40 protein-coding genes, 1 tRNA gene and 2 pseudogenes (1 of these 43 running past the window's edge) are annotated in these 57,671 nt (G+C 62.9%); 6 read left to right on the forward strand and 37 right to left on the reverse strand.

What is annotated here, in order from left to right; all coding sequences use genetic code 11:
• Positions 1-242: 242 nt before the first annotated feature.
• From C2L71_RS07435 to C2L71_RS07520, 18 genes are all read right to left on the reverse strand, one after another.
• Entirely contained in the window at positions 243-1,016 is a 774-nt protein-coding gene (locus tag C2L71_RS07435; protein WP_103265151.1) for a class B sortase, read from the reverse strand.
• Positions 1,009-5,100 carry a VaFE repeat-containing surface-anchored protein gene (locus C2L71_RS07440; RefSeq protein WP_103265152.1) on the reverse strand — a complete coding sequence of 1,364 codons (4,092 nt, stop codon included), beginning with the start codon at positions 5,098-5,100 and terminating at the stop codon, positions 1,009-1,011. Before C2L71_RS07440 ends, C2L71_RS07435 begins: the two co-directional genes overlap by 8 nt.
• A gap of 10 nt (positions 5,101-5,110) precedes the next feature.
• On the reverse strand, positions 5,111-5,602 hold the full coding sequence (locus C2L71_RS07445) for a DNA gyrase (protein ID WP_103265153.1): 492 nt from the start codon (positions 5,600-5,602) through the stop codon (positions 5,111-5,113).
• Positions 5,603-5,729: 127 nt separating this feature from the next.
• Positions 5,730-6,740 carry a VirB6/TrbL-like conjugal transfer protein, CD1112 family gene (locus C2L71_RS07450; RefSeq protein WP_170042467.1) on the reverse strand — a complete coding sequence of 337 codons (1,011 nt, stop codon included), beginning with the start codon at positions 6,738-6,740 and terminating at the stop codon, positions 5,730-5,732.
• Complete coding sequence (locus C2L71_RS07455; protein WP_103265154.1) at positions 6,737-7,486, reverse strand: hypothetical protein; 750 nt, start codon at positions 7,484-7,486, stop codon at positions 6,737-6,739. Before C2L71_RS07455 ends, C2L71_RS07450 begins: the two co-directional genes overlap by 4 nt.
• A gap of 12 nt (positions 7,487-7,498) precedes the next feature.
• The gene (locus tag C2L71_RS07460; protein ID WP_239926486.1) at positions 7,499-9,163 is read right to left on the reverse strand and encodes an NlpC/P60 family protein; all 1,665 of its coding nucleotides are present in this window, start codon (positions 9,161-9,163) and stop codon (positions 7,499-7,501) included.
• Positions 9,160-11,628, reverse strand: a complete 2,469-nt coding sequence (locus tag C2L71_RS07465; RefSeq protein ID WP_204600469.1) for a VirB4-like conjugal transfer ATPase, CD1110 family — start codon at positions 11,626-11,628, stop codon at positions 9,160-9,162. The genes C2L71_RS07460 and C2L71_RS07465 overlap by 4 nt, the downstream gene beginning before the upstream one ends.
• A 31-nt stretch (positions 11,629-11,659) precedes the next feature.
• A complete protein-coding gene (locus C2L71_RS07470) occupies positions 11,660-12,076 on the reverse strand; it encodes a PrgI family protein (protein WP_103265155.1) in 417 nt (138 codons plus the stop codon).
• 9 nt (positions 12,077-12,085) lie between these two features.
• Positions 12,086-12,301: a hypothetical protein gene (locus C2L71_RS07475; protein WP_103265156.1), complete on the reverse strand. Its 216-nt coding sequence runs from the start codon at positions 12,299-12,301 to the stop codon at positions 12,086-12,088.
• 146 nt (positions 12,302-12,447) lie between these two features.
• Positions 12,448-14,283, reverse strand: a complete 1,836-nt coding sequence (locus tag C2L71_RS07480; RefSeq protein WP_103265157.1) for a VirD4-like conjugal transfer protein, CD1115 family — start codon at positions 14,281-14,283, stop codon at positions 12,448-12,450.
• Positions 14,280-14,828: a hypothetical protein gene (locus C2L71_RS07485; RefSeq protein WP_103265158.1), complete on the reverse strand. Its 549-nt coding sequence runs from the start codon at positions 14,826-14,828 to the stop codon at positions 14,280-14,282. The genes C2L71_RS07480 and C2L71_RS07485 overlap by 4 nt, the downstream gene beginning before the upstream one ends.
• A gap of 84 nt (positions 14,829-14,912) precedes the next feature.
• The gene (locus C2L71_RS07490; protein WP_103265159.1) at positions 14,913-15,761 is read right to left on the reverse strand and encodes a hypothetical protein; all 849 of its coding nucleotides are present in this window, start codon (positions 15,759-15,761) and stop codon (positions 14,913-14,915) included.
• A gap of 120 nt (positions 15,762-15,881) precedes the next feature.
• Positions 15,882-16,649 (reverse strand): ATP-binding protein, encoded by a 768-nt coding sequence (locus tag C2L71_RS07495; RefSeq protein WP_157938948.1) that lies wholly within the window; start codon positions 16,647-16,649, stop codon positions 15,882-15,884.
• Positions 16,650-16,689: 40 nt separating this feature from the next.
• Complete coding sequence (locus C2L71_RS07500; RefSeq protein WP_103265161.1) at positions 16,690-17,166, reverse strand: helix-turn-helix domain-containing protein; 477 nt, start codon at positions 17,164-17,166, stop codon at positions 16,690-16,692.
• Between the two features lie 14 nt (positions 17,167-17,180).
• A complete protein-coding gene (locus C2L71_RS07505) occupies positions 17,181-17,471 on the reverse strand; it encodes a helix-turn-helix domain-containing protein (protein WP_157938949.1) in 291 nt (96 codons plus the stop codon).
• A gap of 134 nt (positions 17,472-17,605) precedes the next feature.
• On the reverse strand, positions 17,606-17,923 hold the full coding sequence (locus C2L71_RS07510) for a helix-turn-helix domain-containing protein (RefSeq protein WP_103265163.1): 318 nt from the start codon (positions 17,921-17,923) through the stop codon (positions 17,606-17,608).
• 474 nt (positions 17,924-18,397) lie between these two features.
• A tRNA-Met gene (locus C2L71_RS07515) sits at positions 18,398-18,474 on the reverse strand.
• A 313-nt stretch (positions 18,475-18,787) separates the two neighbouring features.
• A complete protein-coding gene (locus C2L71_RS07520; RefSeq protein WP_157938950.1) occupies positions 18,788-20,095 on the reverse strand; it encodes an acetyl-CoA hydrolase/transferase family protein in 1,308 nt (435 codons plus the stop codon).
• Positions 20,096-20,303: 208 nt separating this feature from the next.
• Between C2L71_RS07520 and C2L71_RS07525 the strand changes: the two genes are divergently transcribed.
• Entirely contained in the window at positions 20,304-21,110 is an 807-nt protein-coding gene (locus C2L71_RS07525) for an amidohydrolase family protein (protein ID WP_103265165.1), read from the forward strand.
• 45 nt (positions 21,111-21,155) lie between these two features.
• On the opposite strand, the gene C2L71_RS07530 is transcribed toward C2L71_RS07525, so the two are convergent.
• Entirely contained in the window at positions 21,156-22,484 is a 1,329-nt protein-coding gene (locus C2L71_RS07530; RefSeq protein ID WP_103265166.1) for a hemolysin family protein, read from the reverse strand.
• A 377-nt stretch (positions 22,485-22,861) separates the two neighbouring features.
• Here C2L71_RS07530 and C2L71_RS07535 point away from each other — a divergent pair, with 377 nt between their 5' ends.
• Positions 22,862-27,994, forward strand: coding sequence for an InlB B-repeat-containing protein (locus tag C2L71_RS07535; RefSeq protein ID WP_103265167.1), 5,133 nt, complete (start codon positions 22,862-22,864; stop codon positions 27,992-27,994).
• A gap of 424 nt (positions 27,995-28,418) precedes the next feature.
• On the opposite strand, the gene C2L71_RS07540 is transcribed toward C2L71_RS07535, so the two are convergent.
• The 10 genes from C2L71_RS07540 to C2L71_RS07585 all read right to left on the reverse strand — a co-directional run bounded on the left by C2L71_RS07540 (position 28,419) and on the right by C2L71_RS07585 (position 42,786).
• Positions 28,419-29,795, reverse strand: a complete 1,377-nt coding sequence (locus C2L71_RS07540) for a uracil-xanthine permease family protein (protein WP_103265168.1) — start codon at positions 29,793-29,795, stop codon at positions 28,419-28,421.
• Positions 29,792-30,370: a xanthine phosphoribosyltransferase gene (locus tag C2L71_RS07545; RefSeq protein ID WP_103265169.1), complete on the reverse strand. Its 579-nt coding sequence runs from the start codon at positions 30,368-30,370 to the stop codon at positions 29,792-29,794. The genes C2L71_RS07540 and C2L71_RS07545 overlap by 4 nt, the downstream gene beginning before the upstream one ends.
• A 123-nt stretch (positions 30,371-30,493) precedes the next feature.
• Positions 30,494-32,023 (reverse strand): basic amino acid/polyamine antiporter, encoded by a 1,530-nt coding sequence (locus C2L71_RS07550; protein WP_419060704.1) that lies wholly within the window; start codon positions 32,021-32,023, stop codon positions 30,494-30,496.
• A gap of 90 nt (positions 32,024-32,113) precedes the next feature.
• Positions 32,114-35,080 carry an AMP-binding protein gene (locus C2L71_RS07555; RefSeq protein WP_103265170.1) on the reverse strand — a complete coding sequence of 989 codons (2,967 nt, stop codon included), beginning with the start codon at positions 35,078-35,080 and terminating at the stop codon, positions 32,114-32,116.
• Positions 35,081-35,156: 76 nt separating this feature from the next.
• Positions 35,157-35,996 (reverse strand): 1,4-dihydroxy-2-naphthoyl-CoA synthase, encoded by an 840-nt coding sequence (menB, locus tag C2L71_RS07560; RefSeq protein ID WP_103265171.1) that lies wholly within the window; start codon positions 35,994-35,996, stop codon positions 35,157-35,159.
• A gap of 170 nt (positions 35,997-36,166) precedes the next feature.
• Positions 36,167-37,039: an alpha/beta fold hydrolase gene (locus C2L71_RS07565; RefSeq protein WP_103265172.1), complete on the reverse strand. Its 873-nt coding sequence runs from the start codon at positions 37,037-37,039 to the stop codon at positions 36,167-36,169.
• A gap of 113 nt (positions 37,040-37,152) precedes the next feature.
• Complete coding sequence (menD, locus tag C2L71_RS07570; RefSeq protein ID WP_103265173.1) at positions 37,153-38,982, reverse strand: 2-succinyl-5-enolpyruvyl-6-hydroxy-3-cyclohexene-1-carboxylic-acid synthase; 1,830 nt, start codon at positions 38,980-38,982, stop codon at positions 37,153-37,155.
• Positions 38,979-40,394 (reverse strand): isochorismate synthase, encoded by a 1,416-nt coding sequence (locus C2L71_RS07575; protein ID WP_103265174.1) that lies wholly within the window; start codon positions 40,392-40,394, stop codon positions 38,979-38,981. The genes menD and C2L71_RS07575 overlap by 4 nt, the downstream gene beginning before the upstream one ends.
• Positions 40,395-40,625: 231 nt before the next feature.
• Complete coding sequence (gene nrdD, locus C2L71_RS07580) at positions 40,626-40,976, reverse strand: anaerobic ribonucleoside-triphosphate reductase (protein ID WP_103265175.1); 351 nt, start codon at positions 40,974-40,976, stop codon at positions 40,626-40,628.
• A gap of 298 nt (positions 40,977-41,274) precedes the next feature.
• Positions 41,275-42,786 (reverse strand): helix-turn-helix transcriptional regulator, encoded by a 1,512-nt coding sequence (locus C2L71_RS07585; RefSeq protein ID WP_239926488.1) that lies wholly within the window; start codon positions 42,784-42,786, stop codon positions 41,275-41,277.
• A gap of 280 nt (positions 42,787-43,066) precedes the next feature.
• Here C2L71_RS07585 and C2L71_RS07590 point away from each other — a divergent pair, with 280 nt between their 5' ends.
• Positions 43,067-44,791: an FAD-binding protein gene (locus C2L71_RS07590; protein WP_103265177.1), complete on the forward strand. Its 1,725-nt coding sequence runs from the start codon at positions 43,067-43,069 to the stop codon at positions 44,789-44,791.
• 276 nt (positions 44,792-45,067) lie between these two features.
• On the opposite strand, the gene C2L71_RS07595 is transcribed toward C2L71_RS07590, so the two are convergent.
• From C2L71_RS07595 to C2L71_RS12425, 3 genes and pseudogenes are all read right to left on the reverse strand, one after another.
• Complete coding sequence (locus tag C2L71_RS07595) at positions 45,068-46,759, reverse strand: FAD-dependent oxidoreductase (protein ID WP_103265178.1); 1,692 nt, start codon at positions 46,757-46,759, stop codon at positions 45,068-45,070.
• A gap of 171 nt (positions 46,760-46,930) precedes the next feature.
• On the reverse strand, positions 46,931-48,259 hold the full coding sequence (locus C2L71_RS07600; protein ID WP_170042469.1) for a LuxR C-terminal-related transcriptional regulator: 1,329 nt from the start codon (positions 48,257-48,259) through the stop codon (positions 46,931-46,933).
• Positions 48,260-48,556: 297 nt separating this feature from the next.
• Positions 48,557-48,646 (reverse strand): annotated as a pseudogene (locus C2L71_RS12425) (LuxR C-terminal-related transcriptional regulator); the annotation flags it as partial.
• Between the two features lie 143 nt (positions 48,647-48,789).
• On the opposite strand from C2L71_RS12425, the gene C2L71_RS07610 reads away from it, so the two are divergent.
• Positions 48,790-50,208 (forward strand): response regulator transcription factor, encoded by a 1,419-nt coding sequence (locus C2L71_RS07610; RefSeq protein ID WP_157938951.1) that lies wholly within the window; start codon positions 48,790-48,792, stop codon positions 50,206-50,208.
• Positions 50,209-50,214: 6 nt separating this feature from the next.
• On the opposite strand, the gene C2L71_RS07615 is transcribed toward C2L71_RS07610, so the two are convergent.
• Positions 50,215-51,885: an FAD-dependent oxidoreductase gene (locus C2L71_RS07615; protein ID WP_103265181.1), complete on the reverse strand. Its 1,671-nt coding sequence runs from the start codon at positions 51,883-51,885 to the stop codon at positions 50,215-50,217.
• Positions 51,886-52,088: 203 nt separating this feature from the next.
• A complete protein-coding gene (locus tag C2L71_RS07620; RefSeq protein ID WP_103265229.1) occupies positions 52,089-52,298 on the reverse strand; it encodes a helix-turn-helix domain-containing protein in 210 nt (69 codons plus the stop codon).
• Positions 52,299-52,379: 81 nt separating this feature from the next.
• On the opposite strand from C2L71_RS07620, the gene C2L71_RS07625 reads away from it, so the two are divergent.
• A complete protein-coding gene (locus C2L71_RS07625) occupies positions 52,380-52,601 on the forward strand; it encodes a helix-turn-helix domain-containing protein (protein WP_103265182.1) in 222 nt (73 codons plus the stop codon).
• 26 nt (positions 52,602-52,627) lie between these two features.
• Here the strand turns inward: C2L71_RS07625 and C2L71_RS12490 are convergent.
• Together C2L71_RS12490 and C2L71_RS07635 are read right to left on the reverse strand one after the other, a co-directional pair.
• A pseudogene (locus tag C2L71_RS12490) lies at positions 52,628-52,837 on the reverse strand (LuxR C-terminal-related transcriptional regulator); the annotation flags it as partial.
• A 241-nt stretch (positions 52,838-53,078) separates the two neighbouring features.
• The gene (locus C2L71_RS07635) at positions 53,079-54,488 is read right to left on the reverse strand and encodes a helix-turn-helix domain-containing protein (protein ID WP_157938952.1); all 1,410 of its coding nucleotides are present in this window, start codon (positions 54,486-54,488) and stop codon (positions 53,079-53,081) included.
• A gap of 205 nt (positions 54,489-54,693) precedes the next feature.
• Here C2L71_RS07635 and C2L71_RS07640 point away from each other — a divergent pair, with 205 nt between their 5' ends.
• The gene (locus C2L71_RS07640; protein ID WP_157938953.1) at positions 54,694-56,241 is read left to right on the forward strand and encodes an FAD-dependent oxidoreductase; all 1,548 of its coding nucleotides are present in this window, start codon (positions 54,694-54,696) and stop codon (positions 56,239-56,241) included.
• A gap of 190 nt (positions 56,242-56,431) precedes the next feature.
• Here C2L71_RS07640 and C2L71_RS07645 read toward each other — a convergent pair whose 3' ends face one another.
• Positions 56,432-57,671: the 3' portion of an FAD-dependent oxidoreductase gene (locus tag C2L71_RS07645; protein WP_103265186.1), read on the reverse strand. Its footprint extends 506 nt past the window's final position; 1,240 of the gene's 1,746 nt are visible here — the last part of the coding sequence; its start codon lies off the right edge, out of view; it ends in the stop codon at positions 56,432-56,434.

Genomic DNA, 57,671 nt, shown 5'->3' on the forward strand with positions numbered 1-57,671 from the left:
AGTACGTGGCCGAGAGCGAGTGGGGCTCGAGGCGCTATCTGGACGTGACTCTGCTGGAGGGGTAGCCGCACCGGACGGCGGGCTTATGAGGCTGTCGGAAAAGTGCGCAAGATTCTTGACGGTACCGCTCAAAATTATCGTGCTCCGCTACTCGTCCTCGTCCAAAGACCCCACCTTGAGGCAGCACCATGCGAGGATTGCATTGCACATGAGGAACATCCCGAACACGAAAAGAAACGCCTTCATTCCCATCTCCTATCCTCGACCGCATAGACCACCGTCCGCGAGTTCCAGGTCTGGTAGCTGCACGTGGCGAAGGCCCAGACCTTGGAAACCGACAGGTCGGGTTCTTCGAGCGTCAGGTCGCTTTGCGATATCCTCTCGCCGAGGCGGGCTGCCCGCTCTTCATCGTTCGCGAACGTCACCTGGACCCGCTCGCCGCTCGCATCCACCACGTCCGCTGCGACGACGCGCAGCTCGTGCATCTCCCCATCCGCGCGGGTCCAGACGAGGATGTCCCTGTGCCCTTCCGCGTAGGCGCGGTCGGAGAAGCGCGCGAAATCGGCGAACACGCTGCCGTCGTCCATGTGATGCCCGTAGACTATTGAGAAGGCGGACTCCGGCGTGCATTCCCAGTCCAGATAGGGCGTTCCGTACGATCCCCGTTCCAACGCGTCGACGTGGAGGTATCGATCGGGCGTGTCGGCCGTCGCCTGGGCGATGGGCTCGTCGATGGAGGTGCCGGGCACCTCCATCCATGCGACGACCGCCTCGGGGAGCTCCGCCCAATCGATCGAACGGCCCTCCGCGCCCCCTTGATCGCCCGAGACGCCGTCGAAGAGGGCGGGCAGGGACGGGGAGGCGCCCTCGCTGCTCTCGGGCAGCATAGTCTGATGCAGGGCGAAGGCGAGCAGGGCCGCCGCGAGAAGCGTCAGGGCGATGCGCGGGGCGGCGCCCAGAGGGCGGGCCTTTCGCCCGCCCTCCCTGCCGGCATGCGTATGGCAGGATTTAAACATCTTCGCCCTGGTCGTCCGCAACGTCCTTGCGACGCTTCAGAAGGCCGTTCGCCGCACCGGCCAGGCCGTATGCAGCCAGGGCGAGGCCGCTGGCTCCCGCCGCCGCCGCGGTCGCTGCTGCGCCGGTCTTGGGATAGCCCTTGCCGAGCGCATCCTCTTCGGGCTCGACGATCGCCACCGTCTGGGCCTCGTCATCGATGTCCGCGTGCGTCGCGACCTCGATGCCGTCCTTCACGAGCGACTCGAACACGACGGCGCTCCTGCCCGCGAGGCCCGTGGCGTCGAACCCGAAGGCCACCTCGACCTCCCCGTCGGGCGATTCGGGCGTGAACGCGGCCGAGGCGGATACGCCGTTGCCCTGCGCGTCCTTCAAAGGCTCTCCCGTGGCCTTGTCCATGAGCACGCCCGTTGCGACGTACTCCTTGCCGGGGATGAGGTTCTCGTAGGTCACGGTGTCGACGATCACCGCGGACTCGCCCGCGACGAGGTTCTTGTCCCCATCAGCCCCGTCGACCGCGTTGGTGCGGATCATGGGGAAAAAGATCGACTGGTTCGCGTCTGTCATGTCGTCATGCACCGCGATGATGTTCCCTTCGGAGTCGGAGAGCGTCTCCGTGAACACGGTAGTCTTGCCGGAGAGCGCGCTCGCGTCGATCTCGAAGGCGACCTCGACGGTTCCATCGGCTTCCTCGGGCGAGAACGCGACCTCCTGGACGTAGGCGTCACCGTCACCGTCCATGAGCAGCTCGCCCGTCTCGGCGTCCGCGATATGGCCCGTCATCGTATAGGTGTTTCCTGGCGTGAGCCCCGTGTACTCGACCGTGTCGACGAGCTCGAGCCCCTCGTCCGCGATGCCGGTGGCATCCCCGGTCTCGGGGTTCACGGCCGTCGTGGCGATGTCGACGACGGCCACCGTCTGGCCTCCGTCTTCGATGTCGGCGTGGACCATGTACTCCTCGCCCCCGCACGTCATGGTCTCGAAGGCGACGAGCCTCTTGCCCGCGAGTCCGGCGCCGCTGAAGGCGAAGGTCATCTCGACGCTTCCTGTGAAGTCCTCCGCAACGAAGGTCGCCTGGGCGGTGATCTCGTTGCCGTCGTCGTCGAGCGCGGGCTCGCCCGTCTCGGCGTCCATCAAGACGCCCTCGACCGTGTACTCGTCTCCGGGGATGCAGCCGGTGTACTCGACGACATCGACGATCGCGAGGTCCTCGCGCGCCTGTCCTTCGTGGGTGCCGCTCGCGGCGTCGGTGGCAGTGGTGCCCATGGTCTTGGGCATGTTGGCGATCTCGACCTCGAAGACCGCGCTCATGGTGCCGTCCTCCCGCTCGAACATGCCCTGGTCGTTCACGAAGAGCTCGTGGACGGCGGCGTTGCCCTCGTCGTCCACGTCGCTCACGACGTAGCCTTCGGGGGCCGAGGTTTCCTGCAGATGGTAGGCGCCGTGCAGGAGGTACGGGACGCTGATGACGCCGTCCTCGCCGGTGACGAGCTCCTCGTCGTAGGTCCCCTCGTCGTTCCATAGCCTGAAGATCGCGCCCGCGACGGGCTTGCCGGGGTCGAGGGCGTCGACCTTCTTGACCTTGAGCTCGGTGGGGGCGTCCTCGGTTTCGAGCATCTCGTCGAACACGGCGACGTCCTGGCCTTGGTATTCGAGCGTCACGGTCTTCTCGGCGACGTCGAGCGCGTAGCCGTCTTTGGCCTTGGCCTCATAGACGGTGTAGGTCCCGAGGTAGAGCTCGCCGCTCGTGGCGCGGCCCGCCTCGTCGGTCTCGATCGTGGCCACGATGTCGCCGGCGTGGGCACGCACGGCGCCGTCGCCGGTGACGATGTCGGATGCCGCCTCCACGACGTAGACGGAGTCGGAAACCGGCTCGCCCGTCGCGGAGTCGTGCTTGACGACGCTGATCGTGCCCTTCTGGGGCATGTCGGCGAACTCGACCTCGATGGGGTCGTCCCAATCGTTGTAGACCGCCCCGACCGTGATGGTCTTGCCTTCGAGCGCCTTGACGTAGCCCTCTGGCGCCTGCACCTCGACGAGCGTGTAGTCGCCCTGTTCGAGCAGCATCGGCAGCGTCACCTCGCCGCGTTCGTTGGTGGTCCAGGTGTCCATGATGTGGGTTTCGGGATAGTGGCTCTCGTAGGTGACGAGCTCTCCGTCGTCATCGAGCAGCTGGAAGGAGCAGGGAAGCGGGATCTGGCGTCCCGTCTCTGCGTCCGTCTTGACGACCTTGAGCGGCGTCTGCGGGATGTGGTTATTCACGAGCGTCGGCGGGTCGTACTGCCCCTCCTCGGAGATGGTCGTCTTCCAGTCGGGGACCGGGATGATGTCGTGGCCGTACTCCGCCTTGAAGTCCTCCGCCACGGAGTCCGGGATGACCTCGTGTACCGTGTAGGTGCCGTATGCCAGGGCCCCCGACCAGCCTTGCGGGATGTCCCATCCGTTGACGGCGAGGCCGCCTCGGGTCGATGCGAGGCCGTTCTCGTCGGTGGTGATGGTGCAGACCACCTCGCCGGGCTCGGCCTTCTCGCCGGTCTCGGGAGAGACGATCGGATTCTCGGATGCGTTGATCAGCTGGAACTGCACGCCGGGCAGCAGCACGCGGTCGGCCTCCTGCACTATGCCGGATTCGTCCTCCGCCTCGATGGGGATTTCCTTGACCAGGCGGAAGTCGCCGCGCTCGACCGTGTCGGGCGCCTTGGGCGTGTTGTAGGTGTAGACGGCCTCGCCCATGGCGCCGCTGTCGGTTATCTGGATGCAGAAAGCCTTGGGCTCGCCGCCCGCCCCGTCGTCGAGGTTGTAGCCGGCGGGCGCTTTGGTTTCCTGTATGACGGCCGTGCCCAAAGGAAGGGTGGGATCCCCGTTGCTCATATGGTAGAGGTCGGGGCCCGCCACCTTGTAGGCGTCGGCGTAGTCCGCGAAGCCGTCGGCGTCGGTTGCGAACACCCAGGTTCGCGCGGGATCTCCGGACGCCTCCGCCTCCTCGGCGCTGGCGTAGAGGCCCTCGTAGAATCGCACCGTGAACTCGGCGCCGGCAAGCGACGCCGATCCCTGGGGGGAGCTCTCCCCGGTCGTCGCGTCGACCTTCATGACGAGCATGCCGACCGGGTCGGACTTGGGGTAGTCGGCGACGCCCGCGGCGCCGTTGACGGCGCTCGCCATGTCGGGATGGACCTCGACCTCGTAGACCGTCTCGTCGAGGGCGTAGCCCTTGGCGGGGACGGTCTCCTTCACCCAGTAGGTGCCGGGGACGAGCTCGCCGAGCCTGCCCGACCCGTTGTCGTCGGTCTCGATCGAGCCGACCCTCGAGGCGAGCCCGCCGTCCGAGTAGACCCCGTAGACCGCGCCGGCGAGGCTGTAGCAGGGGTTCGACCCGCTGACCTCGGGCAGCGCCGAGCCCTTCTGGAGCACGATCTCGCCGAAGGGGGTGTACTCGAAGGACAGGATGATCTGCGTGCCGGCTCCCGTGCTCATCTGGAAGGCCTCGAAGTTCCGGGGCACCTCGCCCGTCCGCGCCGCGATCTGGCGGCCGGTCGCGTCCGGGTTGGTCACCTCCCCCGAGTCCCCGAATCCGAGCACGTTGTACTGCACCCAGTCCTTGAACTGCTCGGTGCAGCCGTACATGGCGTAGTTGCCGTCGGAGGTGTAGGTGTCGGACAGGAGGATGTGGGTGAGGGCGGCGTAGTGGTTGTCGCTCATCGCCGACCCGTCGTACCACCTATCCGGCCACATGGAGGCGTCGAAGCCGGGGGAGCCGTAGCCGAACCACAGGTCCGCCACGGCCTCGGCGGTGCGTCCGGAGGGAGCGCTGAGCGCGGATTTGGGGTAGGTTCCGGATGCCGGCGTCGAGGCGGAGGGGTTGCCGCAGTAGGCGATCTCGCCGTCCGCCCACATCCAGTTGGTCGAGTAGCCGCCGTAGTAGATGCTCGACCCGACGGTCAGCTTCGCCGTCTGCGCCGCATGGGCCTCCTCGGCGAACGCCGGCGACAGCGTGGCGAGAAGTCCGGAAAATGCGAGCAGGACGGCGAGGATCGCCCTAAGCGGAGCGGAGCGGTCGACTGCGCCGATGGGGCTTGATTTGCGCATGCCGCACCTCCTATCGTGCTGGTTTCTCAAAAGGGGCTTTGCCCTCGGAGAGGGCGGAAGCGCCCTCGCGGGCATGCTCGGCGCGCGAGCTGAGCGATTGCTCCCTGGATTCGCGCTGCGCGAGGTACTCCCTGCGGGCCTCGTCGAGGGCAGTCTTGAGCTGCGCTGGCATGACCTTGACCGTGTCCTTCGCCGCACGCCCCGTCCGCTCGTCTATGACGGGATTGCCCTCGGCGTCGAGGATGGAGCGCTGCAGCCAGACCTCCCTGTTCGTCAGAAGCGGTATGTCGACGAAGTTCTCGCCTCGGTACTTCGAGGGGTTCACGAACATGGGCGAGAACTGGTAGTAGCTCACGTCGCGCCCTTCGATCACCGTCCCCTTCGGCAGCGTCACGGAGTTGAAGGTCCTCTTCTCGCCGCTCTTGGGGTCGGTGTACTCGATATCGGCCTTGACGAAGTTCCTGTGCAGGGTGATGTAGGTGTTCTTCTTCTCTTCGGCCATCGTCTCTTCTCCTTTCCTTGGTATCGGGATGGCGCCGGCCCTTCTCTTTGTTGACCGGGCCCGGGCCGGCGGCAAGGCCCGCAGGGTCTCATCCCGAGGGACGAGGTGTGCCTGCGCGCTTCCATGGTCAGAACCCGCTCACGATGTCGCGGGCCCACGTGCCGCTCTTCACGAGCGAGAGGATGAGCAGGACGCACATGGCCAGGTACTGGAGCGCGTAGGTGAGGCCGTTCGCGATGCTGTCTATCGGCGTCCCCGTGCCGGGGTTGACGGCGACGAGCCCGCCCAGGATGAGGGGGAACGAGACGAGCAGGATGAGGATGATCAGCCCCGCGATGCAGACCGCGGCGAAGTTCTTGATGTAGCCGACGCCGATCTGGCGCGTGTCGTCGAGTGCCATGAGGGACAGCGGTATCGGGCTGAAGGACGCCATGATGTAGAGCTGCAGGGCCCGCGCCCAGCAGACCACAAGACTCACGATGTAGGCCACCAGCACGACGAGCCAGCTGACGAGCGAGACGAGGAGCATCGCGATGAGCGAGGGCAGGTCGTCGTCCCCCGTGACGATGGAGACCTCGCCTAGGTCGAGCGCGCCCCCCGTGCCGAACAGCGCGATCGTCCTGTCTATCGCCAGCCCCACCACCTCGTAGATCGCCTGCATGAGCTCGAAGCTGTTCTGGATCAGAAAGAGGAACACGGCGAAGAACACGAGCAGGAACACCACCTCCTTCACGCCCGGCAGCGACTGGCTGCCGTCCATGCGCTGGGAGATCTGGATGAGCTTGATGGTGAACACGAGCGAGAGCACCCCGCAGCCGATGGGCAGGATCGCGACCTGCCACACGGCGTGCACGATGTCGTACATGGAGGTCCCACCCGCCGTCGTGAGCATGCTGCCGAAGTCGGCTCCCAGGATCCCCTCGTAGCCGATCGACTCCAGGACGTTCGCCTGCTGGGAGAAAATCCAGTTGCAGCAGTCGCGCAGCACGCCGCAGAGCCACCCGTTGATGTCGTCGGCGATGCTCGCCCAGGCGGGCCGCGCCGGCAGGAAGATCGCCGCGCAGACGATGAAGGAGAGCAGGGACGCCCTCGCGAAGCGCTCCCTGCCGCCCTGCTTTGCCTCGATGCGCGCGATCATCGGAACGTCAGCTCCCCGGACCCGTCGTCGACCACGGTGACGGGGGTGTTCGCCGCGTCGTCGAGGGTGAAGTTCGTGAGCTTGGTGCCCGCGTTGAAGTCGAGCCAGACCTCGCCGTCCCAGGTCGCCTCGGTCGCATGGGGGGATGCCCCCTTCGCGAACTCGCCGAGGACCGCCTCGAACTCGTCGCGGGTGTGCCCGAACGCGTCGAACAGCGCCTCGTCCGGGTTCCCGATCGACACGTGCGCTTCCTCGGCGACATCGCGCACGAAGGCGCCGCCCAGCTCGTCGCATACAATCCTCTGGGAACCGTCTGGGCCGCTGGTGACGAAGAGCACCGCGAGCTGCTGCGGGCCGTTTACGGTTTGGGAGACGGAGAGCGTCGCGGAGAGGCTCCCGTCCGCGGAGGACTCCTCGTCGAGCGCGTAGTAGAGGACCGTCGTGCCCTCCGGGGACGTCACGACGAGGTTCGTCGGGGTGATGGACAGCGAGGACCCGCCGTCCTCGCTCGTCCAGGACGATCCGGCTAGCGCGGAGAAGCCCTTGGGCGCGCCGCCGGCGGCTCCGGCATCCTCTTCCTCGTCGCCTCGCCCGGCCTCCTGCGGGCTCGCCTGCTCCTGCGAAACGGGATCGGGCCCCGCCTCGCCGCCGTCCTGCGCGAGCGTGCAGCGCGCTACGCTCGATCCGACGAGGATCGCCAGCGCCCCTGCCGCCAAGACGGCGATGATCTTCGTTTTCCTATCCATTCTTTCCTCCTCCTATCCGATGACCTTGATCGCCGCGGTGAAGTAGCCGACGCCCGACGCTTCCCTGCAGACCTCGCCCGAGTAGGGCTCGTGGATGTACTTGTCGTCCCCGATGAAGATGGCGACGTGCCCCGGGCGCCACAGGATGTCCCCGGGCTCCGCGAGCGAGACGGGGACCTTGGTGCCGAACGCGGCCTGGTCCTCGGAGTTTCGCGGGATGGAGATCCCCGCCTGGGCGTAGCAGTACTGGGTGAGCCCCGAGCAGTCGAGCCCGACGCCGGGCGTGGTCCCGCCCCAGACGTAGGGCACGCCGAGCTGGCTGCGCGCCGCCGCGACCACGGTCGACCTCGCCTGGTCCAGGCTCCGGAACTCCTCCAGGCTCATGCCGTCGAAGCGGCGCAGGCCGTAGGCGTCCATGGCCGACTTGAGGCTCTCGACGTAGGACGAGCTCGTCGCCCATCCCGCGTCCTTGAGGCCTTCGGCCATCTTGTCCGAGTCGCGTTCCTCGATCGCCTCGCGGATGAGCGGGTTGTTCGCGTAGTGGCCCGCCTGCAGGAAGACGCGGCTCCTGAAGCGGATGCAGTCCACGTCCGAGGCGAACGAGGTGAAGTACGCCGTGATCGCCACCGCCTCGCCCCCGTACTCCTCGTTGGTAGCCCAGGCCGACTTGCCGGTCACCTCTGGGCAGGCGGCGAACGACGAGGACCATTTCATCCCGAAGAGGTTGTGGTCGCGCTCCGCGAGCTGGCTCATGTGGTCACCCTGGCCCGATTCGCAGATGATCTGGGCTATCGTGCAGCCCGCCGGATGCCCGTAGTCCTCCTGGCACTCGATTGCCTCCTCCACCATCTCGTAGGTAATGTAGGGGGGAAGGCCCGCGAGGCTCTGCTTCGCCGCCTCGTTCTGCCAGAAGCCGAACAGCGCCGCGACGAGCTGGCTTACGGCGAGCGCGACGAGGATGAACGCGAGCACTCCCGCGAAAACGCCTCCCAAGGGGGCGGCTGCGCTCGCGATGGCGCCGCCTATCGCCTTCGCCGATGTGCTCTTCGCCGCTGCCGCCGCCTTGGCGCCGCCTGCAGCCTCGGCCGCCTTCGCCTGGACGGCAGCCTGGGCGCGGACGGCCGAGGCGCTTGCGCCCTTGGCCGCGCCCTTCCCCTTGGCGGATCCCGCGGCGCGCGACGCCTTCTTGGAGGACGCGCCGGGGCGCTTGCCGGATCCCGCCTGCCGGACGGGGCCGTTCGCCTTGCCCGCGGCACGGGCCCTGTTGGAGAGGCGCTTGGCCAAGACGGCCTTGTCGCGGACGCCGGCGGCTCCCGAGAACTCCTCGGTGTCGTCGAGCTCGTCCACCGCCGCGTTCCCAATCGCCGCCTTCGCTCCGATCGGGGAGCGATGCCCGCCGAGGCGCCCGGGTTGCGCGGCGGTCTGATCCGAAACGGCCGATCCTTCGGCGGCTCCGCAGGATCGCTCGCGTCCCCTCGATGCGCCCTTCGGGACGCGTCCCGCTTTTGCGGCGGCGAGCGGGCTTGCCTTCCGTGCCGCCGTGGACCTTTCCGCGAGCGTCGAGAGCGCCTGGTCGTCGGCGGATTTGACCGTCCCCGAGTTGAGGACCGTCTCCTTCTCGGCCGCCACGAGCTCGCGCATCCCAGCATCCTGGTATGTCTGGCCCTGGCCGCTCATCGCTCAGGGCTCTCCTCGCCATCCGCATCCCGAGATCCGGAGCTCGCCCGCCTGTTCGCCTCGAAGACGGCCTTGCGCTTGAGCTCGGCGATCTCGTCGGGCTTGGTGTTGAACAGGTCGTAGAGCGCGCCCTTCGGGAAGTCGTCCATGATCGGCACGCGCACGCCGCCCGCGACGAGCAGGCCCTCGCCGGCCTTGATGGAATCGTCTATGTAGCCCGCCTCGGTGTCGGAAAGGGTGAGCAGGTCCACCCAGCTCTTGCGGTCGAGCGCGGACTGCTTGTGCAGCAGGCAGAAATCCGAGTTCAGGACCATGTTGCGGGCGGACTCGTGCGTGAGCATGTAGGTCGAGTTCTGCGTGATTCCGGTGCAGATGAGGTTGAACTTGCGCCCCTCGGCCCAGAACTTGGAGAAGTACTCGATGATGGCGGGATGCCCGAAGAGGCTCTGCACCTCGTCGATGTAGAGCCAGGTGGTGACGCCCCGCTCGAAGTTCTCGTACATGCGGTTTCGCACCGCCTCGAGCGCGGTGAGCATGCCGAAGACGCGCATGTTGCTGGAGAGGTCGTGCAGATCGACGTTGGTGACGCGGTTCTTGAACGCCACGTTGCTCTGGCGGTTGAAGAACGAGAGCGCCCCCTTCACGAAGCGCTCGTAGCGAAGCGCGATGTCGCGCGCCTCCCGTTCGGGCTGCTCGACGAGCACACGGTAGAAGTCCTCGAGGGTCGGGATGCGGTCTCCCGCCTGGGCGTAGGCGGCCTCGACGCAGCGCGTGATGATGGACTTGTCCGCTTCGGGGAGCCCCTCTGCGCCCTCCGCCATCATGGCGGAGGAGAGGGCCAGGAACGCGTCGATCTTGAAGGCCATCTGGGCGGCGTCCGCCTTGCCTTCGACGTCCGTGAGGTCGAAGGGGTTCATGGACGTGTCCGAGTCGGGCGCGAGGCGGATGTTCTGGCCACTGCAGCTTCCGACGAGGGTTGAGTACTCGCCGGCGGGGTCGAAGATGACGACCTCGTCTTCGGGGAAGGCGAGCACCGTGTTCAGGATCTCGCGCTTGACGCTGAACGACTTGCCCGAGCCGGGCTTGCCGCAGACGAACCCCATGGGGCTCGCGAGCCGTTTGCGGTTGCAGATGACGAGGTTGCCCGACTGCTTGGACTGGCCGTAGTAGCCGCCGCCTTCCTGGTTGAGCTCCTGGGAGGCGAAGGGCATCTGCATCGCGATCTGGCCTGTGGTGAGGTGCCTGGAGACGTTCACGTGGTTGCGCCCCAAGGGGAGCATGGAGTTGAGCGCGTGCTTCTGGCGGTAGTCGAGCCCGACGATCCCGAGGGAGTTCCCCTGGGCCACGGAGACCACCTGCTCCACCTGGCGGTCGAGCTCCTCCAGGCTGTCGGCATAGGTGTAGACGAGCCCGGTGTAGACGAAGAGGCGCTCGTTCTTGTTGCGCAGGAAGTCGAGCAGCTCCTCCGCCTCCTCCTTCGAGTAGCGCAGCTCGGGCGGGAGGATCGAGTAGTCGTAGCCCTTCTTCACCGCCGCCATCTGCTCGTCGATGATCTCCTTGTCCATCCAGTCGAGCTGGCGCTTCACCATCGCGAGCGCGTCGCTTTGCGCGATGGGCTGGATGTGCAGCGTCACGACGAGCGGGATGGGCAGGTCGATGATGTTCGCGAGGTAGTAGTCCTCGAGCATGCTCCCGAAGTCGCGTATGGCCAGCACGCTGCCGAACACCCCGTCGGACTCGAAGCAGTCCGCCCGTCCCTCGGGCGCGAAGTCCATGAGGTTCGGGGCGATGAGGTTCTTCGTGCGCAGGCCGCGGAACTGGGACAGTTTGTCCCAGCTGAACTCGAAGCGCTTCTTGGGGCGGACGATGGAGTCCATCGCGCGCAGGCGCTCCTCGCCGTCGACCGGGCGCGCGTCGCACCGGATGCGCGCGAGCGTCTGGCACACGTCGGCGCGGATGCGCGCGAGCTTCGGCGTCGCCGCGTCCACGTCGTCTGCGCCGACCATGTAGGTGAGGTAGCGGTGGCGCTCGAGGTTGGACACGCCCTCGCGCAGCTTGTCGTTGAGGATCCGGTTGTACTCGTCCACGAGCCCGTCGTCGACGTCGGCGACGTGGCGGAAGAAGCGCTTGGACCCGATCACGTCGGCGGGGATGGGCGTGTTGGCGATCGAGAGCTGCACCGAGGTGTCCGCGTTGAAGTAGTTGTAGAGGCTCGAGAGGACGGAGAAGATGTTCTCCTGGGCGTCCCTTCGCGCCGATTGGTAGCTGATGTCGGAGAACTCGACCGTCTGGCTGAAGAGCCCTTCCTCCACCTGGGCGATGCCGTTTTTGTACATGGCGTCGTATCCGATGTAGTCGAGCTGGCGCTTCGCGGAGTTGCGGGCCTTGGACGTGCGCCTGGCCTTCTCCTCGCGGGCCTTCGCCTCGGCGCCCGTCGCCTTCCTGCCGCCGAGAAGGAGCCCCATGAGGCTCGACTTCCTGGCGGGCGCCTTTTTCCTAGAACTGTTCTGGGCCATGGACCTCGGCCCCCTTCCTCTTGGCCCTGCGGCGCGCCTTGCGGGAGGGCTTTCCTGCGACGGGGCCCGTGCATGCGCAGCCGGCGAGCGCGTCGCCGGTGTCGTAGAGCATCGTCTGGCTGTTCATGGAGTGCTCCCAGAGAAGGGGGAGGAACTCCTCCAGCTTCATCCCGAAGGGGCGCCAGAACCCGGCGAGCCAGAACGGCAGCGCCGCTGCCATGACGGGAAGCGTCGCGTTGCCGACCTCGATTCCGAGCCCGAAGTAGACGATCGCCGCCGCCGCGATGGCGGACGCGAAGCCGAGGGACACGCACGCGAGCGTGCGCAGGCTCATCTTGCCGACGATCTTCTCCTGGTACTCGCCGATGTCCTTCTGAATCGGTATCTGCAATGACATGCCGACCACCTACGCTGGGAGCCAGGATGTGTCGAGCATGCCGAAGTAGACGGCGGCCGCGATGATGATCGCGCCGCCCGCGATGGTCGAGATGGCGCTCGCGATCTGGGAGCCTCCCTGCTGCTCGCGGATGGCGAGGCCGAGCGAGACCGCGCCCCACACGACGAGGAACCCGCCGAGGAAGGTAACGCAGCCCGATACGAGCGTGATTATCTGGGTTAGCATCATGGTTTCCTTTCTTCTTCTCGCCGCGATCGCGGCGATGTGCCCTGGTCGATCCCGAGAGGCGCATGCGGGCGGCGGCCCCATGCGCGGTCGCCCGCGCATGGGCCGGGTCTCCGGGCGCCGCCGCCCCTAGGCTCTTCTTTCCCTCATGCCTCCTCCTTTTGACGTATCCGATAGGACGCGAAGCCGAACCGCTCGGCATGCCTTGCCCCTGGACGGCCGGGATCGATATGCCTGTAACGGGGATGCCGCTCGAGCGGGTACTTCTTGTCCTTGAACGGGAAGGCTCCCGTGATGAGCACGATCGCCTCGTCCCTGGGAAGCCTTCCGACCTCGGACGGTTGGATGAGGTCGCGCTCCTGCCTGTTGTAGTTGCGGGTCCGGCTCGAGCTGGAGCCGCGGGAGTCGTTGAAGGTGATCGTGGAGACGGTCTGCTTTCCGACCGCCTCCGAGATCTCCTTGTTGGTCTCGCCCGACTTCCCGCCGAGGAAGAGCGTCGTGTCGCAGCAGTCCTGGATGGTCTGCGCGTCGTCCTTGTAGCGGCTCTTGAGCTGGGCGAGGGACTGCAGGATGATCGAGCAGGATATGTTGCGGCTGCGCACGACCGCGATGGTCCGCTCGAAGTCCGGGACGTGGCCGATGTTGGCGAACTCGTCCAGGATGAAGTGGACGTGCGTGGGGAGATGGCCCGCATGCCGCCTCAGCGCGACGTTGCAGAGCACGTCGAGCGTCTGCCACATGAGGATCGCGAAGAGGAAGTCGAAGGTCGAGTTGGTGTCCGGCATGCTCGCGAAGACGACCGTCCTCTTGCCCTCCTCGCCGAGCTCGTCGAGGCCCATCTCGTCGCGCTCGAGGAGCTTCGAGACCTCCTTGATGGACAGGGGCTTCAGGCGCACGTTGCAGCTGATGATGATCGACTTGAGCGTCTTGCCTGCGGCGGTCTTGAACGCCTTGTAGTTCGACAGCGAGAAGTCGTCCTCGGGCGGCACCGGCTCGCCGGTCCTCACCCACGTAAACCCTCCGGCACCACTCGAGAACGCCCTGCTCTCGAAGTCCTCCTCGGCTGCCTCGCCGGTCTTCACGAGCTTCTTTCCCGTCTCGAGCTCGGCGAAGAGGATGTCGAGCGGGCTCATGTACGATTCGTCCTCCTCCTTCGCCTCCGCGAGCCCGAGCAGGACGAGCAGCCCGGGGAGGTTGCGGTCCTCCTCGGGGCAGTGCGCGAGCAGGTAGGAGACGAGCGCGGTGTAGAGCAGGCGCTCCGCGTTCTCCCAGAACGGGTCTCCGGCATGGTCCTTGTCGCCCGTGGTGTTCTTGATGAGGCATTCGACGAAGGTGAGGACGTCGGCCTCGCTCCTCACGTAGCGAAGCGGGTTGTAGCGGTTCGATTCGGCGAAGTCGATGGTGTTGAAGGAGCGGATCTCGTATCCCGCCTCCGCGAAGAGATGCCCTATCTCGCCGATGAGGGTCCCCTTGGGATCCGTCACGAAGTAGCTGGAGTTGAGCTGCATGAGGTTGGGCTTCACGTAGTAGCGCGTCTTGCCGGAGCCCGAGCCGCCCACGACCACGACGTTGTGGTTGCGGTCGGTCTTGAGGTCGAACCTCCCGCGGTCGAGCGCGAGCCGCGCGTTCTTCGCGAGGATGATGTTGTTGTCGGGCGCTTTCGCGTCCCCGAACGCCCTCATCTCGGTCCTGGTCGCCCAGCGGGCGCTGCCGTGCTCCTCGCCGTTCCTGGTCCCCTTGGCCGTCAGGCGGTACGACCAGGCGATCCACACCGCGCAGACGAGCAGGACGCCGACGCAGATCCCCGCAGGCTCTCCGGTGAAACCGCCGCCTTTCGCGACGAAGCCCGGCAGCGTGACGGCGGCAGTCGCCAGGTTCGTGATCGGCTCTCCTGGGAGCGACGCCAGGTTCGACGCGTAGAGGTTCCCGGCCGCGAACGCGATCGGCGTCGCCATCAGGGCCGCGATGAGGGAAGGGCTCATTTGGACCTCACCGCCGCGATCTCGACCTCATGGGCCTTGCCGCGCGCCGCCTCCATCGCCTTCGCGCTCTCGCGGGCGGACGCCGCGCGCTCCTCGAGCGGCTGGGCGTCCCTTATCTGCTCGCGGGTCTTTCCGCGCGCCTCGAGCGCCCTGTCGAGGGCGATGTCCGCCTGCTTCTCCAGGTCGCCGAACGCGCGAGAGACGCTTGGGGCGTCCTCCACCTTGAAGAGAAGGTACTCCTTCCCTTTGTCCTCGAAGAAGGCGTGCTCGATGCCCTCGCCCGTAAGCTTCCCGTCGATGATCTCCTTGATGCTCCGGTATTCGGGGAGGGACGCGAACTGCTCCATGCTGAGTTTCGCCCACTCGGAAGGCTGCTCCACGGCATCCTCCGGGCCCTTTCCCCCTATCTCCCCGCGGGCGTTTCGCAATGCGTTCTTCAGCTTCTCGGCGCTCGCGAGCATCGCCTGCTCGCTTGCGTCCTGACCGATCCTCAGCACCCAGTCGAACAGCTTCTCGCCGCTTTCGTCCCCGAAATCAGTGGCCATCGGTTCTACCTCCGTTTCTCGCTGGGACGATCTGTCCCACTTCGCAAAACGACAAAGCACGCTCCAGCGGCATCGAATGCCTTGCTAGGAACGTGCTTTGCCGTTTCTTCCCGTTGCGTTTGAAGGGGGGTTGATCGCCGACGACGATTCGCAGGCTTCCGACGAAGCGTCTCTGAGGCTCCTGAGCCTGCTTCTCGCCGCCTCCGACCTCGATCTTCCATCGCTTTCCCGCGACCCCTCAATCAGGGAGGACAATGCATCGCGGGCTCTGCCCGAAGCGGAGACGATGCTGTCGCATGCCCCGTCATGGAACACGAGGGCGCGGGAGGCGCGGTCGGATATCTCGAGCATCGCGCCGTCGAAGCTCGGGCGCTCGTACGCCTTCACCGCGTAGTCGCCGCAACGGCTCTCGAGGATCTTGCATTCAACCTGATCGCCCGCCCGGTTCTCGGAGCAGGCGGTCATGAGGCTCCAGGGCTCGTCGAGCATGGGAAGCCTGTATTCGAGCCTCTCGCATTCGCTCGCGGAAGCCGCGCTCATGCCCACGATGAGATCGTTGAAGCCGTGCCGGTCCCGGCTCAGGCCGCCGAACGAGCAGTTCTCGAACGCCAGCCAATCGCCGGGCTCGCCCTCGTCGCCGATCTTCTTGAGGGTCCACCACTCGTCGCCGCCGTCGACCTGCTGGACGAAGGCCAGATCGCGGTAGACCACGCCCTGCCGTATCGCCCAGTTTCCGCGCCGGAAAAAAGAGCGAAGCTCCTCCATCGAGGATGCTTCGCGGATGTCGTAAGGATAGTCTTCGAGGTAGGGGTCGTCTTGCCAGGCGTATCCGCCGGCTCTCAGCCAGCCGTTCTCCTGGCATTTCGCCGCCAAGGATTCCTGGACGGATGCGTCGGCCCGGTCGGCCCCGATATGCGTCGCAGCGTGCGCCAACGACCTCGCCCCCTTTCGCTGCCCCCCGGATCGGCGCCGTCGGCGTCGGCGGGAGGACGGTTCGCGCCCATTGAACCATCGGGCGGGAGCGGTCGAGGTCGGTGGGCGGCGCGCTCGGTTCTATTCGGTTCCGCTGGTCGCTCGGCCTCCCGGATACCCTCCGGGAAGGCTCCTGAAGTCGACGTCGGGACGCTCGATGCGCGTGCAGGTCTCCTTCAGGCGGGACAGGATGGCGGTCGCCGGATCGCCGAACCCCTGCCGGCTCATTCGCCTCCCGAGGTTCGGGGGGTCGTATTCGCTCGTGACGATCGTCGAGCGCATCTCCCCATACCTCGCGTTCAGGATCTGGAACAGGGTGCGGACAGCCCAGTCCCCCGCGCTCTCCTTGCCCATGTCGTCGATGACGAGGAGGTCGCATTCGACGTACCTCCTCACGACGTCGAGGGTTGGGCTCGAGTCGTCGAACGTCCGCTGGATCTCCCCGAGCATGTCTATCGCCGTGGTAACGAGCACGCGCTTCTTCGCGTCGAAGAGCCTGCGCGCCAGCGCGCAGGCAAGGGACGTCTTCCCCGATCCGCACGTGCCTTGGATGTAGAGCCCGCTGCCGGGACGGGAGTCGAAGTCGGCGAGGAACATGGCGGCCTCGTTGCTGTCGATGACCGCATTCTGGTAGCGCGGAGGTATGCCGACCGCGCGGAGCTTTTCCGTGTAGCGCCGGTCTTTCTCGGCAGCCCTCCTGGCCTCCTCCTCTTCCTTCGCCGCCCTCTCCTGGTCGCAACCGCACCCTCCGCTGATCCAGACGACCTTTCCGGCGATCAGAAGGGCGAAAGGGGCCTTCCGCCTCCCGCAATGCAGGCATCGGACCTCGGGAGGGGGAGGGTACTCCATCCCCATTTCGGCAAGCTGCGCTTCGGTGAAGCGGCTTGGCTCAGAAGCTGTATCTGTCGAAGCCATCCTCGGCTTTCCTCTCCCTGGGGTTTTTCATCTCTATACTCTCTGGCGGAACTCGATTCGGAGGGCGTCGTCGTGGCCGTTCGGGCAGGGGGCGCTGCCCTTCGGAACTTTGTTCGGCGAAGTCCGTTCCGGTGGGACAGATTGTCCCACCAGCGCCCTTGAGCGGGTTCACGGCGCGGAAGACCTTGGTCGAGCGCCCGTTTCGCAGGCGATGCGAGCCGACCTCGACGACCAGCCCCTTCTCCCTGAGGATTCTGAGGGCCTTGCCGATCGCCCTCTCGCTCACGCCGAGGCTCTCGGCCATGGACCTCTGGGATTCGTAGCAGCCCGCGCCCCCTCCGACCGTGAAGCCGTATATCCTTGCGTACAGCAGCAGGGGGACCCCTTGCAGCTTCAACTGCTTTATCATGAACCTCCGGATCACGATGAAGCCTTCCTCGCCGCCCGCCATGGCCAGCCTCGCCCTTATCTCTCGGGGCTTCCGAGCAGAGGAGCGTTGCGCTCCACCCACTCGTTCAGCTCCCGCCTCGTGACGAGGTAGCCCCTCGTCCTGAACCTGAGCTGGCGGGCGGGCAGCGGGTCCTCAGGCAGCTTGATCAGCTTGTACGCCAGATGCTTGTTGATGTGGAGCATCTCGGCGACCTCTTCTATCGTGTAGATGTCCTTCTCGGTGCAGATGAGCTTGATCTCCGCGACCTGCCTTCTCCCGGCGCCTTCCTCTTTGGCCTTTATCTTCTTCACTCCAGCGTCCGACATGCACGCACTCCTTTCCGACACGCTTCTGCTGAAGCGAACGCGACCGTATGGGCATATGCACATTCAACGGCGGAAGGCGGCTGAACGGACGAGGGGCAGCAGTCGCGGATCCTGTAAAACGCTAAGACGTTCGCTTAAGCAAGCAAGCCGTCCTTGATGCACCGGTCGAGCGTCTCCCTGCAGATCAGGATTCGCCCCCTTACGCGGTGGGACGGTAGCTTGCCCTCCCTGACGAGCCTGTACATGGTCGTGCGCGAGACGTGCACGTAGTCGCACGCCGCCTGTACAGAGAGCCACTCCTCGCCCGCGGGCCCTTTGGAACCCGCATCGCGGCGCGGCTCGGCATCGGCGGGGGACGGCTCCTCGGCGGCCCGGAGTCGCGCCATGACGCCGAGCATCTCGGCAAGCAGGTCCTGCCGATCGTTGGTGCTGCCGGTCTTTCTTGTCTCCATGCCTGCTCATTTCTCTGTCTTCGTGCTTTCCGAAAAGAGACATCTCCTAATCGATGCCTGGCTAGATTATTGGGAATGGGCAGGTGAGCGGCAAACGAGAGGGGCGTTTTTCAGTTCTATTCGGTTCTATTCGCCCCATCGGAGGGGCACGGGAGAATTTCTCCGCGAAAGAAGGAGGACGTGAAACTTTGTGTTCGCAATGTGGAATCGCTGGATCGCCGATCGGCCCATTTTTGGGCTAATGGCCCTGGCGTTTCATGGGGTTTCCCCAGGTTGCAGATTGTTTCATTGTATTTTAGCCCAAAATTAGCCCATAACCTCATCTCGAAGGGCGCTTCGACGGCGGAAAAAAGTGCCGACGTAGAGGTTCGGGCAAGGGCCAAAGGAGGGCATTTTAGCCCAAATTAGCCCAAAAACAGCCTGATTTGGGAAATAAAAAAGGCCAGAGGATTTAGCCTCTGACCTGGTGTTTTATGGTCGCGGGGGCTGGATTCGAACCAACGACCTTCGGGTTATGAGCCCGACGAGCTACCAGACTGCTCCACCCCGCAATTTCTAGAAACTAAGTTGTCAATGTTGCTGGGTTATGAGCCCGGCGAGCTACCAGACTGCTCCACCCCGCACTATTTGCGCCTGCCCCTCCTGCTCGGTTAACTGCAAACAGGAAAAGCGGCGAGATTGAATGTTACTCTTGCACCGCACCTTACGCAAATCATTTCTTGATCTATCACAAAACGCACACGTTCTTGCCCGCTCGAAAGGCTTACGTTCTATCCAATGGCAAGACTAAATTGGACCGGTCTTAAACATGCAATTCAATCAAGGGCCCCAAAAGCTCGAAAGGCACGCTCATCTGCTGCTTGCTCAGTACAGCAATCCCAGCCGCTTGGCTTCGAAGGTCAGCTCGTCGCGGAAGTCGGGATGAGCAATGGCAATCAGGCGCTTCGCTCGCGTCGGAACGTCCTGAAACGCCAGATCAGCCACGCCGTACTCGGTCACCACGTACTGCACGTCATTGCGCAGCGTGGTCACGGCGCTACCGGACGCCAACATGGGCACGATCTTGGACGTGGGACCTTGCCTGGTGTGCGCCACGCTCGTGACGGCAATGAACGATCGACCGTTCTTCGCCATGCGCGCACCGCGCACGAAGTCGGCCTGCCCGCCGCTTGCGGAATACTGACGCGAGCCGATGCTCTCGGCGCATACTTGGCCTGTCAGGTCGATGGATATGGCGGTGTTGATGGATACCATGTTGTCGTTCTTCGCGATGCAGTACGGGTTGGTGACCGTATCGTAGCTGCAATAGTACACCTCGGGGTTGCGGTCGATGAACTCGTACAGACGCGCTGCGCCCGTGGAGTAGCCGCCCACCGAGCGCCCCGGAAAGTAGCTGTTTCGACTGTTGTCGATGACGCCCGCCTGTTGCAACGGCACGAGTGCATTCGAGTACATCTCCGTGAAGCAGCCCAGATGGCGCTTCGACATAAGGCCCTCGGCCACCGCGTTGAGGATGCCGCCGATGCCCAGCTGAATGCAGTCGCCGTCGTCGATGCGGTCCACGATGAGCGCCGCACACGCGCGCTCCTCGGACGTGGCGGGCTTGACGGCGATGTCTTCAAGATCCTCGTCGCACACGATGAAGGCGTCGATCTCGTCTATCGAAAAATCGTGGGAATCGCCGAATACGCGCGGAAGCTTTGAGTTGACCTGCGCAATGATCCCTTTACAGGCACGGATGCTGCCAGGCTCGAAGCCCAGCGGCCCAATATTGCACATCCCGCGTGCATCCGGCGGGGTCATCTGCACCACAGCGTAATCGGGGTTGACGCTGCGCATAAGCGCGCTCACCTGGCTGAAATGCGCTGGGATATGCGCGACGCACGTACCGAAACCGGCGCGCTCATTCGGTCCGGCGAAATAGGTGTGATACCGAAACCGCTCGGGGCCGACGTCCAAGCTCTTGAAGTCGAAATCGCCGTTCATCCAGTTGCCGTAGATGTCGATGCCCTCCACCCGGCCGTCGGCGACGCGCGCCATTAGCTCGTGGATGATCGCGGAGGGCACATGGAGACCGCCTGTGTACATTGACGTTCCCGATACGATGAACTGGTCGAACAGCTCGTCGAGCGAAAGCGTTTTGCGGACGTAGGCATCCTGTACAGTCTCCATGGCAACCCCCTCGTTCTTTCCTCTGCGCGTCATCCAGTATACCAGGAGGTCTTCTTCTGACGCCCGGTCGGGCACGCGAGTTTGAGTGATGCGAACCGCCTCTCGTTGCGCTAGAATTGAGCACGTTGCCTGCAACCCGGACCGACGCCTTGCACGCCGATGCCGGGCGATCGCACACGTACGCAACCATCAATAAGGAGCGCGACTCATGGCAGTCATCGACGTCCATGCCCATATCTATCCCAACAAGATCGCCTCGAAAGCCGTCGACGCTGTAGGCGATTTCTACAACATCGAGATGTACGGGGAGGGAACGGCCGAGCACCTGCTGGCCGCCCAGGATCGTGCACCCATCACGAACTTCGTCGTGCATTCCGTGGCCACCTCGCCCCGCGCTGTCGAAACCATCAACGACTTCATTGCCGAGCAATGCCGCATCCATCCCGAATTCATCGGCTTCATGACCATGCACCAGGATTACCCCGATCCAGAAAAAGAGATCGAGCGTGCCATCGGACTGGGCCTGAAGGGCATGAAGCTGCATCCCGACTCGCAGCACGTGGATATGGACGACCCGCGTCTCATGGAAGTCTACGAGATCATCGCCGGCCGTCTGCCTGTCATCATCCACACGGGCGATTACCGCTACGACCACTCGCATCCGCGCCGCCTCGTGGAAATCCTGCGCGCCTTCCCCGACCTCGTGGTGGATGCTGCGCACTTCGGCTGCTGGTCGCGCTACGACGTGGGCTATGACGTGCTGCGCGACACCATCCTCAGCAACGACCATGTATACTGCGACGCGTCGAGCGCCCAGCTGTACCTGGGGCAGCGTCACACGCGCGAGCTTACGCGCCTGTGGGGAACCGATCGCGTGATGTTCGGCTCGGACTATCCCATGTGGGATCCGGCAAGCGAATACGAGCAGTTCGTGGGCGCGAACTTTACCGACGACGAACTCGAGAACCTGCTGTGGCACAACGCCGAGCGGTTCCTGGGCATGACCGTGTCGTAGCCCTCCGCTCCGAGCGTAGCCCTCCGCTCGGAGGCGCGCCCTGCCCTAGCGATCCTCGTCGACGTCCGCATCCTCATTGTGCTCGACAACCACGCGTATCTTGTCGATGCGGTGGCGATCCATGTCCACGACGGTGAACGAGGCTTCGTCCGCGCCGTTCTCGAGCGTGGCGGTGTCGCCTTCTGCGGGAATGCGATCGAACACGTTGAGCAGCAAGCCGCCCGCCGTCTCGCACTCCTCGGCCTCCTCGGGCTCGAAGCCGATGAGCTCGCCCACCTCGTCGATGGGAAGAGACCCGTCGATCAAGTAGCTTCCATCGTCCAACTGGACCACTTCGTCCGGGCCGCCGTGCTGATATTCGTCGTCGATGCGGCCGACGATCTGTTCCATGATGTCGCTCATGGTGACGATGCCCGACGTACCGCCGTGCTCGTCGATGACGACGGCGATCTTCGTATGCTTGGCCTGAAGCGTCTGCAACAGCTTCGCGATGGGTATGCCCTCGGGCACGGCCTCGATCGCTCGGACGCGCAGATCGTCTATCGTGCTGTTCTTGGGCAGGGTGTAGAGATCCTTCACATGCACGAAGCCAACGATGCGGTCCTTGCTGCCACGACACGCGGGATAGCGGGTGTACTTGTAGGTCTGGATGATGGCAAGATTCTCCTCAAGCGTATCCTCCAGATCTACGCAGATCACGTTCGTGCGCGGCGTCATGATGGCCTCGGCGTCTTTATCGCCCAAATCGAAGATGTTGTCAACGTACTCATTCTGGTCGGGATCGATGAGGCCGCTTTCGGTGCTCTCGTCGATAAGCAGGCGAATCTCCTCATCGGTGTACACCTCGTGCTCGTTTGCGATGTCGTGCCCCAACAGCTTCATGACGCCGTTCGTGATGGAGTTGAACAGCCACATGATGGGATACGTGATGCGATAGAACCATACGAGGGGCGCGGCCGTGAACAGAGCGTAGCGCTCCGTGGAGAAAATGGCGAGCGATTTGGGGATGAGCTCGCCCACCACAATGTGCAACGCCGTGATAATGATGAATCCCACGGCGACGGCGATGGCGTGGATGGCGGCCTCGGGAAGGCCGATAAGCGTGAGGCCAGGGGCGATCAGCGCCGAAACGGCCGGCTCGCCCAACCAGCCCAGAGCAAGCGAAGCAAGCGTGATGCCCAGCTGGCAGGCGGAAAGATAGGCGTTGACGTTGTCGGCGACGGTCTTGGCGTACTTGGCGCCGGATCGGCCCTCGTCGAGAAGAATATCGACCTGGGACTTGCGCACGCGCACGAGCGAAAACTCGGCCACGACGAAGAACGCATTCATTAGAAGGAAGAACAGGACGAGTACGAGGCTTAACGCAACGGGCATTAAAGCGTGTCTCCTTTATAGATAGGCTGCCGATCGCCGCGGCCGCCTCTCGAGTGCAGCGCCGCGACGAAATTCAATGTCCTCACACTTTGTACCATCAGCAACGCCGCACACGAGGAAAAACTATCCTATATACAGAAGTTTACGACGTTTTGCAACAAATAGGAGCGGCTCCGGCAACGTTTTGCGCACACGGCTCCGACCGTGTTACACAACAGCGCATTCAGCCAGTCACAATGCACTTGTGGACGCTTTACAACATGGGGGTGTGTTATATTGTGATCATTCAACGAAAATGAGAAGCTTCGCCGTGCAGCCGTACGGTACCTCCTGTCGGCAGATACGTCGAAACCCTTTATGGGAAAAGGGAGTGTCGAATGGGTTCATGGAGACAGGTCATTGCAGGGACGTTGGCAACGTTGGCCCTCTCTTTTGGAGGACTGGCCAGCATGGGCTATGCCGACACAGCGAATAATACAAGCCCCCCCCCGACACGCTTCGTCATTGATTCCTCGGCCACGGCAGATCCTAGCTCCAACACCTTCATAAACCTCTCGACCGCGTTCGCGGCGCTGCCCGACGATGCAGGCGATGTCACTTTCGTCGTGAACAGCGATTTCCTTACGGATGAAGGTGTTTACGAGGTGCCTACCGACAAAGGCATCACCTCGTTCACTATCGCAACCGAATCCCCTACTGGCGTGCAGATTAGCCAGATGAACTGGCGGATCACCCTCTTCGCAAACGGAATCCCCCTGATCGTCGATAAAAACATCGAGATATTTGGTTACGTTTACGGCGGCGGAATACACGACATCGTCGACGACTCGTCCATCACAGTTCGAGAGTCTGCCTATGTCGAATACATTCACGGCGGTGGCCGTAATGCCACATTGACCGGAGACAGCGAGATCGTCGTCGAGGGCGAAACCCGCCTGGTGGCCGGAGGCGGCCATGCAAAATCGTCTACGCAAAAACCTCAGGCGGTTGCGGACGTGACGGGATCTACCTCGATCCTCGTGAGCAAAACCGGGTCGTCGCAAAATATATACGGGGGTGGTCACGCCGAATCCCCCTCGAGCGGCAGCACCACCACACAGGCGCAGGCAAACGTCGGCGAATCAACCAACATTACCATTGCGGGCAAGGCGAGCGAAAGCGTCGGGGGTGGCTACGCCACGTGCGGCGGCAGCTACGCCAGCCCCGTCACGAACGCGTCGGTGGTCGCTCATGTCGTGGGAGACACGAACCTGACGTATGAGGCTTCGGGACGGTCTGTAAGCAATACCGGCATGGGAGCGTACGGTGGCGGCTACGCAGAGAGCACGAGCAGCAACACCAACAGCGCCGTTGCCAACGTTGGCGGCAGCACGCATCTTGCCGCTTTGGAAGACGACGAGGCCAACGGCACGGGTTACCAAAAGGGCTACAAGGCATTCTCCTACTTCGTTGGCGGCGGATATGCAATGAGAAGCAACGCCCAGGCCGCTGTAGGAGGCGACGTCTTCGCCAAGACGGCGCGCGCGGCCGAAAACAGTCGACAGGGAACTATCGGAGGCGGCGAGGCGCTCTACGGCGCAACAGCAAACGTACTAGGAACCGTCCACCTTGAGGTGGCACCCGCAGCAAATCAGGGATCGAAGTACGAAAACGCCTATCGAGTTGTTGGCGGAGGATGGGCAACCTGCGGCAGCGACGACCTTGACGAAACACAGGCCCGGGTCGGAAGCACCGACGTTATCGTGCGCTCTGGCGTAAAGTTTTCCACAACATACGACTCGTCCATCAGCGCAAACGTTGTGGGAGGCGGCTTCGCGACGAGCAGCCACTCCAACGTAAGCGTGGTGGGAACGACCTCGGTGACGGTAGAATCAGGCGTCTCCGTTCTCGAAGACATCGTCGGCGGCGGCGCCGTCTGCACCATCGGCTCAGGCGGCGATTTTTCTGGAAGCACCGGAGCATCTGCCGATGTCGGGGCAACGCGCATCACCCTTGGCGACAACGTCACGGTAAAAAATCTCATTGGCGGCAGCAAAATGATAACCGCTCCCCAAAGTCACGCTCACGTTGGCTTGACGGAAACCGCAGACAGCGACGCCATCACGGTTGAAACGGGAGCGAACTTCTCCACAGGCTCCTACTACGGCGGGTGCTTCATAAAAGACACAGGCGGGGCGAAGAACGACATCGGCATGCGCTCGCACGTAACCGGTTCGATAACGTCGAGCATCCAGGGCGGAAAGCTGAGCGGCACCTTCTTCGGCGGCTCGTACATCAACAACAGCATGGCGTATGCGAATATCAGCGGAAACATAACGAACGTGTTGTCGGATTACTCGTTTGCCAGTTCGCCCAACAGCTACTCGGCCAAAGTGGTGGGCGGCGGAACCATCATGGGCAACAGCAGCAGCGTTCCCGACCAGATCGTCGTTTCCGGCAACGTGACAACGCACCTGAGAAACGGCACTCTCAACGGCACGGGCAACAACGCGAACAGCAGCCCGTGGCCCGGCGGTCGAACGGGAGCGAAGGTGGCCGGATCCGTCGAGCTGATCTTCGAGAACATGGCCTTCAGCAACCAGCCCATCTATGCCCAGAAAAGTTACTCGGGCACCGTAGACGGCGATTTGACCATTACCCTGTTGGGCGCCATCGACACCGATCTCAATCTGTATCCCACCTGGTCGGGTGGAAACACCACCGTGGTAGTCGGCGACGGCAACACCGCCACCACCGTCACCTTACCGTGCATCGCGGCGACAAAGGATACTCCTGCAACAGACGTGGAAATACACGATCACGCAAGCCTTACGCTTGATGCAGCCGATCCCGCTCCTGTTCTTGAGCACGTACGCAACGTTGCCCTCTCACAAGACGGCTCTCTGTCTGTGCAACATTCGAAGGCTCTGGTCACCATTGCTGGCAACCTCACTGGGGGCGGCACCGTGGTGCTGCCAGCGGGCGGGTCTATCGCGGGCGCCGGCGCATTGAACGGCAACCTGACGCTTGAGGTGAACGGCGACCTTGTCGCCGGGCAGACGTACTTCGACTTCTCAGACCAAAGCGCAGGCAGCGTCGCCTTCACCGAGCCGAGCGGGAAGTTCGTTCTGGGAACAAACACGCAAACCGCCGGCCACAAGAAGTGGCTAATGCACGAGCAGTTCACCGTGTTGTTCGACTCGAAGGGAGGCTCGACCGTCGAGGCGCAGGAGGTCGTATCAGACGAGAAAGCCACGAAGCCGGATGACCCGACGCGCGCAGGATACATCTTCGCAGGCTGGTACGCAAGCCCCGACTTCTCGGGCGATGCCTGGGACTTCGACGCCAACGCCGTGACGGCCGACGTCACGCTGTATGCGAAGTGGGTCGACGGCATCAAGGTGACGGTCACTGCCGGAAACAACGGCTCGGTCGATCCCTCCGACACGGAACTCGTCTTCACGGGCACGCCGATCGAGCTTCGCATCATGCCCGATTACGGCTACAAGATCGACAGCGTGACGACGAACGGCGTTGCCGCTCAATACGACAAGGTAGGCTTGCGCGAGGGCGTGCTCACGCTTTCCCCCACAGAGGCCACCACTGTCGCAGTGACGTTCGCTCAGCTGGACAAGGCCTCCGTCGATGAGATCATCGACAGCCTGCCCACCATCAATCCTGAAGACGCCCCAGCGGTCGTCGAGCAAAAGCAGGACGACGTCTTGGATGCGAAGCTCGACTTCGAGTCGATGACGCCCGAAGAGAAGCAAGCCGTAAGCCAAGACGCCGTCAACAAACTCAACGAGGCCGTTGTGCAGGTGCCCAAGGTCGAAATTGAGGTGAAACTGGCAATAAGCACCGAGGTGGGTGCGAACGTCGCCATTCCCTCCAAGCAGGAGTCGCGCTTCATCGGCGCGGTCGGCAAAGACGAAGTCGAAGCCCTTAAAAATGGCGACGCCGACCTGCTCAGAGTGATCGTGCAAATCCAAAACATCGACGCACCCAGCGAAGACGACGAGCGTGAAGCCCTTGAAGGCATCCTGGGTACCAATCAAGTGGGCCAGCATTTCGCGGCGAGCGTAACCAAGGAGCTGAGCAACGGCACCACCATGCTTACGTCCGAGCCGATCACCGCACTACCCGCGCCGGTGCAGCTGGTGTTCGACGTGCCGCAAGCGCTGCTCGGCGTGGGCGACGGCACCACGCGCGAGTTTGCCATGACCAGGACGCACCACAACGGCACGCAGTGGGAGGCGCAGCTACTCGATGACGAAGACGGCAACAAGGGCAACGAAACCATCCTCATATCCACCGACCGCTTCTCCACGTATTCCATCGTGTACGTAGACACGCATACCGTGACGTTCGAGACGAACGGCGGCAGCGCCGTCGATGCACAGCCCGTCGCGGACAGCGCGACGGTCACGGAGCCCACCGCGCCCACGCGCGAAGGCTTCACGTTCGACGGCTGGTTCACCGATGCCGCGTGCACGAACACCTATAATTTCACCACGCCGGTGACCAAGCCTTTCACGCTGTATGCGAAGTGGAACCCCGTGGCTCCCCCGCAGCCCGTCGAGCACACCGTCTTGTTCGAGGCGAACGGCGGCAGCGCCGTGGCCCCCCTGACGACGGTGGTCGACGGCTCGAAGATCACCGCGCCCGCCGCACCCAAGAAGGACGGCTTCACCTTTGGCGGCTGGCACACCGACCAGGGGCTCACAACGCCGTGGAACTTCGAGTCGGACACCGTCACCGGCGACATCACGCTGTACGCGAAGTGGCTGAACAGTCCTGATCCTCAGCCAAATCTGTACGAGGTGGTCTTCGTTACGGGCGAGAGTGCGTCGAAGATAGAGACGCAGCTCATAACGAAAGACAACGCAGCAAGCGAGCCTACCGCGCCCACGCGCACAGGCTACGAGTTCGGCGGCTGGTTCACCGATGACACGTATGCACAGGCCTGGGATTTCTCCACACCTGTGACCGCACCGCTCACGCTGTACGCGCAGTGGACTGAGGTCGTCCCACCCGCGCCCGTCAAGCATTACGTGGCCTTCGAGACAAACGGCGGGTCGCCCTCGCCTGCCGCCCAGGAGATCGTGAACGGCGGCTTCGCAACAAAACCCGCCGTCGATCCGACGCGCAACGGCTTCGTGTTCGCCGGCTGGTTTGCCGATGTCGCGCTCACGCAAGCGTATTCCTTCGACACACCGGTGACGCAAGACCTGACGCTGTTCGCAAAGTGGAGCGAACAGCAGGTTCCTCAACCGCCCGTCGGCGACGACCCCGCCGGATCCACTGACGACGATCCCACCGCAGAAGGCGGAGCAGACACCCCACAGTCCACCAAACCGTCTGCCGTCATTGACGATGCAACGAAGCGAGCCTCACTCGCTCCCACTGGCGACAATACCGCCACCTTGACGGGGGCCGTTGCAATTTCGCTCGGGTTTGCGATCGCAGCCGCCATGCTCGCCTGGAACAGGCTGCGGAATCGGCAGTCAGGCGCGCGTCTGCAGCGACGCTGAGAGAGCTTCCTCGAGGTTCCAACACCTGAGAAGGAGGACTGTAGCAGAAGTAGGTTTTCACAGTCGGCGACAAGCGCCCTATGCTTGCCGCCGACTGTGAAAACGTTGCGGGTCCAGCGATAAGCGCAAGGTGCTTGCCCAACGAAACCCACGAAACCTCGACTCCGGTTGCAGCCTTTCGCTTCTGTCTTCTCCCCAACGCAATCTGACAAAACTGTTAGATGCTTCAAAGGTACCTGCAAGGTTACCGCAAGGTGGCAGGGATATCGTATTCCCATGACATCGTTCCGCAATTCGCAAAGGAGCACCCCATGAAACGAGCCCTCGTCACGCTTGCCACCCTCGCCGCCATGGGCGGGCTGTTCGTCTGCGTCGCCCTTCAGGTGCCGCGGCTAGAGAAGATCCGGTAGCGGCCGCGCACAGGCTACGCGGACGCCAGATCGCCTTCATCCGGACTGGTTGCAGACCCGGAGGGCACCGCGTCGGGCGCATCCCCCGCCTGCGCTTCCCGCGGCAGCACGAGGTTCGCCACCACGGCCACCAGAAACACCACGGCCACGCAGTTCTGCGCGAACACGCTCTGCACGATCTCGGGGAACACCGCGAACAGCGCCGACGCCTGCGTGAAGCCGATCCCCACGGCCAGCGACAGCGCGGCGATGGTGATGTTGCGCTGCGTGAAGCCGGCACGCGCGATCATCTGGAAGCCGCTCACGATAATGTTGCCGAACATCATGATGGTGCAGCCGCCCAACACCGCCTCGGGCAACGACGAGAACACCACGCTGATGACCGGCAAAAACGCAGCCAGCACCATGATGACGGCTCCGGTGGCGATGGCGCGCCGGTTCACCACCTTCGTCATGGCCACCAGGCCCACGTTCTGCGAGAACGACGTGATGGGCAAGCAGCCAAAGCAGGCCGAAAGCGAGCTGACGAAGCCGTCGCACGCGATGGAGCCGGTGAGCTCCTTCTCCTTCACCTCGCGGTTCAAGCCCACCATCGTGAGCGCCGACGTGTCGCCGATGGTCTCGGTGGCCGACACGAGGAAGATGAGCGTGACCGACACGATGGCGCCCAGGTTGAACTCCGGGGTGAACGGCATGAGCTGCGGCAGCGCGAACAGCTGCATGCCCGCGAACCCGCTGAAGTCCACCGCCCCCATGAACAGCGCCACCACGTAGCCTATCACCAGGCCGAACAGCACGGAGAGCTGCTTGGCCTTCCCCTTGGCCAGCACTTGGAACACCAAGCACGACACGAGGGAGACGGTGCCCAACGCCAGGTTCTGCGGCGACCCGAAGTCCGGCACGCCGCTGCCACCGCCGAACGACGTGGCACCCACGCCCAGCAGCGAGAACCCGATGGACGTGACCACCACGGCCGCCACGATGGGCGAGATAATGCGCCGCCAATACTTCGCGAACAGGCCCAGCACGCCCTCGATGATGCCGCCCACCATGATGGCGCCGATGGCCGTGCTGTAGCCGTACGTGGCCACGATGCCGCAGAGCACGGTGACGAACGTGAAGCTGATGCCCATGACGATGGGTAGCCCCGAGCCGATGCGCCCGAGCGGGAACAGCTGGATGAGCGTGCCGATGCCGGCGATGAGCATAGCGCTCTGGATGAGCGAGCCCGTCTGGTCGGTGCCGAGGCCTGCTGCGCCCGCCACGATGACGATAGGCGCGAGGTTGGCCACGAACATGGCCAGGATGTGCTGGACGCCGTAGGGCACGGCACGCAAAAGCGGGATAGCGCCGTCGAGCTTGAACAGCTCCTCGGTTGCGAACGGCTTCATCGGCGAAACTCGATCTCGCCGGTTGCCGGGTTCATGGCGTCCACGATGGCGAGCGATTCCAGACGGTAGCCGCGCTCGCGCAGGCCGTCGCCGCCGGGCTGGAAGCCTTTCTCGATGGCGATGCCGATGCCCTCCACCGTGGCACCCGCCTCGTCCACCAGCTCGATGAGGCCGTTCAGGGCGCAGCCGTTCGCCAGGAAGTCGTCGATGATGAGCACGTGGTCGTCCGGCCCCAGAAACTTCTTCGACACGATAACGTCGTAGACGCGGCCGTGCGTGAACGATTCGATGCGCGTAGTGTGCATGTCGCCGTCCAGATTGATGGACTGCGCCTTCTTCGCGAACACCACCGGGACGCCGAAATGCCGCGCAACCACGCACGCGATGCCGATGCCCGATGCCTCTATCGTGAGGATCTTCGTGACGGGCGCATCGGCGAACAGGCGCTTGAACTCGGCTCCCATAGCATCGAACAGGCCGATGTCCAACTGGTGGTTCAGGAAGCTGTCCACCTTCAGGACGCCCTCCGACTTCACTACCCCGTCGCGCCTGATGCGCTCCTCCAAAAGCTCCATTACGTCCTCCGTGCATGCTCGTAACCCCGTGGAACATCGTTCCGTTCAGTGTAAACGAGCAGATGGAGCTTGGGGAGGCCCTGTTCACTCCCAAGCATCAAAAAGGAGGGTTCGGCGCGCTGGCTAGATGACGACAACCCCCGTCGCGATAAGCACGATAGAAGCCACGGCGGCGGCCAGAATGACGGCCACCACCACCTTATCAAGCGTGCTTTGCAAGTACGGCTCGCCGCGCTCCTTCTTTCCCTTGACGTACATGAGGATGCCCGGCGCGTACAGAAGCGACATGATGGTAAGCCCCACCGCACCCGACGCCCAAGCCAAGAAGAAGCTGTATACGACGCCGAAGATGCCGAAGATGCGCCACAATACGATATTTCCGCCAATCTTGCCCTTGAACGCGCCGGGTTCGGTGAAGGTGAGCTTGGCGAAGTAGGCCGCCGACAGCAGGTACGGCAGAAGGATCATGCCCGCGGAAAGCGTATAGAAGAACTGGTAGGTGCTGTCCGAGAACAACATGATGATGAGGAATGCCTCGATGACGATGTTCGTTACGACGAGCGTGACGATAGGAGCGCCCTTCTTATTCGTCTTAGCGAAGGCTTTGATGAACACGCCCTGCTCAGCCGCCTCGTACGGGGACTCGCTGGAAAGCACCGTGTAGCCGAGCATCGCCCCGACAAGCGAGAGCACGACGCCGCCGTTAATGAGGATGGCGCCCCATTGGCCCACCGCATGTTCCATAACGCCCGCAAGTGCAGGGTTCGGCAGATTGGCGAGCTCCGAAAGCGGCATGACGCCCATGCTGAGCGTGCTCACCATGAGATAGATGGAGAGCACGCAGACGAACGCGATGATGGTGGCCTTCCCCACGTCCTTGTCCTTCTTCGCGCGGCCCGAGATGGCGACCGCGCCCTCGATGCCCACGAACACCCAGATGGTGATCATCATGGTATTGCTCACCTGGTCGAAGAACGGCAGGCCTGGTTCGGCACCCTGCGCGAGGTTCGCCATGAAGATGGCCGGATCGAATTTCTGCAGGAAGATGATGGCCGTGATAGCCACGAAGATGGGCACGAACTTCGAGATGGTGATGACGGCGTTCACACCCGTTGCCTCTTTGATGCCGCGCGATACGAGGAACACGTAAAACCAGATAAGGCAGCTTGCCCCGATGACCGACGGGAGGTTCGTGCCGCCACCGAATACGGGGAAGAAGTACGTGAGCGCGCCGAAGAGAAGCGCCGAGAAGCTCACCGTGCACAGAAGCGCGCTGATCCAATAGCCCCAGGCGCTGTTGAAACCTAAGAAATCGCCGAAGCCCGCATTCGCATAGCTGTAGATGCCGCCTTTAAGCTCGGGCTTGATGCGAGAGAGCGCAAAAAACGTCAGCACCAGGCACAGCACGCCCACGCCCGAGATGCCCCATGCGGTGAGGATGGCGGCGCCGCTCGCGCCGCCGGCAGCTTGGTCTCCGGCCAGCGTGAACACCCCGCCGCCCACGATAAGCGTGATAACGGTGGTGACGAGTCGGAAGATTCCCATGCCGCCCTGATGAGGCTTAGCGATAGCAGGGGACGAATCCGCGCTCAAGGGTCGGGCGGGGGACGCGACGGCCACCGTCGCAGCCGGTCGATGCGCAGAATCACTCATTATGACCACCGTTCCTCGTTTTCCGTTCAGAGCATCATACTCCACGACCCTCATATCGGGCAGTCCGTTATGCAATATTTTGGATGCCGACTACGAGGCGAAAGACGTTCGTGCGGCGCCGCTCGAGCGGTCGATGACGGTGCGATCAACCAGAACGCTCGACAGCGCCGCCCGATCGAGCGAGCAGCCCAGACCGGAAGGGTCGCCTTCGCGATTGAGAGTTACGAGTCCCCGCTCCACGGTATAGGGCGGCGCGGTTACGTCGGTGGCGAAATAGCGCGACGTGGCGCCGATGTCCCCGGGAGCATTCACACCGGGCAGGGTTTCGAACGCCGCATGCATGCGCTTCGAGACACCGGTATCGTACATGCCGCCCATCCACACATCGATGCCGCGGCTCTGCGCCAGGCGAACGAAATCGATGGAAGGCTGGATGCCTCCGAATTTGCCGATCTTGACCGAATAGCAGCGCAGCTCCGCGTGCGCAAGCGCACGCATCACGTCGCGCGGACGGGCGACGGATTCGTCGATGCACAGCGGCGTGCGCATACTGCGCTGCAGCCGCGCCAGTCGGGCGAACAGGTCCGTCGGAGCGCCGGCGGGAATGCGCCGCGGATCGAGCGGCTCCTCGATCCAGGCAGCGCCGCAGGCGTCGAGCGCGCGCAGCTCGTCGGTATCGCGCTCCGTGAAACTCTGGTTCGCATCGAGCGTGATCAGAGCGTTCGGAGCGGCAGCTTGAGCGGCGCGCACGCATGCAACGGCAGTTCCGGGCTTGATCTTCAGTTTGACGCGCGCATAGCCCGCTTCCGCGCAGCGGCGTACAGCAGCGGCCGTTTCGCTCGGGGATCCCGCGCCCACCACGGCGCCGGCCGGCACCGAGATGCTCGCATCGAGCGCGGACGAAGGCGAGACCGAGGAAGCAAGCACATCCGCCACCGAAGCTGCGCGCGCGGCGGAAACCGATGTCGGCGACCCCGGAGACGCAAACGCCTCGCCGACAAGCTGCCACAGCGGCTTGTTCACGATCTTGCCGTACAGGTCCCACAACGCCGGTTCGAGGGCGCCGCACGCCATGGGATGCCTGGCGGCCTCGGCGCAGGCGGTGAACAGCGAGCTTGCCTCACCGGGATGCAGAAGCGCCTCGTTCAGCACGAGAGGCGCCAGCACGTCCTTCAACACGCACAGATCCTGATCGAGCGTCTCAGGAAGGTACCAATCGGTGGAGAAGGCCACGCACTCGCCCAGGCCCGTCCTGCCCGCATGGTCGGTCACCTCCACGATGATCGACTCTCGCTGCGACAAGGTGCCTTTCGCCGTCTCGAACGGGGTGATGAACGGCACGCTGATGCGGTGGAGGGCGACCCGGGTCACTTCGATGCGCTCCTCGTAGAGGCGCTCGAGCACGGCGCGATCGATTTTTCCGATGCCGCTGCGCGGGAACGCATCAAGCACGTGCACGTGCTTAGGCTGGTAGATTTTCGAAAGCTGGGACGCGACGCTCTCCCTTGCGAACACGGCGAACTCATGGTCCCCCGAGCGCGCAGGCGCTTCCCGCAGGCGGCCCGAGACATCGGAAGCCGTCGGGGGCGCAGCGGCCGGCTCGGGGGCACGCTCGATGAACGCAATGGGCCGGCGTCCCCAGAGGGCATCGCGGGCGCCAAACACGTAAGCGTCCGACACGCCAGGTACGCGCAGCAGCTTTTCGCGGATCTCGGCCGGGTAGACGTTCTCTCCGCCGGAGACGAACATATCGTCGGTGCGTTCTTTTACGTAGAGCAGCCCATCGATGAGCGCGGCGGTGTCGCCCGTGAGGAAGTATCCGTCCACCGTGAGCGCGGCGCGCGCGTTCAGGTAGCCGCGGAACAGGCCCGGACCTCGCACCGCCAAACGGCCGAAGCCATCCTCGCCCGGATCGACAATGCGCGCATGGTATCCGGGAAGCAGCCGCAGACCGCCTGCATACGATGGCGTGAGCAGGGAGTTCGCTATCTGGCTCGACGTTTCGGTCATGCCATAGCTCACGAATACGCGCAGCCGGAGAGCGCGGGCGCGCTCGATGGTGCTGGGATTCGTCGCGCCGCCGCCCAGCAAGATGCAGCCGTAGCGACGCAGCGCCTCGCCGCGCCCCGTGGCTATCATATCCTGCAGCATCTTGTCGACCACCGACACATGCGTCGCGCCCTTGCGCGCCCCATCGGATACAAGGCGGTCTGCATCAAAACGCCGGTAAAGGATGAAGGGGCAGCAGTTCAGAAAGCTGCGCACGATCACTTGGAATCCGCCAACATGGTACAGGGGCAACGCGGCCTGCCACAGTCCCTCGCCCTGCCGGTTGAGCACCGCATTCGACACCTCTGCAGAACGGCAGAGGTTCTCCCAGTTCAGCGTCACGGCTTTCGCACGGCCCGACGTACCCGACGTGAACATGACCACCGCGCGGGCCTCGCGGTCGAACACGTGCGCCGCATGCTCGGCGAAGTGGATGACCCCTTCGATCGCATCCTGGCGCGCCACCTCGTTGCGACGTCGGAGAGCGGCCCGACTTGACGAGGCGCGGCCTAATCCGCGCGCCGATCGAGGTTCCGCCTCCGCCATGCTCGCACGCGAGGAGAACGTGGTGCGGGAGACGCGCGTTTGCATAAGGTTGCCTCCGCGCACCACCAGCTCGCCAGAGAGCAGTGCCATCGCTTTGCTCACGTAGCGCTCGACGTTCGCCTCGTTGATGCGCACGGCGATACCTGCGCCGGTGGCGCGCTCGACGTCCATGAGACGGGACGCCTTCTCGCTCTCGGTCAGGCGATTGTTGAGCACGACAAGCGTGAAACCGCCATAGGCGGCAGCCAGCATGAGCTGCACATAGGCGGGGCAATTCGGCAAATCGACCGCGACGTAGTCGCCTGGCCGCACGCCTCGATCCCTCAGATAGCGCGCGAGCGCCGCGGACAGCAGGCGCGTCTCCCGATAGGAGTACGCCGTCTCTTCGCCAGCCTCATCGACATAGGTGAAGCATGTGCGCTGGGGGCACCGTCGCACCATGCTTTCGAACATGCCGATCATCGCTGCTCGCGTCCAGCCTCTCTGCGTCCGTCATCGTCAACAGTCATTCGAGCGCCTCATTCGCCCATAAGCCGCATCAGGGAAACTTCGGGAACTGGTCGAAGTCGGGCGCGCGCTTCTCCTTGAACGCGTCGCGTCCCTCCTTCGCCTCGTCGGTGGTGTAGTAGAGCAGCGTCGCGTCGCCTGCGAGCTGCTGGATGCCGGCCAGGCCGTCGGTTGCCGCGTTGAACGACGCCTTCATGAAGCGCAGCGCCGTGGGGCTCAGGCGCAGCATGTCGCGCGCCCAGCTGACGCATTCGGCCTCCAGCTGGTCGAACGGCACCACCTTGTTCACCAAACCCATCTCCAGCGCCTCCGCGGCCGTGTACTGGCGGCAGAGGTACCAGATCTCGCGAGCCTTCTTCTGGCCGACGATGGCGGCCAGATACCCCGCGCCATAGCCCGCATCGAAGCTGCCCACTTTGGGGCCGGTCTGGCCGAACTTGGCCGTGTCGGCGGCCAGGGACAAGTCGCATAGGATGTGCAGCACGTGGCCGCCGCCGATGGCGTAGCCGTTCACCATGGCGATGACGGGCTTGGGCACCACACGGATGAGGCGCTGGAGGTCCAGCACGTTGAGGCGCGGGATGTTGTCCTCGCCCACGTAGCCGCCGTTGCCGCGGATCTTCTGGTCGCCGCCCGAGCAGAACGCCTGGTCCTCGGGGCGCCCATCGTGGTTGGCGCCGGTGAGGATGATCACGCCGATCTCCGCGTCGTCGCGTGCGACGGTGAACGCGTCGTAGAGCTCGTTCACCGTGAGCGGAGTGAAGGCGTTGCGGCGCTCGGGCCGGTTGATGGTGATCTTGGCGATGCCATCGCAGGTTTCGTAGATGATCTCGCGATACGCCTTGCCCGCCTGCCATGCGATGTCGCTCACTGCACGTCCTTTCGATACGCGCGAACCAAGACCTTGGAGGATCCGATCGCGCGCTGCATTGAGAGGGGTTTTGATACGATCATCTCTATAGTACACCAACTCAACATATTGTAGGCTTTACCGAAGAATATCCCCACATAGAGCAACCGCTTCAACCAACCGCTCAATCGCTATACCCGCAGAGAGGCGACGAAGTCCCCCGGAGCTTCGAGATGAACATTGTGACCAGCGCCTTCGATGATGCGGGTCTCGCAGACCCCGTTCGACGCCAGGCCTTCGGCGAGGATGCAGTACTTCGCATCGCGCGCGCCGGCCAGGTAGAGCACGGGCGCTCCGCTTTCGCACATCGACGCCAGCGCGGCGAGCGCCTCGGGCCGGGACGGCATGGCATGTTGGCCTGCGCCCTCGAACGTGCGGGCCAGAGCCTCGGCGTCGTTGGCCAGACGGCCGGCGCGCACGCGCTCGCGGACGGCAGCGGGCAGATCGCTCTGGGTGGCGAACAGGGGGAGGCGTTCCCATGCGTCCATGAAGGCGGTCAGGCCTTCGGTGCGCAGCCGCATGGCTTGGGCGGCGTCGCGTTCGCGGGCAGCGGCGCGTTCACGCGCATTCGCCGGGCCCAGGCCGGCGCTTTCAAGGACGAGGGCAGCGAAGGCCTGCGGGTCCCGAACAGCGGCCGCAAGAGCGACGCGACCGCCAAGGGAGTACCCGATTACGGCAGGCTTGCGGCTTTCTCGGCCGCCCTCGCCATCCGAGACGGCGCTGATGAATGCGAGCAGGGCTTCGGCCTGCGCATGGAGCGCGTAGACTTGCGGACTATCGGGGCGGTCGCTGCGCCCGTGGCCGACGAGGTCGAGCGCGTAGACGGCGCGATCACGAGCGAGCCGCCCCGCAACCTCGTCCCACGACGCGACGCTCTGCGCGAATCCGTGCACGAGCACGAGCGGGGCGCCATAGGCGGAGGAACCGCTGTTTGCGGACCGATCACCCCAGCAGCGTACTCCGTACCGCACACCCGCATGCTCGAAACGAGGTTCCGTCGTCATCCGTCATCCTTTCTCAAGCGCTGCCGTGCGCGTGCGCACGAAGCGCCACGTCCCACACGCCAGGCTGCGCGAAAGCCCCAACGCCGCCGTTCGCGCGTGCGCACAAAGCGCCCCTACCAGTACGGGCGGTAGCGCTCCTTGAGTCCTTCCAGAGGCACGCGAACCTCAATGAGCGAGATGCCGGGCGTGCCCAATGCGGTGCGGTACGCCTCGTCGAACGCCGCCGCCGTGCCGGCCCGTTCGTACGGCACGGCGAAGGCGCGCGCCGCCGCCTCGAAATCCACGTCCTGCGGTGTGAGGAACAGGCGCTCGAAGTAAGCGTCGTCGGATTTCTGCGGCAGCATGTCGAAGATGGCGCCGCCGTTGTTGTTGAGCAGAACGATCGCGATGCACGGCGCCGCATCGGATATGCCGTCGCGTGCAGCGCTCGCTTCCCGTTGCACGCGCAGCTCGCGTTGGAGCGCGAGCGCATTCAGGTCGTGCAGGAGCGTCAGATCGCCGGTGATGAACGTGGTCTGGGCGAACCATTGCGCCGCCCCGATGGCTGCGGACACCGTGCCGTCGATGCCGTTGAGACCGCGATTACACAGCACGGTCAGGCGTTTCGCGCTCTTGAGGTAGAACGTGTCCAGCGCGCGAACGCTCATGGAATTGGCGGCGAACAGGCATGACCCTTCGGGCGCACGTTCCACGACGCGTCGAACGAACGCCCCTTCGAAGCCGGCCTCCCGATCGTCCACCGCCGCGATGCGCGCGCGGGCGGCGTCGTTTGCATCGATCCACGCGCGGGCGAAGGCGCGCTGGGCATCATCGGGTTCGTACTCGATGGTCTGCAGGTCGTACGCCATCCCAAGCGATCCCGCAAACTCCGACGGCCTGCATTGCACGAACAGGTCGGTTGCCGCATTGCAGTCGCGCGTCTCCAGCGGATCGACGACGATCTGCATCGGGTGCGCAGCGGCAATCAGCTGCGTCGCTTTCTTCGACACGGGGAAGCGCCCGAAGCGGACGACCGCCTCCGGCGCAAGACCCTCGGGCGCCAAGCCGCCCGCGCCGAGCACGGAATCGTAGTTGTCGATGACCAAGTCCTCGTCGAACGAGCGCAAGCCGGACAAGGGATCCGCCAGGAGGGGAAGGCTAAACGACCGCGCCCAGCCGAGCACCTTGCCTGCCTCGAGCTCATTCTCGCAGGTTCCCTCGCCCGCATACACGAGCGCGCGGCGCCCCGCGAGCATTGCTGCAAGGCTCTGAGCATCCTGCATGCCAATCGACCTGCGCGGACTCACGATGGGCGCCCCTTCGAGCGCGCTCCGCCCGCTTTCGAACAGCCCCTCGACGCCAAGATCGGGCTTGAGTGGCTCGTCGAACGGAAAATTCACGTGCACGGGTCCGCCCAGGCACGCCCCCGCGATGCGCGCAGGCCCCGCAGCGGGAGCATTCCCGCCTGCGGCGATGCACGCCTCGCGGGCCGCCTGGCGGGCGAAGGCGAGCGACGACGCGCTTTCGGTCGGCAGCGGCATCTGGCGAAACGCACGCACGTGATCGCCGAACGCCTTGAGCTGGTCGCACGTTTGCGGAGCCCCAAGGCCCTGCAGGCGCGGCGGCCGATCGCCCGTGAGCATCACGAGCGGCACACGCGACGACTCCGCCTCGAGCACAGCCGGATAGTAGTTCCCCACCGCCGTGCCCGAGGTGCAGATGACCGCCGTGGGTCGGCCGCTCGCCTTGGCCAGTCCGAGCGCGAAGAAGGCCGCACCGCGCTCGTCCACGTCCACGAACAGCCGCAGCCTATGGGGATGCCGTCGCGCCAGCTCGTAAGCGCACATGGCGAGCGGGGTCGAGCGCGAACCGGGGCTCGCCACCACATCCCGCACGCCCCAACGCGCGAGCTCGTCCAGAAATGCACCCACGAACAACGCCGTTACAGCCGGGTCTGCGCTCATCGGATGGTTCCTTTTTCAACGCGCTGGTTGTTCGTAGAGCCAGCGAGGGTTTCCGCAGTGCCCGAGATGCAATCGATGGCGGAGGCGTAGCGTGCTTCGCTCCGTGAGCCTTCGTCAGCGGCCGCAGATCGAGTACTGCGGGAAGCCGCAGTGTCGGCTCCATCCTCTCCGCTGAAAGCGGAGAGGATGGTCATGAGCTTCATATCGATTTCGTCGTATTCGGCATCGGCATCGCTGCCGGCCACCACGCCGCAGCCGGCGTACAGCCAGCCGATCTCGCCGTCGAACACGCCGGTGCGCAGCGCGACCGAGAACTCGCCATCCCCATCGCCGTCCACGTAGCCGCACGCCCCGGCGAAGAACCCGCGGTTGTACGGCTCGATGCGCCGCAACAGCATCTTCGCCTCGCCCACCGGCGTGCCGGCTACGGCCGGCGTTGGATGCAAATCCTCCATCATCGACCACAGATCGACGCCCTCCAGCAGGCGCGCCCGCGCAGGCGTGCACAGGTGCTGCACGTGCGTGAGCGGAAGTATTCCCGGCTCGGAAGGCACGTCCACATCGTGGCATGTGCGGTTGAATACTTCGCGGATGAAGCGCACCACGTAATCGTGCTCGGAGCGGTTCTTGGAATCGGCCATGAGCTCGGCTGCCAGCCGCATGCGGTCCTCTTCGGAGCTGCCGGCCGGACACGTGCCGGCCAGGCACATGCTCTCCAGGTTGGATCCGCGCTTGCGCACCAAAAGCTCGGGCGTGCACCCGCAGAAGAACACGTCGGCGTAGCGGTAGAGCAGCACCGTGCCGCGGGCGGACCCGTCGATGAGGTTCACCAGCAGGTCCTTCGACGAGAAGGGGTGTTCGGCGACGAGTTTGAGGCGCCTCGACGGCACCACCTTCTCCACGCGTCCCTCGGCGATGGCGTGCAGGCCGGCGTCCAGAACTTGCCGCCACGCCGCACGCGAATCGGGTTCGATGCGATAGGGTATCGTCTCGCGCCGGCGCGCGGGCGCAGCCAGCGCCTGGCGAGCGAACCGCTCGATACGCCCCGGATACACCGGCCCAAGCGAGTTCACCTGCAGCAGCGTGCCCCGCTCGTTCTCGATGAGCACGATCTCCGGCAACATGAACTTGAGGCGCGGAAACGCCTCGAACAGCTCGTCGGGAGGCGCTGGGTTCTCCGCATCGAAACGGTTGAACGAAAAGAACACGGGCGGCTGTGCCGTCGGCCCTTCGAGTTCGCTCTCGGCATCGTCGAGCGTCGGCAACGCAATGCAGCGTCCCAACCCCATGTAGCGGCATGCCCGCTGCTTGTCGTAGTACACGAACTGGTCCGTGAAGCCCTTCTGCAGCAGGCAGAATGCGTCTACTATGTCGGCCTCGATCGGACGTGTGTGCGAGAATATCCTGGTCATAGGCTCTCCTGCCGCACCAGCTCAACGCAGAGCTTCAATTTTGGCAGTACGGCCTTAACCTTGTCCATGGGCATCCTCCGATCGCATACGCCTGGTGCGCACCGGGCATCGGGCGCGCCTGACAGTATACCCGTGTACGGCCGTGAGCTCGACCAGCCTCGGAGGGACGGAGCACGAAAGCGGGCGATCGTACGTTCCGGACCCTTTCCGGCACTCGCGTGCCTCCCCGCGCTACGCCACGCCGTGCTTGACTCGATCGGCTTCCTCGGAGGTCTTCGCGTCGTTCCAACGATCCATGGTGCCCACCAGATAGCCCGTAATGCGCCGGATGCGATCGAACGGCGCTGCCGCAAGCTCGTAGCGGATGCCCACGTCCTCGCCATCGACTTCGAGGGCGAGTCCCGTGACGGAACTGTTCGGATGGTGGGAGTTGCCGCGATCAAGATAGGCGCGGATTTCAGCGTCGCTCACCGGGGCATCGTCGGGATTGACGTATGCGATATCGACCGCAACGCCGTCGGTCGTTCGCTGCTCGCGTCGCTCTGCCGCGCATTCGACCTTCGATTCTCGTATCGCTTTCATGCTGGTCCTTCCGCTCGTCTTTGCGTTCGATTAAATGATATCTTAATACTATCATATAGCCGTACTCGCGAGACGCGGTGCTCGGCAACGGTTTCGTACGCCGGCAAACGCACGAGCGCAGGCTCAAGCGCAGCAAACTCGGCGTGCGGCTTGCAACCGCGCACGCGCAATCGGGGCTCTGCGCAAATAATCGCTGCCCGAACCAAAGCCGCACGAATGCGACGCTACCACGGCTCGGCGAGAGGGTCATACGACGGCCGGAAGCCTCTTCGAGCGTCTGAGAAGGCGCACCGCAGCCTCACGCTTCGACAAGCTCCACGAGGTCGATGAGCTCCTGGCGGGAGTGCACCCCCGTTTTCGCGAAGATGCTCTTGATATGGCTGCGAACCGTGTTTTTGGATATCACGAGCTCCTCGGCAATGTAGGGCACGTCGCGCCCGCGCGCCAGAAGATCGAGCACGTCGGCCTCTCGGCGCGACAGCCGGTAGCGGTTCACCACGACCACGCATCCCGCCGATACCGCATCCTTCCCTTCGGCGCCTCCCGAGGACAGAGCGGGTTCTGCCAGGATCGCCGGACCGGCCGCGCGCCGGAGGCGCTTTCCATGCGGTGCCACCATGGCGATTGAAAGCAGGTACACCGCCACCAGCGCCACGACCGACAGCTCGGCCAGACCGACGCCGCGCCCCGCTCCCACGAACAGACCCACAACCGAGCCCACCAGCTGACTCGCGTACACGACGCCGGCAAACAGGCCGTAGACGAGCACCGGCGGAAGCGTTTGATTACGCGCAGTGCGGGCGCAGGACACGACCATAAGCGAGGACGTGACCGAGAACACCAGAAACACGAACGACAGCACTATCTGGCGAAACGCACCCTCGAGCAGCGGCAGCAACAAGAACGCCGTTGCGGTGAGAGGAAACAGGATCTGGTACAGCCGCATCAGCGTGACGCGCTCGTACAGAAGCTTCCACGATGCCAACAACACGATGGAGGCGACGAGCAGCCCTATCATATTGCTCGCATTCGTCTGGCCGATCGACCCGCCACCCGACGCCGACCCGATGCGCACGATACCCACGATGAACGCAGAAAACGCAACACATAACAGCGGCCGCCAAAGCTCTGCCACAGCCTCGCGGCACCGATCGCGCCTCTGGGAGGGAACAATTTCGAACATCGGGTGGGTTTTCGGCGCGCGGCGCCTCGCCACCGCGACGAGCACGGTGGCTGCGGGAGCGAGTGCGAACAGAGAGGCTCCGGGGACGATGCTCTCGGGCAGCAGTTCGACGGCGAAAAACAGAAGTGCGGATACGCCGGCGGCAAGGAACACGACGATGCCTGCGGCGAATACCTTCTGTGCGGCTACGATCTCTTGCAATGTGCAGAACATGAGACCGCTTCCCCAGCCGAAGCAGAAACCTACAGCGACGAGTGACCATCCCGAGGACAACATATTCGTCTGCCCCAAGACGACCAACACGGCCCCCGTCAAGAAAAGCCCCAGTGCGAAAAACGGAGAACGCCAGGCGCGCGCCTTCGGTCGGCGGTAGGCCGCCACCCCAGCTACCGCAAGCGAGGCGGGAAATGCGGCCGTACGCGCGAAGTACTCCGCTATGAGCGCGCCCGGGCTTTCGATCCCCGTGAGAAAACGCAGATACCCGCCCCAGAGCATCACCGAGGTGCATGCCAGGAAAAACCCGTATGCAAGTGCGGCCAGCATCTGCTCGCGCTTCACGTTGTCGCCCGAAAAACGCGGTTTCGGCTTCGATTCCGTGTTTTTCGGGCGACGAGCTTTGAACCCCACCGGTCCGCACCTCCCTCTCCCTCGCACGGATAGCGCCGACATTCGAGCGCATCGACGCCCGCGCGGCGCATGTCCATTGTACCGCACGCTCCGAACGGCCCGACGCAAGGAAGGGCGCCGCGCGGCTTCTGGGCGAAAAACCACCCAGGCTGGGTGAGCCATTGTTTTGCCTGATCGGATACGCTTCGGACAACTCGGAACCCGCTCGCTGCCGCACGGCCCGTTCGCGCAGTAGCTCGTTCCCGGGAGCGTTCGTCACACACAAGGAAGGGAGATTGTCATGGAGGGTACTCTGAACCGACGCAGCTTCGTCAAAGGCGCCGCCCTGGGCGCCGCGGGTCTGGTGGCGGGAGGGGCGCTGGCGGCATGCTCGCCCCAGGCAGACGCGCCGAAGAGCGAATCCGACGCCGCACAGGCGACGGCCACGAACAGCGCCGAGCAGCAGTGGAGCTTCGAGATTGCGCCCGAGCCTATCGCCGACGCCGACATCAAGGAGACGGTGGAGTCCGACGTCGTGGTAGTGGGCGGCGGCATGTCCGGTATGGTAACTGCGGCCTCATGCGCCGAGAACGGCCTCAAGGTGACGCTCATCAGCGCGTCCACCGCACCGGTCAGCCGCGGCGGATCCAACAACGGCGTGTACTCCACGGTCATGGAGCAGATGGGCATCCCGCGCATGGATCCCACCTGGTTCTACCGCATGCAGTATGCGGCCAACGGCGGCAACTTCAGGCCGGGGCTATGGTATAAGTTCTACAACAATTCAGAAGAAGCCATCAACTGGATCATTGACATCGCAGCCAAGGCGAACATCAAAACGACGATCGAATCCGGTCCAGCGTACAAGGAAGGCGACCCCATGTACACGCCCACGGCGGCCCACGCCTTCTACGTGGACGACGAGGAGCTGCATGGCGCTATCGGCAACGGCGAGGGATACATCGCCGCGGAGATGGGACGCTACATCACCGAGGACTTGGGCGTGGACGTCCGCTGGAACGTGAAGGGCGAGCAGCTGGTGCGCGGCGGCGTGGCGAACGGCACGAGCGGGCGCGTGGACGCCATCATCGCTTCCAACGCCGACGGCGCGTACACCAAGTACGTGGGTACCAAGGCTGTGGTCATGGCGACCGGCGACTTCTCCCACGATAGGAACATGATGGAGAAGTACTGCCCACAGGCCGTGGAGCTGTGCGATTTCACAACCGACATCAACTACGACCAGGGCATCTGGATGGGCGGCCTCATGCCCGGCGACGGTCACAAAATGGAACTGTGGGTGGGCGGCGCATGGCAGAAGGAGCCCAACAACATCATGCTCGGCCGTCCCAACCTGCCCGGCGACCAGCCCTACACGAGCCACACCGGCCTCATGGTGGACAAGAACGGCCAGCGCTTCATGAATGAGGACGTGCTGGGCGGCCTTGCATGCGCCACGATCATGCACCTGCCCGAAAAGACCGCCTACTGCATCTGGGGCCAGAACCGAGCCGAAGCGGGCGGTCCCTGGGGCGCCATCAACTATGCGCACGGCGAATACTTTACAACCGAAGAGGTTATCGAGCGCTGGGACACCGACGCCGACGGATTCGGCATCGTCAAGGCCGACACGCGCGAAGAGGTTATCTCGAAGCTGGGGCTGCCCGCCGAGACCATCGATACCGTCAACCGTTACAACGAGATGTGCGCGAGCGGTGTGGACACCGATTTCTACAAGACCGCCGACAAGCTCATCCCCATCGGCGAAGGCGACGGCCCTTTCTATGGCGCATCGTTCACACCCGGCTTCCTAACCTCCCTCGGCGGCCTGCGCACCGACGTCAACCTGCGTGTGCTCGACGAGAACGACGAGCCCATCGAAGGTCTGTTCAACGCGGGCTGCATGATTGGCAACTTCTACTCAGCCACCTACACGTTCGCCATGGAGGGCATGAACTACGGCGCCACCTGCATCACCCTGCCCTACGTGCTGGGCAAAGATCTGGCCGCGGGCAAACTCGGGTAAGCGCTACGACCTTGACCAAAGCACAGTGAGGCGAAACGGCGGATGCGCGAAAGCGTCGCCCCGTACCCCCTCTCCCCGAACCTTGCGAGAGGGCGCTCAGGCTTTCGAACATATCCGACGCAGCCCTGTATCCCCTCCTAGGCAGGGCTGCGCCACTCACCTGCTGCTCGCAGAAAAGCCCGGCCCTGCAGGGAAACAGGACCGGGCGATCGAATCGCGCCGCAGCGAACAAGGGAGGGAAGGCTTGCCGCGGCGCAGCGGGAATGGCGTTCGAGGCTATGAGGCAATCAGCTCGGTGAGCACGGAGTCCTTTGCCAACGCCTCGCCCACCAGCTGGCCAAACGTGACACAGCGGCCATGGCTGATGCCGGGGCAGTGCACCGGATAGTCCTTGCCAAAGAAATCGCCCTGCACGTTGCCGAGGGCGAACAGGCCCTTGATAGGAGCATCTTCCTCGGTGCACACCTGCGAGTCCTCGTTCACATGAAGACCGAACGGGATGGTCAGCGTCGAGCACACGAGCGGCGTCGCGTAGAACGGAGCCGTCTTCACCTCGGACAGGAACTGCGCCGGGACGCCGAACCGAGTGTCCTCGCCCTTCTGGTACATGGCGTTGTAGCCCTCGACGGATTCTTTCAGCTTGTCGGCAGGCACGCCGATCTGCTCGGCCAGCTCTTCGAGCGTGTCGGCCTTGTACAGCTCGCCGCTTTCGATGCGCTTCTCCATCTCCTCCTCGATGCCGTCAAGCCACGTCTCGTACTTCGTGGGCCACTGCTGCTGCACGTACTTCGGATAGTCGGCATCGAAGACGGACCACGCCATATCGCCCGGCGTGTTCATGCGGGCGTTCGTCAGGTACGGCTCGAACGGGATCTCGGCGCCGTAGCGCTCGCCGTTCTTGTTGACTGCAAGCCAGCTCATGATGAAGACCGTAAGATTGAAGGTGTATGAGCTGGGTGTGAACTGGTGCACCATGGGCGCTGCCGGGCTCTTCGATATAGCCGCACCGGCCCAGCTGCCCATGAGGATGCCGTCGCCGGTGTTGGCGCCTTGCGGCGTGTAGATGAACGCGTCGGAGCGGTTGCAGATGGGAGCCCAGGCGTCGACCATCTCCTGGTTTCCGCTGATGTCGCCCGTTGCCAGGATAACGCCCTTGGATGCGTTGAACTGCACGTACTTGCCGTCCTCGCCGGTGGCGATAACGCCTGTGATGCCGCCCTCGGCATTGCCAACCAGCTGCTCGGCATGCGTGTTGAAGAAGTATTCGGCTCCGCTGTCGGTGGCGGACTTGTTGAGCGCCTCGCCCAAGGTCCAGTTGACTTCCTTACCATCGGGGCGCACGGTGCCCACTTCGTCACCCTTCACGAACGAGACGGCATCGGGATAGATGCGCCAGCGCTCAGGGAGCGTCTCCCAACCGTACTTGGCCGTGCCGGACAGGGCGGACACCATCGAGATGCCCTGCTTGCCCACCATCTCCTCGATGTAGTTGAACACGGGACCGGTCTGCTCGGCCCAGGTGCGCAGCAGATTGTAGTTGACCGTCTGGTTGGACCACTGATACAGCAACATGCACGCCGTATCGATGTCGATGTTCACGCCGTTCTCAAGCTTCCAGTTGCTGCCGATAGCGGCCACGTCCACGCCGCGAATCTGAATGCTTTCGGTGCGCTCAAGCAAAGCGACCTTTGCGCCGTTGCGCGCCGCCGCCTCGGCGGCCGAGTTGCCCGCGAGGCCGCCTCCGACGATGACAATGTCGTAGTCCTTCGTCTCAGCGATATCGGTAATAGGCTCGGGCGCGACTTCCCACGTGTGCTTGCCGATGCCGTTCGACGAACCCGCAGCCGACGTCGAACCGGAGCCTCCCTCGGAAGCGGCGGGGGCGCATCCTCCCAGCGCGGCAGCCGCAGCGGCACCGGCGCCGGCAACGATCGAGCCTTTCAGAAACGTCCTACGTGAAATACCCATGTCTCATCCCTTCCCGTAACCTTCGCACGCCCCTTGCGTGCAAAGCGCTTCTTCAAGCGCCCTTGCAGTCTAGGGATGAAAGGAAGCGGGCGAAACGCACGAATCCTGCCATTTTCCGAAAGATCGCAGGGTTCGTGCGACAAGGGCGACTCGGTCGCATGAATCGTGCGACTATGCGTTTAGCACCAGGTCGATCAGCTCCTGTCTGCTGTGCACCCCCATTTTCTGGTAGATGCGGCGAACGTGGGTGTTCACCGTGTTCTCGGATATACCCAGGCTCTCGGCAATCCATGGCTGCGTGCGGCCTACCGCCAACAACCGAATGATCTCCTGCTCGCGCTGCGTGAAACCCCACTCCTGGCAGCGCTCCTGCAGCACGTCGTCGGGCCGATCCTCGACGTTGGGAGAAACCTCCGCAACCGGGCGCACGAGCACCTGAGGTGCGAACAGCTCCCACACCTCCTTGCTGGTAAGCAGCAGCACGATGGCGACCGTCATCAAGTACCCGACGAACATAGCCTCCTCGTAACCATGAGCGTTCGTGGGCATCGCGAAGGACAGGACGATGGCGATCGCAGCTCCCGCCGCATAGCACGCGCCCACCGCCAGCCGCATGACGGCGATAGTCTTTACCGGCTCGCTCGAGCGCGTATGGGCGACCTGCGAGAAAATGACCCAACTGAGCACGTCGAATACCGTATATCCTCCGATAATGACAGCTCCCGACGCTTCAAACGACTGACCGTCGTACAAAAACGGCATGAGCGAGAAACCGGCGACCATAGCCAGCAGCCCCAACCGATACATCCAGCTCGCACGCTTCGGCGCAACGAGCACGACCAAGAACGCGACCACCGCCACCATACCTCTGACAACCTGGATCAGAACGCCGCCGCCTATAGCCGACTCAACCGCTTGCGGGGCGAACGACGCAAGATGCTGGACGTATCCGAAGCCGATCATGATGAGCATCACGGCGCCAAGGGCTGGCAGCGACACGCCGAAGCTGGAGCGCAGGCGCTCGGCCAGGTTCTGCTCGGACGATGTAGTCAATTCGTTGCGGAAGCCATAGGTGCTGAGTTTCGGATCCACTCGAGCGAGCATGAGCAGCGAAGCCGCCGGAAGCAGCGCGAAGAAGCAGGCGGAAGCCACCGGGATCATGAGAAGCAAAGGGACGTCGACCACGAACGCGAACGCGAAGCCTCCCGCGACGTAGACCATGGCGCTGCGAGCCCCGTCACTGCTGTAAACCGCACCCCACGCCAAGCCGGCGAATCCCATGAAGATGGCGCAGAGCACGGCACCCGCGAACAGCAGCGTCCAGCTATCAGCGAACCCCGCGCATACGAGCACCAGTGAACCGACGGCGCCTGCGACCGCAACCGCCGCCATGATCTTCTTTCTCGCCAACAGCCGGCGCATCGCGTCGCTGCGACGCATTGTGACCACGTACAGCGGTACGCCGAATGCGAATATGCAGATCGCGGCGATCTCCGACATGAACCCTTGTTGGCCAGACGGACTGAAGAATACGCTCATGAATAGAGCGTCGAACCACGCCCACAGGAAACCGGAACCGATAATAGCTTTTACATCGAACCGCGCGAAACCTTTGCGAACAGCGAACGGCATGCGATCCTCCCCCTCCTGGGCGCATTATAGTGGAAGACCGTGAACCGTGCGCAGCGGAAAGCGAGGACGACGGCGCTGCCAGCTTCACTCGTCGTGCTTCGTACGGGCGCCGTCAGGGCGCTCTTCGATTCGCTCGCTCTTTTGAACAACCAGCGCGATAAGCTCCTAGCGCGTACGGACGCCTGTTTTCTGATAAATATGTCTGATATGGGTTTTCACCGTGCTGTACGAAATGAATGCATCCGCCGCTATCGTCTTAGCGGTTTTTCAGCAAGATGGGTGAGGATACCCTCCGCGCACCGGTCGGCTCCCGTTCTCGAAGCGCGATGACGGCTCCTACCCTTCGCGGTCGGGTATACTTGACACCGGCTCATAGACGTTCTGCGAAAGAAACGCACATGGAAAACCGCAAACTCATCGTGCTCGTCGGCTTGGGATACGGAACGTTCCTTGCCGTTAACATCGCTTTCATGTGGGGAGGACTGTCCTTCGCGATGGAAGCCGACGAGTCCGTGCGCAACCTCTCCCAGCTTTTCCGAATCGGCGCCACGGTCGCCATAGCACTCGCGCCTCTGACGGTTCTTGCAATTGCTGTGCTTACCGACTTCCGACGCTCCAGTCGATCACTCCGCGTTGTCTTCACCGCTCTCTTGGCTCTTTCGATGGCAATGTTTTTGGCCGCATCGTTGTGGTGCCCTTCGGCATCCGTCGTTTTCCTGATTGTCGGCGCGGTGTTCGGCATTACGAACGGCATGTACTTTCTACTCTGGGGAGAGGTGCTCTCTCGTTTGGAACCCCGGGCATCCTTCGCAGCCATGCTCATCATGGGAGGGGTGTCGAGTTTGTCCAGCATAGCCCTCTTCCAGATCGAGGGTTTCTTTACTCCCAGGATAGCGGCGTTCGCCTTGCTCGTACCCGCCTTCCTGCTCTTCGAACACTGCGCCAACGCCACCGAGGCGCTTTCTGAAAAGTCGACCGTGCACGCTCCGCGGTTAGGAAAATCCCCTGCGCGTTCGACGCTGCGCCCGGTCTTGGTACCGGTGCTCAGCGTGGCCGCCTTGGCCTTTGAGTTCAACGCTATCCGCGAAGTGGCCGCCAGCAACTTCAACGGCACGCTCATCAACACGCTGTCGACGGCGGGAGTGCTGCTGGCCGCCGCGATACTCGGCGTTGCGTCGTTCGTCAAGAAGCGGCCGCCCGACATCGACAGCATATATCCCTGGGTAGCGCTCGGCTTGGCAACGCTACTCATTCCCACGCTCTTTCTCGAATCGTTCTACTGGCCCGTTCTCACGGCGCTCGTCAGCATCGCGTACACGTTCATGGAGGTTCTGCTTCGCACCATTCTGGCAAAGATCGCGTACACTAGGCGCGACAACCCGTTCATCGTGTTCGGCTTCGGTGAAGGTATGGTATTTTCAGCTATCGGGCTGGGAACGCTCGTCGGATCGCTCGTGTACTTGAGCGGCCTGTCCAAAGACGTGCTGGTCGCCATCGTGCTCATGGTCTGCATCTACCTGCTCGTCTTTCCTTTTGTCCTCGGCAAACTGGAGACGAAGAAGCGCCTATCCGACTTCGAAGGGGCGGCGCGCGGCAATTTGGAAACGCGTTGCGCCGCCCTGGCTGACACGAACGGCATCAGCCCGAGCGAGTTGAAGGTGATGGTCCTGCTCGCCCAGAAGCTGAGCTACGCCGCAATCGCACAGAAGCTTATGCTGAGCGAGAACACTGTGCGCAGCCACTGCAAATCGATCTACCGGAAGCTCGCCATCCACAGCAAGCAAGAGCTCTACGACCTTGCAATGCGGAAGCCCTGATAGCTGTTATTGCACAAGCGAGCCCTTCGCCACAGCTGCGCCCAGCAATGCGCCGAGCGTGATGCAGCGCCCATGGCTCAGCCCGGGAGCGCAGATGGGATAGTCGTTGGCGAAGAAGTTGCCCTGCACGTTACCGCAGGCGAACAGACCCTCGATCGGGCGCTCTTCAGAGTCGAGCACGCGCAGCTGATCGTCCACATTCAACCCTCCGGGAATGACCAGCAGTTTGGCCGGCACCTGCGAAGCGTAGAACGGAGCTTTCGCAATAGGCTTCAAGCAGGCCGGATCTTTGCCGAAGTCTTCGTCGACGCCGAGGTCGACGAGCTCGTTGTAGCGAGCGACCGTCGCCACAAGCGCATCGGCAGGAACATCGATCGTTGTCGCGAGCTCTTCGAGGGTCTGGCCCTCGAACGTGGCGCCTTCATCGATACCCATCTGCACGATTTCAGGCAGGGGCGGCACGGCATCGGGTGTCATGCTGCCGTCCATGAAATACTTCGTCAGCGAGCCGGCAGTGTTGAAGTTGTACGTGCTCAGAGCAGACATGGAAGCCATCTGGCTCTCGTAGTCCGCGTCGAAGATGGTCCAGACAGTGCGTTTCGCGCTGCTCATCACCGCATCGGTAATGCCGGGCAGCGTTGTGTTCTCGTCGGCGAACCGCTTTCCGTTGGCATTTACCCGCAAGAAGGACGCAGTACACAGCGCACCGCCGCCTTGGATGGGATGAACCATGGGGCCATGATTGCCCGGCTGCATGGAAGCGCCCGCCCAGAGGGCCATGTTGATGCCGTCGCCCGTGTTGGCCTCGGGAGGAATGTAGGCGGTACCGTGCACGCGACCAACCAGCGGACACCACTCCGCCACCATGTCCTCATTTCCGCCATAGTCGCCCGTCGCTAGGATCACGCCTTTGGAAGCAGTGTACTTCACATACGAGGAACCCTGCGAAGCCACCACGCCAATAATATTGCCGCTCCCGTCTTTCAGCAGCTGTTCGGCCCTTGTTTTGTAGTACGACGCGCCACCGTTGGCAAGCGCGCGCTCCTGCATCCAGCCGACAAGGGCCTCCATGCACTCATGCACCCCGTATCCCGCCAGGTTATGATCGGTCGGATACGTGCGCGTGGTGAAATCGGGGGCATTCGCTGTTGCAGACGAGCCCATGCCCAGCACGAATTCGGCATCGTGATCGGCTGCAAGGTCGATTATGCGATCGAACACCTCGCCGGACTTGTCGGCCCACAGTTTGATGAGGCTGCCGTTCGCTTTGTAGCCCGATGCCTTCACCAAATCGCTGACCAGCTGGCCTTTGTCGATCGAAACGCCCGCGGCCTTTTGCACCCGCGTGTTCACGGCGGCCATATCGAGTCCACGTGCGCTCGGCTGCGACATCTTTTCGATGATGACCGCCTTCGCTCCCGCTTCGCACGCGTGCATGAACGCCGTCATACCGGCCACGCCGGCTCCGATGATGACCACGTCCGCCTCAACAGTTTCGGAGATGTCGTTTTCAGGAATAGGGTCGGGTACGGTTTCCCATGAACGGGCCTTCGTCGTCCCTGCCGTTGGCGAATCGTCCGCACCGCCTTGCGGCGCACATGCAGCCAGCGAACCCGCTCCCGCCAAGGCTCCCATGGTGACAGCACCTTTCAAAAAGTCGCGTCTGTTGATGCTCATGTTGTCCTCCTCCGTATTGGTCAATCAGACGAGATGCATTCTGCCCGGGAGGAGGCCGACGGCAACCACATTTCTAGGGTGAAACCATGGTTCACCCTAGAAATGTGATCGGAGATATAGAAAAGAGAGGGTCGATAGTCCAAGAGACCGCAAAGCTCATCTTATTCGACGAATTCGAAGCGGACAATCTGTCGAAACTTGAGTTAAAGGCCTTCAGTAAGTTGCCCGACCGTGAGGTCGAAACCATTTGCAATACGCTCAATTGTTTTAATGCCGACGTTAATCTCGCCGTTCTCTATCGCAGCAAGATAGCTCCTATCAATGCCGGACGCTTCTGCAAAAGCACGCTGTGTCATACCGCGCTCATCGCGCAGCTCTTTTATCCTCAAACCCAGCGTCGTCTTGATATCCATACCGAAGACGGTAAGGAAAGCTGCTAAACTAGGGTGTAGCAAATCAACAACAAATTGCTTTCTGATGCCAAGGAGTTCAACATGCCGGTAGTCTGGCGCCTCGATCGCATCATGGCCAAATACGAGATCAGTCTTAAGCAGCTAGCTGACCGAGTAGGCATTACTCAAGTTAATCTGTCTCGCATTAAAACTGGAAAATCAACAGCGGCACGTTTCTCGACGCTCGGCGCTTTATGCGAGGCGCTCGATTGCCAACCAGGGGATCTGCTTGAGTACATTCCCGATGCGTCTTTTAATAAATAGGAAGCATGACTTGACTTGATCGATGATCACGATCTCTTGCCCGCATGCGCGTGCGGCCGCGCAACTGCCGCCACAAAAACGAACTGCGAAAGCGACGGTGACCCGTCGTGTTCCTCGAAATATGCCGAGAGCTCGTCTTTGTTGTGGATGCCCAATTTCTGATAGATATGAGAGATACGCGTGTTAACGGTGCCGAGGGAAAGGTACAGCTCCGCTTTGATTTGGGATCGCGATCGACCTAAAGCGAAAGCACGAGCACCTCCTCTTCCCGATCGGGCAAGCTACGCCGCGATTATATTACCGACGAGGTATACGATAAAAAGACTGGCCACGATATCGGTTCCCCAAAGGTGGTATGTACAAGGGAGTCACGATCAAGCGGTACAACGAGCTAGCTGCAGCCGGCTACGATGAGGACTTCCATAAGTCGCCAACTGGTTACGAATCCCCCCCCCCCGCAACCGGTCGCCGCATGCGTCAGCCCAAAAGGCCTTGATGGGCGGAGTTTTCAAAATCTTCCACCATATCGGCAAGTTCCTGCCGCGAATGAATATCCACCTTACGATAGATGCGCTTGATGTGCGTTTTCACAGTGTTGGCCGAAATGCACAGCTCTTCGGAGATTGAGGGAGCGTCCCTGCCGAGCAACACCATGCGCAGCACTTCTTCTTCACGGCTTGTAAGCCCGTACTCTTCGGAGACGAGAGCCGCAAAATAGTCCCGACTTAAAAGCGTTGAAGGTGCTCCTCCTCCGTCATCGCCTTCCTGTCCGCTTCCCAAAACGATGTCGGAGTCGTATGCGCTGCCATCATGCAAGCGAGCGGCTACCAGCAGAACCGCGAACACTGCGAATACCAGAACGTACATCCCCACGCCCGTATAGTCGCGCGGCAGCAATCCCACGACATATCCGAGCGTCGGAAAGATGTTCACCACGCCTGCCGCGGCAGCGTACAGCCCCGAAGCCGAGAACCCCTTGCGCTTCGCAATGGAGGCGCACAGCGGCATGAGCAGTATGAGGCAGAGGTTGAACGCAGCGCTCACGATACCCATGCACAGCACCTGCAAAACGCCGGCCACGAACGCTTGCAGGACTATCAGCAAGCAGGCAATTGGACAGAGCAGGCGAAACACCCATGCAACGCTGAAGGAGCGCACACCCGGCATCGACGCCGCCAACAAAACGACCGAAACGGCAAACGCCTCCCCGATGGCGAAGAACATACTGGCAAGCGCATCCAATCCGGCGACGGTCCATGAGTATTGGTAGGCGAACCCCAACGCCCCCGCGCAGATGATCGGAACGAAAAGGCCTTTGATACCGGAAAGCAAGCGGACGTTATCGCGCTCTTTCTCGCCCGAGCTGTTTTTCGCAGGCATCGCAAGCTTTACAGAAAAACCGGCGGATAAGACAAGGAAAAGGCATTTGGTGACCAGCACCGCCTCCGCCGATTGAAAGGCGCTAATGAAGATAACGGCGAACGATGCCATAAGGCTGCCTGCCAGAATGCAGAACTGAAAGCTGCGCCTGTCGAACAGATAAGCGACTCCTGCCCAGAACGCGAAAAGCACCGCGAACGAGGCGCCCGTCCCAACGTGCAATCCAGTCATAATTCCGAAAGGAATCGTCAGGATACCATGGTTGTGCAGGTAGAATACTCCTTGGCTCACCACGATTGTTCCTGCGGCGATCAATGCCAAACCAAGCGGAACACGCTTGATGCCGCGCGGCAAAAGCGCTGTAGCAACGAGAAAATACGCCATGAAGAACGCCGTGTTCTCCACGATGCGCGAGGATATCGTCTCCGTAGCTAATTGCTGATACCCTTGAGAGACGAACACCTGCGTTGCAGAAGCTACGAATGCGGCATATCCAACGACTGCCACAAATACCCTTTTCCTCGAATCCATGCCAGATCTCCCCGTCTTGCACAATTCCCTGACCCGATTGTAGCGGAGCGGCTTTGTTTCGCAGGCACGATCCGTCACCCACGCCGGGTGATCTTTCGGCACGCACCCGCCAAGCATGGTTACAGGCCGGCAATCGACGAGTACGGTTTGTGTCGTCTGTTATCGAAGGGAAGGGAAACCTATGAAACTCACGCGAAGGAATTTTTTGCAGGGAGCAGCGTGCGGCATTGCCGGAACAACGCTTGCAGGCGTCGTCGGCTGCTCACCCCAGGGCCAAACAGCATCCGACCAAACCGCCGGCGAGGGCGGAGAATCCGCAAGCGCTACGGAAGAAAAGGATGTCGCCCAAACCTACGAATGCGACATATGCGTCGTCGGGGCAGGGTTTTCCGGCATGATAGCAGCGGTACAGGCGCATGAAGACGGAGCGAATGTCATCGTGCTGGAGGCGGCCGATATCACAGGCGGGGCCTCGGCGAACGGCGTAGAGGGGTCGTTCGGGGTGGATTCAAGCCTTTCAAAGGAGCTCGGCATCCAAGTGGATTTGAAGAACATCCTCATGAGCGAGATGGAGCAATCCCAATGGCGCGCAGACGGCCTTGCCTGGCTCGAGATGATGGAAAATTCTGGCCAGAATATCGATTGGCTCATTGAGCAGGGTGTAAAGTTCGACAAAGTGGACGACTACCACGGCAAGGACTATCGAACCTTTCACTGGTATCAAGGCGGCATCACGGAAGGCTATATCAATCCGATGACGGCCAAACTAGAAGAACTTGGCATCCAGGTGGAGTTCTCGACCAAAGCCGAGGAGCTCATCCTCCACGATGGAAATGTATGCGGAGTGTATGCGCAGAATAAGTCCGAGTGGATACAGGTCAATGCGAAAGCCGTCATCTTGGCCACCGGAGGATTCGGCGCGAACTATGAGCTCTGCTCGAACATAGGCTACCCTGCCGATCGGCTCCTATCCGTCGGATCGCCTCATGACGACGGGTCCGGGCATGACATGGCCATCACCGCCGGCGCAAAGGATTTCGCAGATTACGCAGCCGACAACTGCGGCTCCATCATCAAATCGTTCTCCTTCAGTATGACGAATCTCGGTTTCTGCATGGCACCTCAAATTCCATGGATCAATGAAAGCTGTGAGCGATTCTATAAGGAGGACAACTGCACGGTAAACCTCTCGCTGGCGAATCCGCCGAAATGGAACCAGGAACGCTCGTTCATGATCTGGGACGAAGCCATATTTGAAGCGTATGCCGCCACCCAGGAGGACGACATGCGCGCCCTCTTGGAAAGCGCGCTCGCCTCGGGTGAGGGAGACGTATTCAAAGCGGACACCTTCGCCGAGCTCGCCAAGGCCGCCGACTTGGATCCGGACCGGCTTGAGAGCTTTGCGAACGAGTACAACGCCATGTGCGCCACGGGCAAAGACGAGCTCTGGGACAAAGATCCTCGATTTCTCGTCCCTTTGCAGAATCCCCCTTACTACCTGGCTCAACCGATCAACGCCATGTTCACCACTATCGGAGGCGTGGCAACCAATCGCAATGCTCAGGCCATCGATGCCGACCATCATGCAATCGAGGGGTTGTACGTGGTGGGCGTGGAAGGCTGCATGCTCTACCGCAATGTGTATACCATCGGCACGCCTGGCTCGTGCAGCGGCAATTCCATCAATACCGCGAGAACCGCCGCGAAACACGCAGCGGCGAGACTCTAGATGATCGGAAGCAGGTGCGATCCTTCGCGAGAGAGCACGACCGGATGGTACCGGCAAAGCTTTAGAGAATCGGAAGCAGAGTGCGGCCCCTCCCCGAGCGCCACCGCTTCTGCTTTCTCGCCAGTACGCGGGGGCCGCATCTCATCGATGCGGCCCCCGCGCTTTCGCCCTACAGGCTCTTGATTTCGCCTTACAGGCTCTCGCCGAGAATCGTGCGGACGGCATGGCGCGCGTAGGTCATCGTCCTTCCGCTGGCCAGACCCGTGAACAGGTTGGGATACGAGTGCGCGAAGAATCCGCCCGACACGTCGCCCACCAAATGGAGGCCCGTGAACGGCACGCCTTGGGCATCGACCGGGTTCAGATCGGTGTTGACATGGACGCCGTCGAGCGTGCACAAGAGCCTGCTGCACGTGCGCAGCCCGTAGTACGGAGGCTGATCGAGCGCGATCAGGCGATAAGGTTCTTTGTAGAAATCGTCGTCATGGCCCTTGGCGGCAAGCTCGTTGTAGCGCGCAACCGTTTGGGCGAACGTCTCGGGAGGTATGTTGAGTTTTGTCGCCAGTTCTTCGGGTGTGTCGGCGCTCTGCACGAAGCCGGCTTGCTCCCATTCGGCGATAGTGTCCGGCAGCGTTTCGTACTTGCCATCGGACGGAGCTCCATTGGGATACGGGTAGTGGCGCGCGCAGCCGACCGTTTCGAACTGCTTCATGTGCTCAAGGTAGTTGGCGTCCCAAATGGTGCACCAACAATGCTCGGGCTGATAGGCCGCCGCATGGACAATGTAGTCGTAGGGCGCCGATTCGTTGGCGAACCGCTCGCCGTTCAAGTTCACCTTGAGCCACGCCTGCGACCCGAACCGGACCTGCTTTTTAAGTTCGGGCCATCCCAGGCCCTCGGTGCAGGTGAGAGGCGTCTCGTTGGGATACATGCCGGTGCGATCAAACACCATGCACGCATGGGTCTCATCGAATGCGGCTCCCATCCACAAGCAGGCTTTGATCCCATCCCCGGCGGTCAGGCCGGCCGACGTGTAGCCTGCCGGCATGCTGGCAAGCGTCTGCGGCTGGAGAGCCCGCAGCATGTCTATGTTGTGCTGGTATCCGCCGGTTGCCAAAATGATGCCCTTCGTCGCCTTGAAGCGGATCACCTTGCCGTCGGCATCCTGGGCGAGAGCGGCGGTAACCGCGTGATCGTCGTGCTCGAACTTCACGAACGCCGTCTCGAAGCGGAACTCGCCGCCCAGTTCCTCCACGTACTCGGGCCATACCACCTTGCTCGTCCGCTCAGGGTCGTCCCATACGGGGCTGTGCCCGGATTGGAACTTGGGATAAGCGCCGGGATCGTCGAACGTGGCGGAGTAGCCGCCCTCGAACAGCAAGTGCCCGACGTTGCGTCGTTCAAGCAGGTCGGCGTACCAGTCGATCGCT

The organism is Enteroscipio rubneri, from assembly GCF_002899715.1.
Classification (GTDB): domain Bacteria; phylum Actinomycetota; class Coriobacteriia; order Coriobacteriales; family Eggerthellaceae; genus Enteroscipio; species Enteroscipio rubneri.

Bases quoted from the DNA above. Each gene is read 5' to 3' on its own strand.
- C2L71_RS07600 (WP_170042469.1), bottom strand. From the start codon at position 48,259: ATGTCGGAGATCGCCGCGATCTGCATATTCGCATTCGGCGTACCGCTG.
- nrdD (WP_103265175.1), bottom strand. From the start codon at position 40,976: ATGAAAGCGATACGAGAATCGAAGGTCGAATGCGCGGCAGAGCGACGC.
- C2L71_RS07495 (WP_157938948.1), bottom strand. From the start codon at position 16,649: ATGGAGTACCCTCCCCCTCCCGAGGTCCGATGCCTGCATTGCGGGAGG.
- C2L71_RS07610 (WP_157938951.1), top strand. From the start codon at position 48,790: ATGGAAAACCGCAAACTCATCGTGCTCGTCGGCTTGGGATACGGAACG.
- C2L71_RS07550 (WP_419060704.1), bottom strand. From the start codon at position 32,023: ATGAGTGATTCTGCGCATCGACCGGCTGCGACGGTGGCCGTCGCGTCC.
- C2L71_RS07475 (WP_103265156.1), bottom strand. From the start codon at position 12,301: ATGCTAACCCAGATAATCACGCTCGTATCGGGCTGCGTTACCTTCCTC.
- C2L71_RS07505 (WP_157938949.1), bottom strand. From the start codon at position 17,471: ATGTCGGACGCTGGAGTGAAGAAGATAAAGGCCAAAGAGGAAGGCGCC.
- C2L71_RS07615 (WP_103265181.1), bottom strand. From the start codon at position 51,885: ATGAGCATCAACAGACGCGACTTTTTGAAAGGTGCTGTCACCATGGGA.
- C2L71_RS07520 (WP_157938950.1), bottom strand. From the start codon at position 20,095: ATGGAGACTGTACAGGATGCCTACGTCCGCAAAACGCTTTCGCTCGAC.
- C2L71_RS07525 (WP_103265165.1), top strand. From the start codon at position 20,304: ATGGCAGTCATCGACGTCCATGCCCATATCTATCCCAACAAGATCGCC.
- C2L71_RS07510 (WP_103265163.1), bottom strand. From the start codon at position 17,923: ATGGAGACAAGAAAGACCGGCAGCACCAACGATCGGCAGGACCTGCTT.
- C2L71_RS07575 (WP_103265174.1), bottom strand. From the start codon at position 40,394: ATGACCAGGATATTCTCGCACACACGTCCGATCGAGGCCGACATAGTA.
- menD (WP_103265173.1), bottom strand. From the start codon at position 38,982: ATGAGCGCAGACCCGGCTGTAACGGCGTTGTTCGTGGGTGCATTTCTG.
- C2L71_RS07465 (WP_204600469.1), bottom strand. From the start codon at position 11,628: ATGGGGCTCCTTCTCGGCGGCAGGAAGGCGACGGGCGCCGAGGCGAAG.
- C2L71_RS07460 (WP_239926486.1), bottom strand. From the start codon at position 9,163: ATGAGCGGCCAGGGCCAGACATACCAGGATGCTGGGATGCGCGAGCTC.
- C2L71_RS07555 (WP_103265170.1), bottom strand. From the start codon at position 35,080: ATGATCGGCATGTTCGAAAGCATGGTGCGACGGTGCCCCCAGCGCACA.
- C2L71_RS07535 (WP_103265167.1), top strand. From the start codon at position 22,862: ATGGGTTCATGGAGACAGGTCATTGCAGGGACGTTGGCAACGTTGGCC.
- C2L71_RS07435 (WP_103265151.1), bottom strand. From the start codon at position 1,016: ATGTTTAAATCCTGCCATACGCATGCCGGCAGGGAGGGCGGGCGAAAG.
- C2L71_RS07445 (WP_103265153.1), bottom strand. From the start codon at position 5,602: ATGGCCGAAGAGAAGAAGAACACCTACATCACCCTGCACAGGAACTTC.
- C2L71_RS07640 (WP_157938953.1), top strand. From the start codon at position 54,694: ATGAAACTCACGCGAAGGAATTTTTTGCAGGGAGCAGCGTGCGGCATT.
- C2L71_RS07485 (WP_103265158.1), bottom strand. From the start codon at position 14,828: ATGGCCACTGATTTCGGGGACGAAAGCGGCGAGAAGCTGTTCGACTGG.
- C2L71_RS07625 (WP_103265182.1), top strand. From the start codon at position 52,380: ATGCCGGTAGTCTGGCGCCTCGATCGCATCATGGCCAAATACGAGATC.
- C2L71_RS07480 (WP_103265157.1), bottom strand. From the start codon at position 14,283: ATGAGCCCTTCCCTCATCGCGGCCCTGATGGCGACGCCGATCGCGTTC.
- C2L71_RS07440 (WP_103265152.1), bottom strand. From the start codon at position 5,100: ATGCGCAAATCAAGCCCCATCGGCGCAGTCGACCGCTCCGCTCCGCTT.
- C2L71_RS07620 (WP_103265229.1), bottom strand. From the start codon at position 52,298: ATGGATATCAAGACGACGCTGGGTTTGAGGATAAAAGAGCTGCGCGAT.
- C2L71_RS07455 (WP_103265154.1), bottom strand. From the start codon at position 7,486: ATGGATAGGAAAACGAAGATCATCGCCGTCTTGGCGGCAGGGGCGCTG.
- C2L71_RS07595 (WP_103265178.1), bottom strand. From the start codon at position 46,759: ATGGGTATTTCACGTAGGACGTTTCTGAAAGGCTCGATCGTTGCCGGC.
- C2L71_RS07565 (WP_103265172.1), bottom strand. From the start codon at position 37,039: ATGACGACGGAACCTCGTTTCGAGCATGCGGGTGTGCGGTACGGAGTA.
- C2L71_RS07530 (WP_103265166.1), bottom strand. From the start codon at position 22,484: ATGCCCGTTGCGTTAAGCCTCGTACTCGTCCTGTTCTTCCTTCTAATG.
- C2L71_RS07470 (WP_103265155.1), bottom strand. From the start codon at position 12,076: ATGTCATTGCAGATACCGATTCAGAAGGACATCGGCGAGTACCAGGAG.
- C2L71_RS07590 (WP_103265177.1), top strand. From the start codon at position 43,067: ATGGAGGGTACTCTGAACCGACGCAGCTTCGTCAAAGGCGCCGCCCTG.
- C2L71_RS07450 (WP_170042467.1), bottom strand. From the start codon at position 6,740: ATGATCGCGCGCATCGAGGCAAAGCAGGGCGGCAGGGAGCGCTTCGCG.
- C2L71_RS07540 (WP_103265168.1), bottom strand. From the start codon at position 29,795: ATGAAGCCGTTCGCAACCGAGGAGCTGTTCAAGCTCGACGGCGCTATC.
- C2L71_RS07500 (WP_103265161.1), bottom strand. From the start codon at position 17,166: ATGGCGGGCGGCGAGGAAGGCTTCATCGTGATCCGGAGGTTCATGATA.
- C2L71_RS07545 (WP_103265169.1), bottom strand. From the start codon at position 30,370: ATGGAGCTTTTGGAGGAGCGCATCAGGCGCGACGGGGTAGTGAAGTCG.